Annotated in this window: 51 protein-coding genes (2 of these 51 cut by a window edge); 15 read left to right on the top strand and 36 right to left on the bottom strand. The window is 54.7% G+C overall.

The genetic code is table 11. The annotated features are described in order from the left end of the window. On the bottom strand, window positions 1–456 hold the 5' portion of the coding sequence (gene ppsA / locus EV681_RS10165; RefSeq protein ID WP_128394213.1) for a phosphoenolpyruvate synthase. The gene continues 1,911 nt to the left of window position 1, outside the view; 456 of the gene's 2,367 nt are visible here — the first part of the coding sequence; it begins with the start codon at window positions 454–456; its stop codon lies beyond the left edge, outside the window. Window positions 457–599: 143 nt separating this feature from the next. Here ppsA and ppsR point away from each other — a divergent pair, with 143 nt between their 5' ends. After that, window positions 600–1,445, top strand: a complete 846-nt coding sequence (ppsR, locus tag EV681_RS10160; RefSeq protein WP_128394214.1) for a posphoenolpyruvate synthetase regulatory kinase/phosphorylase PpsR — start codon at window positions 600–602, stop codon at window positions 1,443–1,445. Window positions 1,446–1,480: 35 nt separating this feature from the next. Here the strand turns inward: ppsR and EV681_RS10155 are convergent, their stop codons facing one another. From EV681_RS10155 to rpsB, 17 genes are all read right to left on the bottom strand, one after another. Continuing rightward, complete coding sequence (locus EV681_RS10155) at window positions 1,481–2,254, bottom strand: TrmH family RNA methyltransferase (RefSeq protein ID WP_130303852.1); 774 nt, start codon at window positions 2,252–2,254, stop codon at window positions 1,481–1,483. Window positions 2,255–2,330: 76 nt separating this feature from the next. After that, window positions 2,331–3,404: a fatty acid desaturase gene (locus tag EV681_RS10150; RefSeq protein WP_128394216.1), complete on the bottom strand. Its 1,074-nt coding sequence runs from the start codon at window positions 3,402–3,404 to the stop codon at window positions 2,331–2,333. Between the two features lie 214 nt (window positions 3,405–3,618). Then, window positions 3,619–4,221, bottom strand: a complete 603-nt coding sequence (gene rnhB, locus EV681_RS10145; protein ID WP_130304064.1) for a ribonuclease HII — start codon at window positions 4,219–4,221, stop codon at window positions 3,619–3,621. Window positions 4,222–4,255: 34 nt separating this feature from the next. Then, window positions 4,256–5,425: a lipid-A-disaccharide synthase gene (lpxB, locus tag EV681_RS10140; RefSeq protein ID WP_130303851.1), complete on the bottom strand. Its 1,170-nt coding sequence runs from the start codon at window positions 5,423–5,425 to the stop codon at window positions 4,256–4,258. After that, on the bottom strand, window positions 5,422–6,216 hold the full coding sequence (gene lpxA, locus EV681_RS10135; protein ID WP_130303850.1) for an acyl-ACP--UDP-N-acetylglucosamine O-acyltransferase: 795 nt from the start codon (window positions 6,214–6,216) through the stop codon (window positions 5,422–5,424). The genes lpxB and lpxA overlap by 4 nt, the downstream gene beginning before the upstream one ends. After that, window positions 6,213–6,671 (bottom strand): 3-hydroxyacyl-ACP dehydratase FabZ, encoded by a 459-nt coding sequence (gene fabZ / locus EV681_RS10130; RefSeq protein ID WP_128394219.1) that lies wholly within the window; start codon window positions 6,669–6,671, stop codon window positions 6,213–6,215. The genes lpxA and fabZ overlap by 4 nt, the downstream gene beginning before the upstream one ends. 95 nt (window positions 6,672–6,766) lie before the next feature. Then, entirely contained in the window at window positions 6,767–7,858 is a 1,092-nt protein-coding gene (gene lpxD, locus EV681_RS10125; protein ID WP_207227057.1) for a UDP-3-O-(3-hydroxymyristoyl)glucosamine N-acyltransferase, read from the bottom strand. After that, a complete protein-coding gene (locus tag EV681_RS10120) occupies window positions 7,855–8,472 on the bottom strand; it encodes an OmpH/Skp family outer membrane protein (RefSeq protein WP_207227026.1) in 618 nt (205 codons plus the stop codon). Before EV681_RS10120 ends, lpxD begins: the two co-directional genes overlap by 4 nt. A 116-nt stretch (window positions 8,473–8,588) precedes the next feature. After that, window positions 8,589–10,958: an outer membrane protein assembly factor BamA gene (gene bamA, locus EV681_RS10115; RefSeq protein WP_130303849.1), complete on the bottom strand. Its 2,370-nt coding sequence runs from the start codon at window positions 10,956–10,958 to the stop codon at window positions 8,589–8,591. 112 nt (window positions 10,959–11,070) lie between these two features. Beyond that, the gene (gene rseP / locus EV681_RS10110; protein WP_128394221.1) at window positions 11,071–12,405 is read right to left on the bottom strand and encodes an RIP metalloprotease RseP; all 1,335 of its coding nucleotides are present in this window, start codon (window positions 12,403–12,405) and stop codon (window positions 11,071–11,073) included. A gap of 5 nt (window positions 12,406–12,410) precedes the next feature. Then, entirely contained in the window at window positions 12,411–13,583 is a 1,173-nt protein-coding gene (gene dxr / locus EV681_RS10105) for a 1-deoxy-D-xylulose-5-phosphate reductoisomerase (RefSeq protein WP_130303848.1), read from the bottom strand. A 40-nt stretch (window positions 13,584–13,623) separates the two neighbouring features. Next, window positions 13,624–14,511: a phosphatidate cytidylyltransferase gene (locus EV681_RS10100; protein WP_165392998.1), complete on the bottom strand. Its 888-nt coding sequence runs from the start codon at window positions 14,509–14,511 to the stop codon at window positions 13,624–13,626. 10 nt (window positions 14,512–14,521) lie between these two features. Continuing rightward, window positions 14,522–15,289: a polyprenyl diphosphate synthase gene (gene uppS / locus EV681_RS10095; RefSeq protein WP_128394224.1), complete on the bottom strand. Its 768-nt coding sequence runs from the start codon at window positions 15,287–15,289 to the stop codon at window positions 14,522–14,524. Between the two features lie 51 nt (window positions 15,290–15,340). Next, the gene (gene frr / locus EV681_RS10090; RefSeq protein ID WP_128394225.1) at window positions 15,341–15,901 is read right to left on the bottom strand and encodes a ribosome recycling factor; all 561 of its coding nucleotides are present in this window, start codon (window positions 15,899–15,901) and stop codon (window positions 15,341–15,343) included. A gap of 9 nt (window positions 15,902–15,910) precedes the next feature. Beyond that, window positions 15,911–16,624 carry a UMP kinase gene (pyrH, locus tag EV681_RS10085; RefSeq protein ID WP_128394226.1) on the bottom strand — a complete coding sequence of 238 codons (714 nt, stop codon included), beginning with the start codon at window positions 16,622–16,624 and terminating at the stop codon, window positions 15,911–15,913. Between the two features lie 201 nt (window positions 16,625–16,825). Beyond that, a complete protein-coding gene (tsf, locus tag EV681_RS10080; RefSeq protein ID WP_130303847.1) occupies window positions 16,826–17,701 on the bottom strand; it encodes a translation elongation factor Ts in 876 nt (291 codons plus the stop codon). 193 nt (window positions 17,702–17,894) lie between these two features. Beyond that, window positions 17,895–18,644 carry a 30S ribosomal protein S2 gene (rpsB, locus tag EV681_RS10075; RefSeq protein WP_128394228.1) on the bottom strand — a complete coding sequence of 250 codons (750 nt, stop codon included), beginning with the start codon at window positions 18,642–18,644 and terminating at the stop codon, window positions 17,895–17,897. A gap of 488 nt (window positions 18,645–19,132) precedes the next feature. On the opposite strand from rpsB, the gene map reads away from it, so the two are divergent. The 4 genes from map to EV681_RS10055 are packed head-to-tail and all read left to right on the top strand — an operon-like array spanning window position 19,133 to window position 23,782. Then, entirely contained in the window at window positions 19,133–19,936 is an 804-nt protein-coding gene (gene map, locus EV681_RS10070; protein WP_128394229.1) for a type I methionyl aminopeptidase, read from the top strand. A 37-nt stretch (window positions 19,937–19,973) separates the two neighbouring features. Next, window positions 19,974–22,577 (top strand): [protein-PII] uridylyltransferase, encoded by a 2,604-nt coding sequence (locus EV681_RS10065; RefSeq protein WP_128394230.1) that lies wholly within the window; start codon window positions 19,974–19,976, stop codon window positions 22,575–22,577. 6 nt (window positions 22,578–22,583) lie between these two features. Further along, window positions 22,584–23,297: a MarC family protein gene (locus EV681_RS10060; protein ID WP_128394231.1), complete on the top strand. Its 714-nt coding sequence runs from the start codon at window positions 22,584–22,586 to the stop codon at window positions 23,295–23,297. Continuing rightward, complete coding sequence (locus tag EV681_RS10055) at window positions 23,294–23,782, top strand: disulfide bond formation protein B (protein WP_128394232.1); 489 nt, start codon at window positions 23,294–23,296, stop codon at window positions 23,780–23,782. Before EV681_RS10060 ends, EV681_RS10055 begins: the two co-directional genes overlap by 4 nt. A gap of 28 nt (window positions 23,783–23,810) precedes the next feature. Here the strand turns inward: EV681_RS10055 and EV681_RS10050 are convergent, their stop codons facing one another. From EV681_RS10050 to aceE, 9 genes are all read right to left on the bottom strand, one after another. Further along, complete coding sequence (locus tag EV681_RS10050; protein WP_130303846.1) at window positions 23,811–25,037, bottom strand: multidrug effflux MFS transporter; 1,227 nt, start codon at window positions 25,035–25,037, stop codon at window positions 23,811–23,813. Continuing rightward, window positions 25,030–25,527, bottom strand: a complete 498-nt coding sequence (locus tag EV681_RS10045) for a MarR family winged helix-turn-helix transcriptional regulator (protein WP_130303845.1) — start codon at window positions 25,525–25,527, stop codon at window positions 25,030–25,032. The genes EV681_RS10050 and EV681_RS10045 overlap by 8 nt, the downstream gene beginning before the upstream one ends. Window positions 25,528–25,806: 279 nt before the next feature. Further along, the gene (purF, locus tag EV681_RS10040; protein WP_128394235.1) at window positions 25,807–27,324 is read right to left on the bottom strand and encodes an amidophosphoribosyltransferase; all 1,518 of its coding nucleotides are present in this window, start codon (window positions 27,322–27,324) and stop codon (window positions 25,807–25,809) included. 48 nt (window positions 27,325–27,372) lie between these two features. Then, on the bottom strand, window positions 27,373–27,861 hold the full coding sequence (locus tag EV681_RS10035; RefSeq protein ID WP_128394236.1) for a CvpA family protein: 489 nt from the start codon (window positions 27,859–27,861) through the stop codon (window positions 27,373–27,375). 15 nt (window positions 27,862–27,876) lie between these two features. Further along, window positions 27,877–28,833 (bottom strand): SPOR domain-containing protein, encoded by a 957-nt coding sequence (locus EV681_RS10030; RefSeq protein WP_128394237.1) that lies wholly within the window; start codon window positions 28,831–28,833, stop codon window positions 27,877–27,879. Between the two features lie 32 nt (window positions 28,834–28,865). Further along, on the bottom strand, window positions 28,866–30,170 hold the full coding sequence (gene folC / locus EV681_RS10025) for a bifunctional tetrahydrofolate synthase/dihydrofolate synthase (protein ID WP_128394238.1): 1,305 nt from the start codon (window positions 30,168–30,170) through the stop codon (window positions 28,866–28,868). Between the two features lie 205 nt (window positions 30,171–30,375). Further along, complete coding sequence (lpdA, locus tag EV681_RS10020; protein WP_130303844.1) at window positions 30,376–32,268, bottom strand: dihydrolipoyl dehydrogenase; 1,893 nt, start codon at window positions 32,266–32,268, stop codon at window positions 30,376–30,378. Between the two features lie 8 nt (window positions 32,269–32,276). Further along, window positions 32,277–33,989 (bottom strand): dihydrolipoyllysine-residue acetyltransferase, encoded by a 1,713-nt coding sequence (gene aceF / locus EV681_RS10015; protein WP_130303843.1) that lies wholly within the window; start codon window positions 33,987–33,989, stop codon window positions 32,277–32,279. 11 nt (window positions 33,990–34,000) lie between these two features. Further along, complete coding sequence (gene aceE, locus EV681_RS10010) at window positions 34,001–36,703, bottom strand: pyruvate dehydrogenase (acetyl-transferring), homodimeric type (protein ID WP_128394241.1); 2,703 nt, start codon at window positions 36,701–36,703, stop codon at window positions 34,001–34,003. Between the two features lie 292 nt (window positions 36,704–36,995). Between aceE and EV681_RS10005 the strand changes: the two genes are divergently transcribed. From EV681_RS10005 to EV681_RS09980, 6 genes are all read left to right on the top strand, one after another. Continuing rightward, window positions 36,996–38,750 (top strand): PAS domain-containing sensor histidine kinase, encoded by a 1,755-nt coding sequence (locus EV681_RS10005; RefSeq protein WP_130304061.1) that lies wholly within the window; start codon window positions 36,996–36,998, stop codon window positions 38,748–38,750. Further along, window positions 38,747–39,352 carry a response regulator transcription factor gene (locus EV681_RS10000; RefSeq protein ID WP_130303842.1) on the top strand — a complete coding sequence of 202 codons (606 nt, stop codon included), beginning with the start codon at window positions 38,747–38,749 and terminating at the stop codon, window positions 39,350–39,352. The genes EV681_RS10005 and EV681_RS10000 overlap by 4 nt, the downstream gene beginning before the upstream one ends. Before the next feature lie 15 nt (window positions 39,353–39,367). Further along, window positions 39,368–40,231, top strand: coding sequence for a bifunctional methylenetetrahydrofolate dehydrogenase/methenyltetrahydrofolate cyclohydrolase FolD (gene folD, locus EV681_RS09995; protein WP_128394243.1), 864 nt, complete (start codon window positions 39,368–39,370; stop codon window positions 40,229–40,231). 2 nt (window positions 40,232–40,233) lie between these two features. Further along, window positions 40,234–42,393: a M3 family metallopeptidase gene (locus EV681_RS09990; RefSeq protein ID WP_130303841.1), complete on the top strand. Its 2,160-nt coding sequence runs from the start codon at window positions 40,234–40,236 to the stop codon at window positions 42,391–42,393. Between the two features lie 18 nt (window positions 42,394–42,411). Beyond that, complete coding sequence (locus EV681_RS09985; RefSeq protein WP_128394245.1) at window positions 42,412–43,035, top strand: SCO family protein; 624 nt, start codon at window positions 42,412–42,414, stop codon at window positions 43,033–43,035. 399 nt (window positions 43,036–43,434) lie between these two features. Further along, complete coding sequence (locus EV681_RS09980; protein WP_130303840.1) at window positions 43,435–44,187, top strand: glutathione S-transferase family protein; 753 nt, start codon at window positions 43,435–43,437, stop codon at window positions 44,185–44,187. Between the two features lie 296 nt (window positions 44,188–44,483). Here EV681_RS09980 and EV681_RS09975 read toward each other — a convergent pair whose 3' ends face one another. From EV681_RS09975 to proC, 6 genes are all read right to left on the bottom strand, one after another. Continuing rightward, window positions 44,484–45,185 (bottom strand): ABC transporter ATP-binding protein, encoded by a 702-nt coding sequence (locus EV681_RS09975; RefSeq protein WP_128394247.1) that lies wholly within the window; start codon window positions 45,183–45,185, stop codon window positions 44,484–44,486. Window position 45,186: 1 nt separating this feature from the next. After that, the gene (livG, locus tag EV681_RS09970; protein ID WP_128394248.1) at window positions 45,187–45,954 is read right to left on the bottom strand and encodes a high-affinity branched-chain amino acid ABC transporter ATP-binding protein LivG; all 768 of its coding nucleotides are present in this window, start codon (window positions 45,952–45,954) and stop codon (window positions 45,187–45,189) included. Further along, on the bottom strand, window positions 45,951–47,189 hold the full coding sequence (gene livM, locus EV681_RS09965) for a high-affinity branched-chain amino acid ABC transporter permease LivM (protein WP_128394249.1): 1,239 nt from the start codon (window positions 47,187–47,189) through the stop codon (window positions 45,951–45,953). The genes livG and livM overlap by 4 nt, the downstream gene beginning before the upstream one ends. After that, a complete protein-coding gene (gene livH / locus EV681_RS09960) occupies window positions 47,186–48,112 on the bottom strand; it encodes a high-affinity branched-chain amino acid ABC transporter permease LivH (RefSeq protein WP_128394250.1) in 927 nt (308 codons plus the stop codon). Before livH ends, livM begins: the two co-directional genes overlap by 4 nt. Before the next feature lie 158 nt (window positions 48,113–48,270). Next, complete coding sequence (locus tag EV681_RS09955; protein ID WP_242612186.1) at window positions 48,271–48,831, bottom strand: queuosine precursor transporter; 561 nt, start codon at window positions 48,829–48,831, stop codon at window positions 48,271–48,273. A 1-nt stretch (window position 48,832) separates the two neighbouring features. Then, on the bottom strand, window positions 48,833–49,702 hold the full coding sequence (gene proC, locus EV681_RS09950; RefSeq protein WP_128394251.1) for a pyrroline-5-carboxylate reductase: 870 nt from the start codon (window positions 49,700–49,702) through the stop codon (window positions 48,833–48,835). 226 nt (window positions 49,703–49,928) lie between these two features. Here proC and ugpB point away from each other — a divergent pair, with 226 nt between their 5' ends. The 4 genes from ugpB to EV681_RS09930 all read left to right on the top strand — a co-directional run bounded on the left by ugpB (window position 49,929) and on the right by EV681_RS09930 (window position 54,313). Next, complete coding sequence (ugpB, locus tag EV681_RS09945; RefSeq protein ID WP_130303839.1) at window positions 49,929–51,239, top strand: sn-glycerol-3-phosphate ABC transporter substrate-binding protein UgpB; 1,311 nt, start codon at window positions 49,929–49,931, stop codon at window positions 51,237–51,239. Between the two features lie 239 nt (window positions 51,240–51,478). Continuing rightward, window positions 51,479–52,360, top strand: coding sequence for a sn-glycerol-3-phosphate ABC transporter permease UgpA (ugpA, locus tag EV681_RS09940; protein ID WP_128394253.1), 882 nt, complete (start codon window positions 51,479–51,481; stop codon window positions 52,358–52,360). Window positions 52,361–52,372: 12 nt separating this feature from the next. Beyond that, complete coding sequence (ugpE, locus tag EV681_RS09935; RefSeq protein ID WP_128394254.1) at window positions 52,373–53,218, top strand: sn-glycerol-3-phosphate ABC transporter permease UgpE; 846 nt, start codon at window positions 52,373–52,375, stop codon at window positions 53,216–53,218. A gap of 12 nt (window positions 53,219–53,230) precedes the next feature. Beyond that, window positions 53,231–54,313 (top strand): sn-glycerol-3-phosphate import ATP-binding protein UgpC, encoded by a 1,083-nt coding sequence (locus EV681_RS09930; protein ID WP_128394255.1) that lies wholly within the window; start codon window positions 53,231–53,233, stop codon window positions 54,311–54,313. 225 nt (window positions 54,314–54,538) lie between these two features. On the opposite strand, the gene EV681_RS09925 is transcribed toward EV681_RS09930, so the two are convergent. The 3 genes from EV681_RS09925 to recG all read right to left on the bottom strand — a co-directional run. Next, on the bottom strand, window positions 54,539–55,660 hold the full coding sequence (locus EV681_RS09925) for a high-affinity branched-chain amino acid ABC transporter substrate-binding protein (RefSeq protein ID WP_128394256.1): 1,122 nt from the start codon (window positions 55,658–55,660) through the stop codon (window positions 54,539–54,541). 133 nt (window positions 55,661–55,793) lie between these two features. Beyond that, window positions 55,794–56,741 (bottom strand): LysR substrate-binding domain-containing protein, encoded by a 948-nt coding sequence (locus EV681_RS09920; RefSeq protein WP_128394257.1) that lies wholly within the window; start codon window positions 56,739–56,741, stop codon window positions 55,794–55,796. A 128-nt stretch (window positions 56,742–56,869) separates the two neighbouring features. Continuing rightward, on the bottom strand, window positions 56,870–57,671 hold the 3' end of the coding sequence (gene recG / locus EV681_RS09915) for an ATP-dependent DNA helicase RecG (RefSeq protein ID WP_130303838.1). It continues 1,247 nt past the right edge of the window; 802 of the gene's 2,049 nt are visible here — the last part of the coding sequence; its start codon lies beyond the right edge, outside the window; it ends in the stop codon at window positions 56,870–56,872.

The raw sequence follows: 57,671 nt of genomic DNA, 5'->3' as shown, positions 1-57,671 counted from the left end.
TTTATCCAGCACATCATCAATACCAGCGACATTCAGGAAAGTTTCCTGCTGGCCGGCAAAAGAGGCATCGGGCAGGTCTTCCGCCGTAGCAGATGAGCGCACGGCAAATGAACCCTTGCCATCGGCATCAAGCTCGGCGTAGGATTGGCGGATCTGTTTTTCAAATTCGTCAGAAAATGGCGCTTCGGTAATCCATCCGCGGATTTCTGCACCGGCCTGAGCCAGTTCGCGAACATCCTCGGGGTTGAGCGAAGTAAGACGATCAGCGATGCGTTTATCCAGCCCGGAGGTCTTGAGAAAATCGCGGAAGGCATCGGCAGTGGTGGCAAAACCACCGGGTACACGAACCCCGGCATTGGCCAACTGGCTGATCATTTCGCCGAGCGAGGCATTTTTCCCGCCGACAGAGTCAACATCCGACATGCGGAGTTTCTCGAATGGAACAACATACGACATTTAAGTCACCCTTAGATTAAAATGAAAGCTTATTTGATTAGAAAATACGCGCTTTTCTAGTCAAATAAGCCTGAACTATCGGCCAGGTACAAAGTACCATGATTGTACCGTCTTTTTCTATACTCACAGGATCAAATTGGAACATGTCAGAATCACAAAAAAAGCGGACGGTCTTCATCGTATCAGACGGCACGGGCATCACGGCAGAGACCTTCAGTCACTCCGTTTTGTCGCAATTTAGCGCTGATTTTGATTTCACGCTGTTACGCGAGCCTTTTATTACTTCCGAGGAAAAAGCAGCCAAGGTCGCCGAAAAAATCAACGCGGCCGCCCTGACTGACAATACGCCGCCACTGCTGTTCAGTACATTGGTCAAGCCCGAAATTCTGGCCGTGGTGCAGCAATCGAACTGTATTTTTCTGGATATCTTCGGCGCCTGCGTCAACCAGCTTGAAACTGCGCTGGAAACCAAATCGCGCCCAACCATCGGCCTGTCGCACCTGAGCGCCAGCTCCAAACAGTATCGCAACCGTATCGAAGCCATTAATTTTACGCTTGCGCATGACGACGGCCAGTTCGTGCACGGCCTGAAAGAAGCCGATGTCATTCTGGTGGGTGTGTCACGCTGCGGCAAGACCCCCACCAGTCTCTACCTGGCCATGCAATACGCCATCAAGGCAGCCAATTTTCCCTTGATCCCCGAGGATTTTGAGCGCGGCGCGCTGCCCAAAACGCTTCTACCGTATCGCAACAAGCTATTCGGCCTGTCGATTCAGCCCGACCGTCTTTCCGAGGTGCGCAACGAGCGCCGCCCGGACAGCCAATATGCGTCGATCAAACAATGTCTGTATGAAGTCGCCGAAGCCGAACGCCTGATGAGACGCGAAAGCATTGAATGGCTGTCGACGACGACCAAATCCATTGAGGAAATTTCCACGACGGTCATCCAGATCCTGGGGCTGAAATCCAACTCCTCGGCAACCTATTGATACCCGATTGCGGGGCAATCGCCGGCCAGGGTTGGTCAGACCTGCATATGCTGGCGCCGTTGCTCGAATAACAGGATTGCAGCAGCAACTGCGGCGTTCAGCGATTCCACGGCATCACTCTGCGGGATAAAAATGCACTGATCCGCATCGGCCAGAATGGCAGGGTGGACGCCCTGCCCTTCATTGCCAACCACCCACAGGCAGGCTGCGGGCAATGCGCCCGCATACAGACTGCGCGCGCCAGGCCCCAACGAGGACGCCAGAACCGGCATATCCAGTCGAGCCCTGATGTCGGGAAAGTGCTGATGCTCATGAATTTCCAGTGCAAAATGGGCGCCCTGCGCACTGCGCAACACTTTGGGAGACCAGGCGCCGACGCACCCGGCCGAAAGCAATACGTCCCTGACGCCAGCGGCCGCCGCCGTTCGCAAAATAGTTCCCAGATTGCCAGGGTCCTGCAGGCGATCAAGCCACAAGGCAGTGGTCGCAAGGCGCGTAATGGCCGCAGGGATGGGACGCGTCGCCACAAACATGATGCCTTGCGGCGTTTGCACCGTAGCAATAGCGTTAAATAGCGCGTCAGCAAGCAGATATTGGCGCGCAGCGTCGTTTGCGGCCAGCAGGCGGACGACATCGGGCTGGTCAACGGCAGAGGCCTGCACCAATACCGACTCAGGCGGACCGTAACGCTTCAGCCATTCTTCACACAGGTGTACGCCTTCAAGCAGGATGCGGGTCTTATCCCGTCCTGCAGCCACTTTCATGCCCTGTCGGACTACTAAGTTGTCTTTTGACTGAATCTGTTTCATAAAAAAATATCCCTGCCTCAGCAGGGATATTAACGTATTTCTGTTGCAGACCGAACATGCCGGCCTGCGCTTTCATTTAAACGACATCGGGCGATTTATTGCCGTCAAAATCGGTCCAGTATCTTTCCTGGTAGTTATACAGCTTGCATGCCTTGATGGTGCGAAAGTACCACGACCAACTGAACATCTGAATCACAATGCGGCTGGGCAACATGTCTTCCAGCGTTTTCTGTGCTTTTTTAAGCTTGTACAACGGAATACTCATGTCCACATGGTGCGCAGTGTGCTCCATGATATGGTGCATGAGCGCGCCGAACTTGAATCGGAACATCATGTGGACAGTGGTTGAGACAAACGGCTGCGCTTTCGCCCAAACCGCGCGATTATCGTGCCATACCACGCGGGTATGTGTGTGCTGAATATAGACCACAAAGCCGATCATGTAGAACCAGAATAGCAATGGGATCAGCCAGGCAAAAGCTACCAGCATGAGAACCGACTGTCCGGTTGCATGTGCAGCGTAGATCACGCCACCGAGCCAGGCCAGCCCGAAAATGCTTACCAGCAGGCCGTCCCAGAAGAACACCTTGCGCTGTGTTCCCATATATCCTTTGCCGGGGAACATCATGCGGTTCCACCAGATCTCAATGATATAGTAGATGCCAGCGCCAAGCGGGCCGCGATAGACGCGCTCCATGAAGCGCCCCATGGGCGACAGGGCGTCATACTCTTCTTTTGTCTTCGGACACCAGACGAAATCCATTCCCTTCAGATTGGTAAAACCGTGGTGCACCACATTGTGTCCCACGTCCCAAAGGCTGTAGGGAGACACAGCGGGCAGAAAGGCAATACGGCCGATCCACTTATTGAGCTTGCGATGAGGCGTCAGACTTTGATGGCAGGCATCGTGCCCGATAATAAAGAGACGACCAATCACAAATCCGGCCACCAGTGCGCAAATCAGCTTGAGCCACCACGCCGACAGAAAGATGGTACCTGCCAGCAGGGCCAGAAGCAAAGTGTAATCAACAAACAGCAGCAGAAACGCGCGAAACGTATTCTGCTGGGAGATGGGAATCAGCCAGCTGCGTATGATTTTCCGGTGCGGCAATTCTGCATCGGGCGCAATAGGGGTAAATTTCGTTTCCATTATGTGATTTTCATGTCGGGTGTCCCCGCAAATAGGCAGTGCATATTGTACTTGTAATGGGCTTCAGCTACGTGTCAATTTAATACAATGTTTTATTTAGTGCACGTTTCAGGAGAAAAAACCAATTTTCGGTGCATTCTGAAGCCCGTTTACAGACATTAAAGGCTCAATCAAACAAATTACACGCATGTATGTTGAGAGAATAACCCCAATTTTACGCTAAAAAGCCCTCGTTTGTCTGTAACGACATAAGGGTACGGATTGGCGCAAATGTACTGCGATGCACCGGGCACGGACCATGGGCTTTCAGGCGAGCCAGATGCAGCGCAGTGCCATAGCCTTTGTGCTGGTCAAATGCATATTGGGGATACTGCGCGTGCAATTGCAGCAGTTGCGCATCCCTGGCTGTCTTTGCCAATATGGATGCGGCCGAAATGCAAGCGTGCAGCGCATCACCCTTGATCACGGCATGGCATGGCACACCCAGCCCCTTGGGGATCTGGTTCCCGTCAATCAATACCAGTTCTGCCCGCTGTTGCTCGCAGGATACTGCCAGCCCTTCGAATGCGCGTTTCATTGCCAGCATGGTTGCACCCAGAATATTGAACTGGTCTATTTCCGCAACGCTGGCACTGGCGATGGACCAGGCAAGGGCTTTGTCACGAATGCGCAACGCAAGGCTCTCACGCTTGGCGGCGGTCAGTGTTTTGGAATCGGCCAGCCCATTGATGCGACGGCCGGGATCAAGAATAACCGCGGCGGCAAAGACATCTCCGGCCAGCGGCCCCCTGCCCGCCTCATCGATACCCGCAGTCATGCGCGGCAAAGGCAGATTGCCAAACAGGGAAAGTTCAGTCGTTCGCAGTCGCAAGGATCGCCTCCGCAGCCAGTTTTGCCGTATCGCGATTGAGCTCACGATGCAACTGACGAAATTTCGCTTCGGTTTGTTCAATATACGTCGTGTCAGTCAGCGCGTGCGCGCATGCGGTTGCCAGATTGGCGGGGGTAGCGGCCTCCTGCAGCAACTCGGGCACCGCGAACTCACGCAGCAATACATTGGGCAGGCCCACCCATGGTAGCGACGGGCCATCCTGCCCGGCTTTCCACTCCATCAGTCGGCGCATCAATGGTGTGAGCACATAGGAAATAACCATGGGCCGCTGAAATAGCGCAGTTTCCAGTGTCGCCGTGCCGCTGGCCACCAGCGCTGCATCACAGGCCTCCATCACATCCCAGGCAATGGGATGATCTGCCACCCGGCTGCGAAAACAATGCAGATTCTTCACCGGATGACGCTGGGCAATCGCATTGAACTGTGCCTCACGGGCTTCGTTGACCAGCGGCACAATAAACCGCAAAGACGGGTCGTCCTTTTGCAGCAGGCTGGCCGCTTGCAGAAAACGCGGCGCCAGTTCGGCAATTTCCGAGGCCCGGCTACCGGGCAAAAGGGCCAGCACCGCGCCGTCCGGATCCATGCCCAACCGCAGACGCGCCCGCATCTTATCGGGTTGCGCCGGAATCTGCGCAGCCAGCGGGTGACCGACATAGGTTACAGGCACACCTTCCTTGCGATAGATTTCTTCTTCAAAGGGAAACAGCACCAGCATATGGGATACAGCGGCACGGATCTTGTGGATTCGTTCGTACCGCCACGCCCAGATGGACGGGCCTACAAAATGAACGGTAGGAATGCCGCGCTGGCGTAGATGATGCTCAAGACGAAGATTGAAATCAGGTGCGTCAACACCAACAAAGACGTCAGGCCGCAACTTCAGTACTGAGGAACGAAAGCGCAAATGCGTGTGAATAAGTCGGGGAAGATTTTTAAGCGCGTCCACGTATCCGAAAACGGACAGATCGTCCATTGGATACAGCAATTGCATTCCCTGCTGCTGCATCTCCGGGCCGCCGATTCCGGAGACCTGCAAACCCGGATCGCGCGCGCGTATACCTTGAATAACCCTGGAGGCGAGCAGATCACCGGAGGGTTCGCCCGCAACCATCGACAAGACCAGGCTCATCCCCGGCTAACGCCACGCGAGGCTGTTTCAAAGAAGCTCACAAATGGATCAAGCACGCTGGCGGTGTCAGGATGATCCTTCTGATAGCGGACGATCTCCTCGGCGGCATCAGCAGTGCTCAGCTTGCGCATGTAAATGATTTTATAGGCGTCTTTGATGGCATGAATCTGTTCTGGCGTGAAACCGCGACGCTTGAGCCCTTCAGAATTGATGCCGGCGGGCCGATAAGGTTGACCGGCGCCCAGAATATACGGGGGAATATCCTGACGAATGGCACTCATGCCGCCTGTCATGGAGTGGGCGCCGATATGAATGTACTGATGTGCGGCAGAGCTGCCGCCAACAATGGCCCAGTCGTCAATATGAATGTGACCGGCCAGCTGTACGGAATTGGCCAGAATGGTATGGCTGCCGATCTGGCAATCATGGGCGATATGCACGTACGCCATGATCCAGTTGTCATCACCCAGGCGCGTGGTGCCCACATCCTGTGTCGTGCCGGTGTTGATGGTCACAAACTCGCGGATGGTGTTGCAGTCGCCGATTTCCAGCGATGTTTGTTCACCGGAATATTTTTTGTCCTGCGGGTTACCGCCGATTGAACAAAAACGGTAGAACACGTTGTTTTTGCCGATTTTCGTCAGGCCGTCGATGACGCAATGTTCACCAACAACGGTGCCCTCGCCGATCGTGACATTGCCGTGGATGACGGAATAGGCGCCCACCTTGACAGAGGGATGCAGCTTTGCGCCATCATGAATAACGGCGGTGGAATCAATAAGTTTGGTCATTGTTCGTCCAGATCACGAATCGCGCACATGATCGCAGCTTCAGCTACAACTGCCCCGTCTACGGTGGCACGTGCACTGTATTTACAGATGACTTTGCTGACTCGATCAGCAGTAACTTCCAGCTGAAGCTGGTCTCCCGGGATTACCGGCTTGCGAAAACGCGCACCATCTACACCTACCAGATAGTAGGCCTTGCGCGAGATATCCTGTCTGCAGGAACCATCTTCTTCGGCGAAAGAAAATATCGCCGCGGCCTGAGCCAGCGCTTCAATGATCAGCACGCCCGGCATGACAGGCCGACCAGGAAAGTGTCCGTTGAAAAACGGCTCATTGATGGTCACATTCTTGATGGCAATAATGCTTTTGCCAGGTACCATTTCCAGGACTCTGTCTACAAGCAGCATCGGATAGCGATGTGGAAGCCGCGCCATAATGCTTTGAATATCTACTTGCATGAATAATCCTGTAATTGAAATCTATGGTTATAGGGATGAGGGTATTTTAGACAATTTCGCCGGGAAATAGCGAACCTTCGGCAACGAACGGGATATTATGCCTTTTCCAGATCGCGCAGGCGACGGCGCAATTGGGCAAGCTGCAGCAGGACGGCAGCATTTTTCTGCCAAACAGTATGCTCGGCCATAGGAAATACGCCGGTGTAGCGCCCGGGCTTGCTGATGTTGGACATGACACTCGTCGCGCCGGAAATGTGCACGTCATCGCCTAGCGCAATGTGTCCCGAAAGCATGGCCGCACCGGCAATGGTGCAGCGTTTGCCAATGGTCGTGGAACCGGCGATGCCGACGCAGCCGGCCATTGCCGTATGATCGCCGATCTGCACGTTGTGTCCGATCATAATCAGATTATCCAGCTTCACGTCATTGCCGATGACGGTATCGTCCAGCGCACCGCGGTCGATCGTGGTATTGGCGCCAATCTCAACGTCGTTGCCAAGAACGACGCCGCCGAACTGGACAATTTTGGACCAGCCGCCCGCCTCTTTCGTTGCGTCCGGCGCAAAACCGAAACCATCCGCGCCCAGCACCGCTCCGCTGTGGATAATGCAGCGCTCGCCCAGACGGACATCGGCATAAAACGTCACGCGGGCATGCAACAGGCTATCTGCACCGATATGGCATTGACGGCCAATGACGCAGCCGGGGCCGATGGTAACGCCATCGCCGATTTGCACGTTTTCTTCAATGACTACATGCGGACCAATGGCAACATCATTGCCAATGCGGGCGCTTTCATGAATGACGGCCGTAGGATGAATAGTACGCGACAGCCTTGCCAGACGCTGCTTCTCAAACCATTGACTCAGCCGTGAATACAGCAGGTACGGGTCTTCACAACATACCACCAGGAATGGCGTTTGCGAGGGAAGGTGCTCAAGCGCACGGGCAGGCAGCATGACCGCTGCGGCCTTGGTGGTGGCCAGTTGTTCGAAGAACTTGGGATTGGAAAGAAAACTGATGGATTGCGCAGTCGCATGCGTCAGGGATGCGATGCCAGTAATCACCGGCATCGCCCTGCCCTGTGGATTTTTTATTTCCCACTCCAGACCCTGTGTATCGGCTGCACTAAGCAGGCGGTCCAGCGTTACCGCGTGAACAGTCTCAGGATCCTGCACCATGTTTATTTACCGTTGTCGAGAACTTTGATAACAGTATCGGTAATATCAATACGTGGACTGACGGTTACCGCATCCTGCACGATCAGATCGTAATTCTGTTTTTCGGCGATGTTTTTGATCGCTGCGTTTGCTTTCTCGACAATACCGGAAAAGGCTTCGTTACGACGACGATTAAAGTCTTCCTGGAATTCGCGACGCTTGCGCTGCAGGTCGGTATCAAGATCAGACAGTTCGCGCTGGGCCTTGGTCCGATCCGCATCGGACATGACGGGCGCGTTCTTGTCGAAACTTTCGTATTTGGTGCGCAGCGTGCTGGCCAGCTTCTGAAGTTCAGCATCGCGTTTTTTGAACTCGCCTTCGATTTTAGTCTGGGCGTCTTTCGCGGGCGCTGAATCGCGCAGAATTTTTTCCGTATTGACGAAACCAATTTTGATATTGGAAACCGGAGCACCTTCAGTCGCGGCGGATGCTGAAGACGCATTTGCCGGTTTTTTGTCTGCAGCTTTGCCGGCAGTTTGTGCAAATGCAACAGAAGATGCAGAAACGCCGAGCACAGTAGCCACAAGCAACTGGTTAATTGTGCGTTTGTTGAACTTCGTATGTGCCAAGCTAAAACTCATATACATTAACCTTCAGAGAAAAAATTGATTATAGCGTTAAAAAGCAGGCAATGACGTCTGTCGCCCGCTTGGGGCGACTGCAGACGTGTTACAACAGACTACTTACGGCAAAAGAATCAAAATGACGTACCAATCTGGAATTGGAATTTCTGCTTGTTATCACCAGGTTTGGGACTGATCGGATGGGCATAGGAAATTTCCAGCGGCCCCAGCGGTGACTGCCAAGACAGGCCTACACCGGCCGAATAACGCCAGCCGCAAGGATCTTCGACAATCCCGCCTTCATCCGCGTTACCGGTGGTGCAACTTGCCTTGCCTGTCGTACCCACCTTACCAGCATCGGCAAAGACAAACCAGCGCAACGTGCGGTCATTATGCGTGCCAGGGAATGGAAGATACAACTGCACATTACCGACAACTCGCGCTGAACCACCCAGATAGTCTCCGGATACAGGATCACGCGCACCCAGCGAGGCGCCTTCATAACCACGTACTGAACCGATACCGCCCGCATAAATGTTCTTGATGACCGGGAATGGCTTGTCGTTGGACAGCGAACGACCATAGTCGGCACTCACATTGAACGCCAGCGTATAGTCCTTGCCCAGTGGCAGATAATACTGCTGTTGAGCGCTTAACATATAATATTTCAGATCACCCACACCCAGTGTACCCTGTACGGAGCTCAGATAGCCCCGTGTTGGCGCCAGTGCGTTGTCGCGGGTATCTTTTCTCCAACCCAGATTGAGCATCAGCACGTTGGTCGAATCACCGTAATCGTCTACAAAATCGCGATAAGCCTTGGGAATCAGATAGCCTGAGTTCTCACTGGGCAGCTTGATTTGGCTGTTCTCGAAAGTGGCACCCATAATAATCCGGTCATTTTCGGAAATGGGTACGCCAAAGTTCATGCCCAGGCCGATCGTACGGGTGCGGTAAGAATCTTCGTCCTGCTCAACGTTGTAGTTAAGCGGTGTTTCGGTACGGTAATACAGCGAGGTCGTACGGCTGATGCCACTGGTTGTCCAGTAAGGATCGGTGTGGGTCAGGCTGATATTACGTTGGCGTTTGCTGGTATTGAGCTGCAGACCAAGATCGGTGCCCGAACCAAAAACGTTTTCCTGGCTGATACCGGCGGTAAACGACAGCTTGTCGGTCGTGCCGTAGCCCACGCCAAGATTGATCAGGCCAGTAGGCTTTTCCTTGACGTCTACATTCACGTCGACTTGGTCATCCGTGCCGGCAACCGGCATCTGGGTCACGTCGACACTGTTGAAATAACCCAGACGATTGACCCGGTCCTTGGACTGGGAAAGACGGTTTTCATCGTACCATCCAGCTTCCTGCTGACGCATTTCACGACGAATAACCTCATCACGCGTACGTACGTTACCGCCAATATTGATACGGTTTACATAAACGCGGCGACCGGGGTCCACAAAAAAGGTCAGATCGGCTTCCTGGGTTTCCTTATCGGTCACCGGATTGGCATTGACGTTGGCAAACGCATATCCGAGGCCACCCAGATAACTCTTGATGGCATCCGTCGTTTTCTGCGCCCGCTCTTCGCTGTAGGTTTCACCGGGCTTCGGTTCAATCAGCGCCTGCAGCTCGTTGTTCAGTCCCATCAGGTTCCCCGCCAGCTGCACCTTGCGCAGTTTGTACGGCTTGCCTTCGTTGACGGTCAGATTGATTGAAATATCTTCACGATCGGGTGTGATATTGACCTGTGGCGAATCCATGGCGAAATCCAGATAACCACGATCCAGGTAATATTTACGGATGGATTCAGTGTCCTTGTCCAGTTTTTCACGTGAGTATTTGTCAGAGCCCGTATACCAGGTCATATAACCAGGTGTGGTCATATCCATCTGATCACGCAGTGTGCCCTCGGAGAACACTTCATTACCCACGAAATGGATGTCCCGGATGCGGGAGATACTGCTTTCCTGAACGGTGAAGCTGATGCCGACCCGGTTATTGGGCAAGGGTGTAATGGCCGAATTCACTTCGGTGCCATAATGTCCTTTTGAAACATATTGCGACCGAATTTCATTTTTGGCGCGTTCAAGCAAGGCTTCATCATAAGCCCGGCCTGCCCCAAAGCCCACGCCAGACAGTGTTTCTGTAATGGTTTTACTATCGAATGCCTTCATTCCGTCGAACGTGACCGATGAAATAACCGGACGCTCTACCACATCCACATACACGACACGGTTACGTGTCGAAATATTGACATCATTGAACAGGCCCGTGGCAAAAAGGCGCTTGACCGAGTCTGTAGCCTGCTCTTCTGTAAATTGTTTGCCAACACGGGCTGGAACGTAATTGAACAGGGTAGCCGGATCGGTACTGCGCAATCCTTTTACCTGAATATCCTGCACCACGAATGGCGCAAATGCAAAAGATGCCTGCGGAAGAATGAGCATCGCGATCAGAGCCGGGATCGCTTTCTTTTTCATTGAACTAAGCTGTCTCAAAGACATTCGGACTTTCCTTGTGGATTCGGATATGCATAAGCGCTAAATTGTATGCCAGAACACAGCGTCTTGTCAGCAATTTTCCTTGTATGTTAATACGTTAGCGGCATCACCAGGGTTATCCGGTAATTCTCATGACATCATTGAGAAATGCCACCACCATCAGGGCAAGCAACAGCATATAACCCAATGCCAGGCCTTTTTCCTGCACAAATGCCGGCAAGGGACGACCCCGCACAATTTCAAAAAATGCAAACAGCATTTGCCCGCCATCCAGACCGGGAATCGGGATGAGGTTGAGTACACCGATACTGATCGTGATCAGCGCAATGAACTCGATGAATCGCTCGAACCCCAGGCTGGCTGATTTGCCCGCGTAGTCGGCAATGGTGACCGGTCCGCTGATATTTTTCCAGGAAACCTGCCCAATAACCATTTTGCCCAGCATTTTTACCGAAAACCAGGCGGTATCGAGCGTTCTCGTGGTGGCCAGGGCCACACTTTCAACCAAACCGTAGCGCACGAATGTCATTGGGTAGCCAGACTGCAACGCCACGCCGATTTTACCCTGCGAGACGCCATCCGGGCCTTTGGTCGGGCGCGGCGTTACATTGAGCGTGACACGCTGACCATCGCGCAAGACAACCAGGGGCACATCCTGACCTGCATTTTTCTCGATTTCCTCGATAAATGCACGCGCATTCAAATCTGTATGGGCGCCAGCCTGCACAATAACATCACCCTGCTTTATCCCGGCGGCTTCGCCGGCGCCGCCGGAAATAACCTGCGCGGCACTGGGAGGCGGTGCATCAATATCCAGCCCGTTCAGTCTGGACAGATTGACCCCTTCAAGATCTTTAGGGGCAGGCAGCAAGGCAATCGTAGCATCACGATCGTTATTGCTCTGGTCCCGCAATTGCAATGTGACCGACTGTCCCAGAATCATGGGTTCCAGCAGTTGCTGTTGCAACTGGGTCCAGGAGTGAACGTTACGGCCATTCAGGCCGATCACCCGATCGCCTTTCTTGACGCCCGCAACCTGAGCAGGCGTTCCGGCAGCCGGCGTACCCAGGATCGCCTGCGGTACATTACTGCCGGCCATGTACATGACCGAATAAATGAGAATGCCCAGCAGCAGGCTGAATGCCGGGCCCGCAGCAAAAATCAGCATGCGTTGCCAGGGAGATTTTTCGCTCATGGCTCCCCTGCCCGGCCGATCCATGGCACCGGCCTCGGGTTCAGCCAGGGGCTTTACGTAGCCACCTAGCGGCAACGCCGAAATAACCCATTCTGTGCCCCGGGTATCGCGCCGGCTAAGCAGCACCTTGCCAAAGCCAAGTGAAAACCGCTCCACATGAACACCGCAAAGGCGTGCAGCCAGATAGTGCCCCAGCTCATGAAAAACCACCACAATACTGATCGTGACAATGAAAAAGATAATACTGGAAAACATAATAGTCAGGCCGAAGCAGGTAAAAACGTCCTGGCGCGTTCGCGTACCAGGAGGTCGAGCTGGAAAACATCATCAATGTGGCCGATGGGGCTGGTCTGGCCGCTTTGCCAGTCCAGCGCCCGGTCGATCACTTGGGCAATTTGGGTGAAGCGCAAACCGCCCTGCAGGAAATGGGCCACGGCGATCTCGTTTGCAGCGTTCAGGGCAATACATTCGGCCTGGCCTGCGTGCAAAGCATCGAAGGCCAGTTTCAGACAGGGGAAGCGCGCAAAATCGGGGAGTGAAAAATTCAATTGCTGCAACTTGCGCAGATCGAAGGCTGGCGTGTTGCTTTCGATGCGTTCAGGATACCCCATGACATAGGAAATCGGAATGCGCATATCCGTATTGCCCAGTTGGGCCAGCAACGAGCCGTCGATGAACTCGACCATGGAGTGCACCGTACTCTCGGGATGAATGACCACGTCGATCTTGTCTGGCGCCAGACCGAATAGAAAGTGCGCCTCGATCACTTCCAGGCCTTTATTGAGCATCGTTGCCGAATCCACGGAAATCTTCTGCCCCATGCTCCAGTTCGGATGGCGGCAAGCCTGTTCAGGCGTTACATGTTCCAGCTCACTGATGGCTGTATCACGAAACGGGCCGCCAGAGGCAGTGAGGATCAATCGCTGTATTTGCTGCTTTTCCCTGCCATTTTGCAGGCACTGAAAAATGGCATTGTGTTCGCTATCGACGGGCAGCAATTGCGCGTTATGGGTTTGCACTGTGTGCATAAATAACGAGCCGGCAGCAACCAGCGCTTCTTTGTTGGCCAGCAAAATACGCTTGCCCGCCTGTGCGGCTTCGAACGCCGATGCCAGGCCAGCAATGCCGACAATCGCCGCCACCACGCAATCTGTCTCGGAATCCCTGGCCGTCTCGCACAATCCGCGTTCGCCCATCCTGATCTCTGGCAGCTCATGCTGGGCAGGCCAGTGCTCGCGGAACGCATCAACAGCATCAACATCGGGAACAATGACCACTTTGGCCGAAAACTCCAACGCAAGCTGCGCCAGTTTTTGCATGCGTCGCTGGGCACTGAGCGCATACACACTGAATCGGTCTGGATGCCGGCGCACAATATCAAGAGTACTGTCGCCAATCGATCCGGTTGCTCCGAAAATCGTAATATTCTGCATGGACTTTCTTTTCCGGAAAAGTGTTTGGGCGCAAGCGCCGTTAATGAAAATGCCGGATCAACATCCATAAAGCAAGGACCAGCGGGGTGACCGAGAGAATTGAATCGAACCGGTCCCAGACTCCGCCATGTCCTGGCAAAAGATTGCTTGAATCCTTAATGCCTGCGCGGCGCTTGATCAGCGATTCATACAAATCGCCGATCATGGAATACGTTGCCAGCACAGCCCCAACCAACAGCACAAGAGGCATGGGAAAATACTGGTGCACATAGCTGGCAAAGCTGCCATCGACATACACTGTCGCGAGCATCCAGATAACCGCTGCAATCAGGCCGCAGATCGCGCCCGAACGGGTTTTACCCGGGCTGATGGCCGGCGCCAGCCTGGCACCGCCAAAATGTTTGCCGCCAAAATAGGCAAAGGTATCTGCGCACCAGATCACGCCCAGGAACGAAAAAATGAACCAGACCCCATGTTGCTGATGTAGCATCGCCAGGGCAAGCGCACTGCCGCCAACGACAACAATACCAGCCAGACTGCTGAGCACGCTAACCGGCGCACGCTGCGTATCGGCGCGATTCAGGATAAGCGGCACAGCCACTGTCCAGAACAACACCCCCAGCGTGGCAACGACAGCGGCAATAGGCCTGATCCAGTCGGCCCACGGCATATTGGCGAACGCGGCGCCCGCGGTGGTCACAACGGCATTATCAAAAGCGGCGACCGCAGTCCACCCCGCCACAATCAGATAAATAATGGCGATAATTCGCGCAGCATTTGCCGAGGCAGTCAGGCGCAGCCATTCCCACAATGCAATGGCACTCGCTATGGCGACAAAGATGCGAAAGTAGACTGGCGCAAAAAAAACACTGACCAGCAGCAGAACGATCAACAGAACGACCGCGGTAATGATGCGCTGCAATAACATGCGCTCTCCTTCAGGCGGACGGGGAATCATCCGAAATTTGCGCGCTGGTTCGGCCGAATCGGCGTTCACGCCCACGATACCACTCGATGGCCCGATCCATGTCCTTGGCGCCAAAATCAGGCCAGTAACAGTCGGTAAAATATAATTCGGTATAGGCCAGTTGCCAGACAAGAAAATTTGAAATGCGGCTCTCGCCGCCAGTGCGAATGAACAAATCGGGCTCGGGAGCCCAGTTCATGCAAAGATACTCGCCGAGCATCTGCTCGGATACCTGCGTCGAATCCTGAGCCAATTCCGGGTGCGCTTGCAACATTTTGCGAAATGCCTGCAGGATATCCCAGCGCCCGCCGTAGTTGGCGGCGATAGTCAGCGTCAGGCCGCTGTTACCACTCGTCGTAGCTTCAGCATCCCGGATCAGTTTCTGCAAATATGGTTCGAACGGCGACAGATCGCCTACCACCCGCAGTCGGACATTATTGCTGTTTAAGCGGGAGACTTCCTTTTCCAGCGCCTGCACAAAAAGCTTCATCAGCAGCGACACCTCTTCTTGCGGCCTGCGCCAGTTTTCGGAACTGAAGGCAAACAAAGTCAGGTAGTCAATGCCATTGGCGCCGCAATATTCCACAACCCGTCGCACCGCCTGCACGCCCTTGGCATGGCCCGCTGTCCGCGGCATGAACCGGCGCGTCGCCCAGCGCCCGTTTCCGTCCATGATAATTGCAATATGCCTGGGAATGTTGCCAGTCTCTGGAACGCAGAGTGTGGAACTTGGATTCATGAGTTGATCTATTCAGTTAAAAACAATGCCGTCGGAAAGGTGCCGGCACGATCAAACCGTCATGATTTCGGCTTCTTTCTGTGTAACGACCTTGTCGATTTCAGCAACAAAGCGGTCCGTCATTTTCTGGATGACATCCTGGGCGCGACGGTCGTCATCTTCAGAAATTTCCTTGTCCTTGAGCAATTTCTTGAAACTTTCATTCGCGTCACGGCGCAGATTGCGCACCGCAATCTTGGCATCTTCGCCTTCGCTCTTGACCACTTTGGCCAGATCACGGCGGCGCTCTTCGGTCAGGGCCGGCATGGGTACGCGGATCGTCTCACCCATAGATACCGGATTCAGACCCAGATCGGACTCGCGAATCGCCTTTTCAATCGGGCCGGACATCTGTTTTTCCCAAGGCTGGACACTCAAGGTACGCGCATCAACAACATTGACTGCGGCCACTTGGCTGACCGGCACCGCAGAGCCGTAATAGTCCACATTGACCTGATCCAGAATGCCTGCGTGCGCACGGCCCGTACGGATTTTGGACAGGTTTGTTTTCAGGGTGTCCAGTGATTTATTCATGCGGCTCTCGGCCGACTTTTGCAATTCGGAGATACTCATTTCTTTCCTTTATACGTGTACAAGCGTGCCTTCATCTTCACCGCAAATTGCGCGGGCAAGCGCGCCCGGTTTGTTGATATTGAACACCTTGATAGGCAGTTTCTGGTCGCGACAAAGCGCAAACGCTGTGGCATCCATGATTTCCAGGCGGCGCGTAATAACCTCATCGAAACTGATACGGGAATAGCGCGTTGCGGTAGGATCCTTGTTAGGATCAGCTGAATAGACACCATCGACCTTGGTCGCTTTCAGAACGATCTCTGCGCCTATTTCTGCGCCGCGCAAGGCGGCAGCCGTATCGGTCGTGAAAAACGGATTACCGGTGCCGGCCGCAAAAATGACGACTTTTTTCTCTTCCAGGTAACGCAGCGCCTTGGGGCGGATGTAGGGTTCGATGACCTGGTCAATATTCAGGGCCGACTGCACCCGGGTGACCACACCATGCGCCTTGAGCGCATCCTGCAGCGCCAGCGCATTCATTACCGTGGCCATCATGCCCATATAGTCGGCGGTTGCGCGATCCATGCCTTGGGCGCCGGGCGCTACACCGCGGAAAATGTTGCCGCCACCGATCACAATGGCCAGCTCCACGCCCATGCGCGAGACTTCAGCGATTTCACCGGTCATGCGATTGATGGTGCTGCGGTTGATACCGTAGGCGTCTTCGCCCATTAACGCTTCACCCGAAAGTTTTAGAAGCACACGTTTGTATTTGCTGCTCATGGCCGAACTACCTTTGAAAATTGACACGCTATTGTAACCACTCTGGCTATGACATTTACGGAATTCAAAAAGAATCCCCTTAAAAGGGGATTCTTTGAACCGACAACCCGTATGTGCTCAGGTGGCCTGTATTTGGCGACTGCTTTATTGCCGGTCATATTTGCATAAGCTACTGCAAAACACGACCGCAATAGCGAGCAGTTAGTTACCGGCTGCTGCGGCAGCCACTTCTGCAGCAAAGTCGGTCGTTTTCTTCTCAATGCCTTCACCAACAACAAACAGAGAGAAGCGATTGATGCCGCTTTTTTTCTCTTTAAGCATTTGCTCAACGCTTTGCTTATCGTTCTTGACGAAAGGCTGGCTCATCAATGTCACTTCCTTGAGGAATTTGGCAACAGAACCTTCGACCATTTTGGCAACGATCTCGGCAGGTTTGCCTGACTCGGCCGCTTTCTGTTCGGCAACAGAGCGCTCGGCATCGATATCAGCCTGAGCAACACCAGAAGCATCCAGTGCTTTAGGCTTGGTAGCAGCAACGTGCATGGCCAGGTCTTTACCCACTTCGGCATCACCCTTGTAGTCAACCAGAACACCAATGCGGCCGCCATGAACATAACTGGCCAGTTGGTCTTCGGTTTCAAAACGGGTGAAACGGCGAATGGCCATATTTTCACCAACCTTGCCGACCAGCGCAGCGCGCGTCGTTTCAACCGTGCCCTCGCCCATCGGCAAGTCGGCCAGGGCCGCAACATCAGCAGGGTTCTTTTCAGCGATCAGCTGGGCAACACTGTTGACAAAATTAATGAAATCTTCGTTTTTGGCAACAAAGTCTGTTTCGCAATTGACTTCGACAACGGCGCCGGTTTTTGCTTCGGGAGCAATATACAAGCCAATCAGGCCTTCAGCAGTCACACGCGTAGCGGCTTTGCTGGCTTTGCTACCCAGTTTGATACGCAGAATTTCTTCTGCACGCACCATATCGCCCTCTGCTTCGGAGAGGGCTTTTTTGCATTCCATCATGGGGGCGTCGGTTTTTTCCCGTAACTCTTTGACCATTGAGGCGGTAATCACAGCCATGATAACTCCAGTTAAATTTATTAAACGATCCTGCTATGGCAGGAAAGAGAAGCGACCCGGAACAGGCCCGTGCCACTCGAAATAGTGACAATAACAGGCGCGGATGACATGATAACGGCAAACCGCGCTGCAAGTATTGACGGATTTGACGAATGCGCCCGAGAGCGACGGGCGCATTGTGCTGCAGTAACGCTTAGTTGTTTTCCGGCACTTCTTCGACGAACTCTTCTTCACCTTCGACGATGGTTTCAACCACGCCATTCAGGTTCTGCTCGCGGCCTTCCAGAACTGCGTCTGCAATGCCTTTTGCGTACAGCGCGATCGCCTTGGCAGAGTCATCGTTACCTGGGATAACGTACTCAACGCCGTCAGGAGAGTGATTGGTATCGACAACTGCGATAACGGGGATACCCAGTGTACGGGCTTCCTGGATGGCGATTTTGTGATAGCCGACGTCGATAATGAACAACGCGTCAGGCAAGGTGTTCATATCCTTGATGCCGCCAATGGATTTGTTCAGCTTGTCCATTTCGCGATCAAACATGAGGCCTTCTTTCTTGCTCATGCGCTCTTTGCTGCCGTCGGCAACGGCCGCTTCCATGTCCTTGAGACGTTTGATGGACGTTTTGACCGTTTTGAAGTTGGTCATCATGCCACCCAGCCAGCGGCTGTCTACAAAAGGCATACCGCAACGTGCCGCTTCTTCGGCAATAATTTCACGGGCAGCGCGTTTTGTTCCCACGAGCAGGATGTTGCCGCCACGTGAGGCAATTTGGCGTGCAAATTTCTGGGCTTCCAGAAAGTGAGCAACGGTTTTTTCCAGATTGATAATATGGATTTTGTTACGGTGACCGAAAATGTACTGAGACATTTTAGGATTCCAGTAACGGGTTTGGTGGCCAAAGTGCACACCAGCTTCAAGCATTTCACGCATTAATGACATTATTTGTAACTCCAAAGGGTTAGGTTCCTGCACCGTCTTGATATTGATTTTTGTTGTATATAATCAACACCCTAGGAAAAACGGCGCGCTATTAAATAAAAAACAAGCTTTACTGACATTTTTCGGCATTTTTCCCGCCACCCCGCCCTACCTGCCATAAGCAGGCACGCCTTGACGTGGTGCCCCTCAATACCTGCCTTCTTGGTATCAACGATTGGCCTAAATGACCTTGCTTAATGACCTTGGATTAGGCGATATTCAGCGGTATCGCGTGGCTATAAGCTCGACATGACGGGGCGTAATGCACGGTTTTCGCACGGTTTTGCAAGCCAGGGCCATTGCCCTGTAAACTATACTACAACCCCGGGCAACCTGATTACCGGCTGCTTTTAACCAGCCTTAACCAGTCACATCTACCAAAGATTCGCCAAACAAATCCGGGAAAGCCTATAATTCTACTATTATTTCACTCATTTACTCAAGCAGTTATGGCCACACTCACAAATCAGCAAGACATCGACGCCATGCGGGCAGCCTGCGAAGACGCCGCCCGGGTCCTTGATCATGTCGCCGGGCACATCAAACCGGGCATGACTACCGGCCAAATTAACAAAATCTGTCACGATTTCATGACAGAACTGGGCGTCGAATCGGCCACCATCGGCTATCAGCCCCCTGGCTACCCGCCCTTTACCGGTGCGGTGTGCACTTCGGTCAACCATGTCATCTGTCATGGCATTCCAGGTGACAAAAAGCTCAAATCGGGCGATGTGCTCAATATTGACGTCACCATCATCAAAGATGGCTGGTTTGGCGACACCAGCCGCATGTTCTACGTGGGCGCACCGTCCATTCTGGCCCGGCGCCTGACCGACATTACCTATGAATGCATGTGGCTCGGAATAGAACAAGTGCGTCCCGGCGCAACGCTTGGCGATATCGGCCACGCGATTCAAAAACACGCCGAAAGCAACGGCTTTTCTGTCGTTCGGGAATATTGCGGACATGGTATCGGTCAGCGCTTTCATGAAGATCCGCAAGTGCTTCATTATGGCAAGCCTGGCGAGGGCCTCACCCTGAAACAGGGCATGGTATTTACCATTGAGCCCATGATCAACGCCGGTCGCCGCGAAACACGGGTATTGGCGGACCAATGGACAGTAGTCACCCGCGACCACAGCCTGTCTGCACAATGGGAGCATACGCTGATCGTAACCGAGAATGGCTACGATGTATTGACGCGCTCGCCGGGCATGCCCGCCCCGCCCGCATTTGTCGCGAACCTGCCCTGACCGCCAGTTTGCACCCCATGAGGCCCGAAGGACATTCATGAACACCGTGAGCCCGGCTATTGCGATCCGCAACCGTTTGCAGGCGCTGAAAACACAGGCCCTGGACAATTACCGCCAGCACCGCTCGCGTCCGGATTCATTGCTCGTGGCGCTCAGAAAACACACAGACCAGGCCATGAAGGAGATGGCGGCCAGTTTTCCCTTGCCGGCCGGTGCCAGCCTGTGCGCAATCGGCGGATATGGCCGCGGCGAACTGTTTCCCTATTCGGATATTGACCTGCTTATTCTTTTGCAGCGAGCGCCCGAGGATGGCGACAAAGTACTTCTGGAGCAATTCGTATCGTCCTTATGGGACCTGGGCCTGGATATCGGCCATAGCGTGCGGACCATCGACGAATGCCTGAGCGAGAGCGCCGCCGACATCACGATTGAAACCGGCTTGCTTGAGTTGCGTTTCATTCTGGGCAATCGCAAGCTTGTATCCACGCTGGAGACCCGCTTTCGCGAACAATTGAATCCCCAGGATTTCTTTCTGGCCAAGCAGCTCGAGTTGCAGCAGCGATATGCACGTTACAGTGACACCCCCTATTCGCTTGAACCCAATTGCAAGGAATCCCCGGGGGCGCTGCGCGATCTGCAAATGATCCGGTGGATCAGTCTTGCCGCCGGACTGTCCGGCAGTTGGCGCGATCTGGTCGCACATGGCATGATGACGCGCGACGAAGCGGCCAAATGCGCCAAGGCCGAGCAGGCTTTCAAGCGCTTGCGCATAGACCTGCATGTGCTTGCGGGCAAACGTGATGATCGCTTGATGTTCCACAACCAGCCGCTGCTGGCCGAGGTGTACCGCATCAAGGCCACTGACACCCGGCGCCCGGGCGAAATTCTCATGCAGCGCTACTACTGGGCTGCCAGAATCGTCTATCTGATGAACCACATCATGATGCAAAGCTTCCGGGAGTATTTTTTCCCGGTCAAAGATTGCAGCGTCATGATCGATGAAGATTTCTGCCGTGTCGGCCAACAGCTTGATCTTGTCGCAGACGATGCATTTGAACGCAAACCACAACTGCTTCTGAAAGCGTTTCTGGTATTGCAGCAACACCCTGAAGTCAATGACATGTCGGCCAAGCTGCAACGACAGATCTGGAGCTCACGCCACCGGATTGACGCACAGTTTCGCCGCAATCCCGTAAACAAATGGTTGTTTCTGCAGATATTGCAGCAGCCCACCGGCATAGTGCACAGCTTCAGACGAATGACCATGCTCAGCATATTGCCCCAGTACATTCCGGTGTTTCGGAAAATCGTGGGACAAATGCAGCATGACCTGTTTCACGTCTATACCGTTGACCAGCACACGCTCATGGTGATCCGCAATATCCGTCGCTTCACCATGCCTGAACATGCCCAGGAATATCCGCTGGCCAGCCGGTTGATTGCCGACATGGACCAGCACTGGCTGCTGTACGTGGCTGCCCTGTTCCATGATATTGCCAAAGGACGTGGCGGCAATCACTCGACATTGGGCGCACTGGAAGTGCGCAAGTTCGCTCGCGACCATAATCTGGAGCCGCAAGATCGGGCGCTGGTCGAGTTTCTGGTAGAGCATCACCTGACCATGTCCTCGTTCGCCCAGAAACGAGATCTGTCTGAGCCCTCGGTTATTCAGGAATTTGCAGATATCGTTGGTACCGAACGCCGCCTGACCGCCCTTTATTTGCTCACGGTCGCCGATATTCGCGGCACCAGCCCCAAAGTGTGGAACGCATGGAAGGGAAAACTGCTCGAAGACCTTTATCATTACACGCTGACCGCCTTGGGAAGCAACGTATTTGACCGGCAATCGGTACTGACGCAGCGCAAGAACGACGCGATTGCGCTTGTACGTTTTTCGGGCATCAGCGACCAGGATCGGGACCGGTTCTGGAATACCCTGGATGTCGCCTATTTTTTACGTCACGAAGCCAGAGATATCGCGTGGCATACCCGCCTTTTATATCGCATGCTGCCGCAGGTGGGTGCCCAGGTACGCGCCCGTCCTACTGAAAATAACGAAGGCATTCAGGTGATGGTGTACACGCCCGATCGCCCTGATCTATTTGAGCAAATCTGCTCCTACTTCTACGAACAGCGCATTGATATTCTGGACGCCCGCATCCACACGACGCGCCAGGGCTACGCGCTGGACAGTTTCGTGGTGGACAGCGCAGCCATTGACGCGGACATCCGCTCCAATGTGCCGCTGATCGAGCACGGCTTGCGCAACCGGCTGAACGAACCACTGCCTGCGCAGAACGAACCCTTGACCTTAACGAGCAACCGCTATGTGGTGGGGGCCAATGTTCGCCGCTCGCGCACGTTTCCTTTGGTACCCCTGATTGAACTTTTGCCCGACGAAAACAGTCAGTACTGGCGATTGTCAATTACAGCGATGGACAGCCCTGGTATTCTTTATGCTCTTGCCAACACCTTTAAGCGGCACCAGATTAACCTGCAAATGGCCAAGGTTATGACGCTGGGCGACCGTGTGGAGGATATTTTCATTCTTGGCGGCAGCGCGCTGGATAATCCCCGCACCCAAATGCAGTTCAAGCGTGACTTGCTCACCGCAATCAACAACCTGACCGCGCAGAAATAGACAACAATGAGCATCAATGAATATATCCTGATTTTCAGCCGCAGTTTTCTGTTTGTCCTTGCCACCCTGCTGCCTATCGTAAACCCGCCCGCAGTTGCGCCCATTTTCCTGACCATGACCGAAGGGGCCAGCGCCTCAACCCGACGGCAACTGGCCAAGCGCATTTCAATCAACGTTTTTGTAATGCTCACGCTTGCGGCACTGTTCGGCAATATGGTATTGAGTTTTTTCGGTCTATCACTACCCATTGTCCGTGTCGGTGGCGGCCTGCTGGTCGTGGCCAGCGCCTGGCAACTGGTCAATGCCAAAGATCCGGATACCGATGCGCATGAAAAACTGGTGGAAAATTATTCGCAGGAAAAAGTAAAATCCAGCGCCTTTTATCCACTCACCTTCCCGATCGCCTGCGGACCGGGCAGTATATCTGCTGCCATTACTGTTGGGGCATCTTTTGATTTTATCAGTGCAGGCGCCGGCGTCATGAGCGTGAGCGCCATGATCTTGGCCGTGATCAGCGTCAGCGCTATCCTGTTTTTTTGCTTGCGTTTTGCCGCAAGATTTCTTGCCCGCCTGGGCGCTTCAGGGACCGCCGTATTCATGCGACTGTCCGCTTTCATTCTGCTGTGTATCGGTGTCCAGATTATGTGGGACGGCGCACATGAGCTGATCATGCGCCTGTTTGCCGATATTTATTCAACCTACTCCAGAACCTCTTTATGACCCAGTCTCGCCTGAATCTTATTGCCCTGCTCTGCCTGCTTGCATTGGCTGTTGCGCTTGTCAGCCAGCATGTTTTCAATATGCCGCCCTGCGCGTGGTGTGTGTTACAGCGGCTCATTCTATTGGTCATCGCCGGCGTCTGCCTGTTGGGCAACCTGGTTCCTGGGGCAATCAAGCGCATGATGGCGCTGTTATCGTTCGCGCTGTCCATCGCCGGCATCGTAGCGGCGTGGTATCAGCATACGGTAGCGTCAGAAATGGTCTCGTGCGATCGCACATTTGCCGATATTTTCATGTCCAGAACGACCGGACTTGATGGCTTGGCGCCCTGGCTTTTCGGCATTTACGCCACCTGCATGGATGCCAAAGTAAGCGTGTTTGGGGTTGAATATGTCCTGTGGGCGTTACTGTTGTTTGTCGTACTACTGGTGTTGAGTGGCTACGCGTTGTTCGGAAAAACGCAGCGCACTTCCCGCCTTGGATAATATTGCCCCGCGTTACCCGAACACAACTTCAGTGGTGACCCGTCGACGCATCCGAAGCCAGTACGTTATGGGCCATGCGCCGGTCCTGTTTCATGCCGAACCATAATCCGGCCTGACCCAGGATAGCTGTACATGCGAGTACCGTAAATGCGGTGAGTGCGGGATTGTTTCCAAGCCCGACAAGCGACGTACAGATGGCCCCCACCAACATTTGCGTAAAACCATACAGGCCTGCTGCTGAGCCTATCAGGTGGCGATCGACACTCAGCCCCTTGGTCAGGGCCGCCGGACTGGCAATGCCGGCGCCGATAGCAAACACGAACATCAGCGCGGTCACGCTCACGATATGCAGTAGATCGGCCAGCGTAATACCCAGCAGCAGCAAGGCCGCAACAACACTTAGTGCATTGCCGCCAATCAGTAGCCGCTCCAGCGAAAAACGACCAATCAGTTGCCGCGTCGCTGCATTGCCCACCGACAGCCCGACAATCAACAGGGCCAGATATAAGCCCACCTCTTGTACAGATCGATGCAGATCCATGGTAATGATGAAAGGCGCGGCGGCAATAAAAGAATAGATGGCTGTCGTAGCGCAGCCACCGCCAAATGCGTAAGCCAAAAACGAAGGTGAACGCAGCAGCGATTTGTAATCCGAGGCCAAGGCGGCCGGCCGCACTTTGCCGGTTGGCGCGCCGGTTTCCGGCAGCATTCGCCAGGTCGAAAGCAAGGTAATCACACCCAGCAATACGAGCGCATAGAAAACAGCTCGCCAACCGAAATGCAAGGTAAGAAACGAACCGAGCAACGGGGCCAGGCCAGGCCCGGCCATCATGATCAGATTGAGCAACGCCTGATCCTTGACGGCGCTATCGCCTGCCGCCGTATCGCGCACAATGGCCCGTCCAAGCGCCAGGCCGGCGCATCCGCCCAACGCCTGAAACAGCCGCGCCAGCACCAGCGTAGACTCGCTTTGCGACAAGGCAGCCGCAACGCCGGCCAGCACATAGATAGACAGGCCCGCGAGTAGCAGGGGTCGCCGGCCGAACCCGTCAGATAGCGGACCGTAAATCAACTGGCCGAAAGCCAGGCCTAGAATATACAGGCTGATCGTCATTTGCATGGCGCTCATGCTGGCGCCAAGATCGGCCGCAGCATCCGGCATGGCCGGCACGAACATATGCATAGCCAGTGTGCCGCTCAAAGTTACCAGCACCAGCAACCACAATGGCGCGCGCAGGACGATTTTTTCAGGCATGTGAATCGGCGCCATCCGTATCGGCCCAGAGCGCGCCGTCCAGCGATTCAAGCGTGCCCAAAAGCTGTTGCATTACCGATCGGGTTGTTTCAAGGTCTGCGCCATCAATATCCAGGAACAAGCGGCGCCGGCCTTCAAGCACGACCTGCTCGACGCTGGATACGGTTTGCTTACCGGTATCTGTGAGGTGGATGATTTTTTCACGCCGGTCCGTGCCTTCCAGGCGCTGGATATAACCCGCAGTTTGCAGACCATCGAGCAGGCGCACCACCGATGAGCTATCGAGCCCCATCAATGCGGCCAGATCCTTTTGACGCAATGGCTGCGTCGCCCTTGCGATGTACAGCAACGGTAACCAGGTAGCCTCGGTCAACCCCAAAGGCTGCAGCCGACGATCCAGCGCCCTGCGCCACTGGCGATTGATTTGCCCCGAAAGAGAGAGTAGCGCTCGTCCGACATCCGGCTTTGCAGTTGTATTTGTGCGAGACATAAATGACTTACCAATAGATGATATGTCAATTATATTCTCAAATACGCTGGACGGCAACGAGCTAATGCTGCCCAAGCAAATGGGATCAGTCTTTGGAATAATTCTGCAGCCTGCTAACATTCCGCAGCCTGCCAAGGTTTGCCGGAATGACGCCCGTTTTATTGCGGCGGCACTGTGCTTGTTTGGTCAGAGCCGTCGCACCCGGCTGAACCCGGGTGCGACGAAATAAATGGCGTCCCTGCCGCTTTGCACGGACAGAAACCCAGGCATATGCAACGCTTAAGCGTTGGCTGCATACCCCATATTAAATTGCAGCCCGCCAACCGCCTGGCCTTCCTTGACCTGGTGCCGGGTCAGACGCAATCTTTCCAGATAGGCGCTATCAACATCGCCAGTAACATAGTGGCCATCAAAGCAGGAAGCTTCAAACTGAGTGAGCGCCGGATTTAAATCCGTAATGGCCGCTTTCAGGTCAGCCAGGTCCTGATACACCAGGCCGTCTGCCCCGATCTCGGCAGCAACTTCTTCAGGTGTTCTGCCGTTGGCAATCAGATCATCCTGGGTTGGCATGTCAATACCGTAGACATTGGGGAAACAGACAGGCGGCGCGGCCGATGCGAAAAACACTTTCCGGGCCCCTGCCGCCCTTGCCATGTCAACAATCTCGCGGCTGGTCGTGCCACGCACAATGGAGTCATCTACCAGCAGCACGTTTTTGTCCTTGAACTCAACGCTCATGGCGTTCAATTTCTGGCGGACTGATTTTTTGCGCACCGCCTGCCCGGGCATAATAAAGGTACGCCCTACATAACGGTTCTTGATGAAGCCTTCACGATACTCAAGCTTGAGTTTGGATGCCAGCTGCATGGCGGCCGGCCGGGAAGAATCGGGAATAGGCATCACGACATCAATTTCCCGCAGGCGCAATTGCCTGGCCACTTTATCAGCAAGGTACTCACCCATTTTCAGGCGCGCATTGTACACATTCACACCATTAATGGTGGAATCGGGACGGGCAAAATAGACATATTCGAAAATGCAGGGCGTGAGCACCGGATTGTCGGCGCATTGCTGCTCGTGCACATTACCGTCCAGATCGATGAACACGGCTTCACCGGCGCCAATATCACGAACGAAATCAAACCCGCTGCCTTCAAGCGCAACCGATTCAGACGCCACCATCCATTCTGCACCCAGTTCCGATTCAAACTTGCCCAGGCACAGCGGCCGGATGCCGAACGGATCCCGGAAAGCCAGCAGTCCATATCCGGCGATTTGCGCAACCACCGAGTATGCACCCTTGACACGTCGGTGCAATGCAGCGACCGCGCTGAACATCGCGGCCGGATCCAGGCTACTGCCCTTTGCCGCCGACTGCAGCTCATGCGCCAATACATTGAGCAAGACTTCAGAATCCGAATTGGTATTAATGTGGCGCTGATCCACCTTGAATAGCGACTCGCGCAATTCACGCCAGTTGGTCAGATTGCCGTTATGCGCAAATGTAATGCCAAAAGGCGCGTTAACATAAAATGGCTGCGCCTCTTCCAGCGAATCGCTGGAGCCTGCCGTTGGATAACGCACCTGCCCGATACCAGAATGGCCGGGCAGATCGCGCATATTGCGAGTGCGAAATACGTCGCGCACCAGGCCATGGGCCTTGTACATGTTGAAGTGGTTGCCGTAGGCGGTCGCAATGCCGGCTGCGTCCTGTCCACGATGTTGCAGTAACAGCAGACTGTCGTACACCAGTTGATTCACTGGACCGCGCCCGACGATACCGATAATTCCGCACATAAAAAGCCTATCCTGAAAAATACGAGAGAGAAAAACTAAGGGAACAAACTAATAAGGTAAATACGATCCGATGCTGTCCGGCAGGCGCAACTTGATTTCATGCACCGCCATCATCGCCATCGGCGAAAACCTGGCATTGACCCACCAGGGTTCCTTGGGAAATGGCGTATATCCGGCAAGCACAACCAGTATCAGGATAATCATGACGCCGCGGGCGATGCCGAACAAAATACCGAGCCCCTGGTCAGCTGGTCCCAGGCCGGTGGCTTCAATCAGGGTTGCCAGCGTCACGTTGACCAGACCGACAACCAGTAAAATGGCGATGAACACCACCGCATATCCGATGCCCATGCTGATCAGCGCGTTGTTGATGTATTGCATCACCCAGGGGTAAACCACCGGGCCCCACCAGATCGCGCCAATAAATGCGGCGGCATAAGCGATTAATGAGAAGGCTTCCTTGAGAAACCCTCTCATTAATCCAAGGAGCCCCGAGATAGCGATAATCCCAAGGCAGGTGTAATCAAATTCGGTCACTTCGATTCATGGATATCAGTTCGACGAAATGAAACCGTTGTCATAACCCAGTGAACGAAGGCGGGTTTGCGCTGCCTGTGCAGCCTCACGTGATTTGAACGGACCTACGCGCAAACGATAAATCTGCTTGCCGTTTACGACAGAATTCTGAACATACACATTGGACACGCCCTCGGCGGCCAGTTTGCTGCGACGACTTTGCGCGTCGTCCGAAGAGCCGTAGGAAGCGATCTGCAGGGAATAATCTCCCGAGGTAACCTTCGGTTTGCTTTTCTCGGCCTGTGCCGGTTCACGACCTTCCAGGATGGCCAGCGCACGGGAGCCATCATCGGTGCGACTGTTATCCCGGATCACACCAGGCTTTTTAGGCTGCTCTGCAGCTTTGTTGGCTGCGGCCTTCTTGCGTTCAGCTGCCTTTTTGGCATCTGCCTGGGCTTTAGCCTGGGCAGCGGCTTCCTGCTTTGCCTGCTCGGCCTGATCCTCGGGCGTTACCGGCTGGTTTGCCGTACCCGAAGCGATGGATCGGTTCGGATCAATAGCTTCTGTCAGTCCTGTCAAGCCTGGCTCCTGGCCTTCCGGCGCAGCCCCTGGATCCTGTGGCTGCTCAGCGGTTCCTGCAGCGACCGATCCTGTCACAGGCGGGGTCTGCGATACGCTGCCATCAACGGTGGCCTGCTGCGATGTGGAACTTGGACCGCTGGACTCAACGCCCGGCGTTGTGGTTACGGACAGGGAATTGCTGTCGCTACCCCCGCCCGAGACCAAAGGCGGTTTCTGCGCCGGTGTCGGCGTACTGTCTGTGCCGCCGGTATCGAGCACCATAGGCACGATAATGATCGCAGCAAGAACAAGAATAATCGCGCCAATCAGCCGGTTTCTGGCCTTGACCCGCAGGTCATTGGCCTGGTTCTGTTCTGACTGGGTACGGCGTTGCCCCGGCCGATCATTATCTTGTGAATTGAATAAACCCATAACTTATTCCCGACTATTTATAAAGATAAGCTTCAGACGGCTGGACGCCCCAAATGCTGTAAAACTGCGGCCACGGTTAAAAACGAGCCAAACACGACTATTCTATCATTGTCGGCGGCCTTTGAACGTGCAGAATCATAGGCAGCCGCCGGAGAATCGAAAACCGTTACGGTTGGTAACCCTTCGGCATCCGCCGGCAACTGCTCGCGCACTCTTTCGGCAATATCCTGACCGCTGCGACCACGCTCGCCGTCAAGACTTGCGCAATACCAATGGTCCACCTTGCGGCCGAACTTTTTGATGACCTCATCGCAATCCTTGTCATTGACCATGCCGACTACCGCATGGGTATAGGGAAAATAGGCCATGCTATCCAGATTGTGGGCAAGCACCGCCGCAGCTTGCGGGTTGTGCGCCACGTCCAGCACCACGGTTGGCTGCCCGGGAATAATCTGAAAGCGTCCGGGCAGCACTGCCTGGATCAGGCCCTGGCGCACCGACTGCTGTGGAACAGCCAGCCGATCCCGCAACGACTCGATGGCGGCCAGCGCAGCCGACGCGTTGAGCAACTGGTTGGCGCCACGCAAGGCAGGATACGCCAGCGCATTGCGCCGCTGATTTCGACCAGCAAAAGCCCACTGCTGCTTGTCCGCCGAATAGTTAAAATCGTGCCCGAATAACCACAGATCTGCTTCTATCTCACGCGCGTAGTCAAGCACGGATTGCGGTGGCTGCGGGTCGCTGCAAATGGCCGGTTTTCCCTTGCGGAAAATATGCGCCTTTTCCCAGCCGATTTTCTCCCGGGTATCCCCGAGCCATTCGACATGATCTACATCAACGCTGGTAACGATGGAACAATCTGCATCCACAATATTGACGGCATCCAGCCGCCCGCCCAGGCCGACTTCCAAAATAGCCACGTCGGTTTGATGTTCCTTGAACAGCAACAGCGCAGCCAACGTCGTGTATTCGAAGTATGTGAGCGATATTTCGCCGCGCGCCGTCTCAATTTGCGCCAGCTGCCGGACAATTTGCTCGTCTGTGGCCAGTTCGCCACGAAGACGGATGCGTTCATTGAAATCGATCAGATGAGGAGAGGTATACAGGCCGGTTTTGTATCCGGCGGCCAGATAAATGGCCTCGAGCATGGCGCAGGTGGAGCCCTTACCGTTGGTTCCACCCACAATGATTTTGACGCCGCCGCCCTCGCAGGCCTGCAGGCGCTGGGCTACCGTTCTGACGCGGTCCAGACCGAGTTCGATCGCCTTGGGGTGCAGGGATTCAAGATAGGCCAGCCAATCGGCCAGCGAGTGCTTACTAGTAGGAACGGCAGACATAATAAAAATGAAATACCCGAAAGCAGAATTTTAAGTCATCAAAATGAAAAACACCCCTATTTTCGGCGTTAACCGGAAATAAGAGTGTTCTGTACTTGCCTGCAGCCTGCGCAGCCAGCGGAAAACCAGATAGCACCACGGTATCGTTGCGCTGACAGCCGCGGCACATACTAAGTGTCGCTGCCGTCAGCGCAGGACAACCGGTCTACTTGCGTTTGACCGGAGGCAGATCGGTACATGTACCATGCGCGACCTCTGCTGCCATGCCCACCGATTCGCCAAGCGTTGGATGAGGATGGATGGTCTTGCCAATATCAACAGAATCGGCGCCCATCTCCACAGCCAGCGCCACTTCGGAAATCAGATCGCCAGCATGGGTACCCACGATGCTGCCGCCAATGATCCGATGGGTCTGGGCATCAAACAGCAACTTGGTAAAGCCTTCGGAGCGACCATTGGCAATGGCCCGACCCGACGCCGCCCAGGGGAACACACCCTTTTCGTACTTGATGCCCTGCTTCTTGGCTTCTTCCTCTGTCAAACCTGCCCAGGCCACTTCCGGATCGGTATAGGCAACAGAAGGAATCACACGCACATCAAAATAACTCTTATGTCCTGCGATCACTTCGGCAGCCACATGCGCCTCATGTACGGCCTTGTGCGCCAGCATGGGTTGCCCCACGATATCGCCAATGGCAAATATATGTGGCACATTGGTTCGCATCTGCTCATCCACTTCAATGAACCCGCGTTCTGACACCTGAATCCCGGCCTTGTCGGCCCCGATTTTTGCGCCGTTGGGTGAACGCCCCACCGCCTGCAAAACCAGATCATATCTTTGCGGCTCGGCCGGCGCCGCGTCACCTTCGAACGTAACCCAGATACCATCGGGCTTGGCCTGGGCCGCAACCGTTTTGGTTTTTACCATGATCTGATCGAAACGACCTTCGTTTTTCTTTTGCCATACCTTGACCAGATCGCGATCTGCGCCCTGCATCAAGCCATCGAGCATTTCAACAACATCCAGGCGTGCGCCAAGCGCGGAATAGACCGTGCCCATTTCCAGGCCGATAATGCCGCCGCCTATAATCAGCATTTTTTCCGGAATGCTTTGCAGTTTCAAGGCGCCGGTGGAATCGACAATCCTTTCGTCTTCCGGCAGAAACGGCAGTTTCACCGACTGACTGCCAGCCGCAATAATGGCGTGCTTGAAGGCCACTGTTTCGCTTGATCCATCATCTTTCTTTACAGTCAAATGATGTTCGTCGGCAAACTCGCCCAACCCCTGGATCACCTTGACCTTGCGCGCCTTGGCCATGCCGGTCAGACCACCAGTTAGTGTGGAAACCACCTTGTCTTTGCTGGCACGCAGCTTGTCCAGATCGATGGTCGGCTCACCAAAGGTAATGCCATTTTGGGACAGGTGTTTCGCCTCTTCCAGTACCGCCACGCTGTGCAACAGCGCTTTGGAGGGAATACATCCGACGTTCAGACATACGCCACCCAGTGTGGCGTAGCGTTCGACCAGTACTACGTTTAGTCCCAGGTCGGCGGCACGGAACGCAGCAGAATAACCGCCAGGACCGGCGCCCAGTACGAGCACATCGCAGCCGTCCGCAGGCGCCGATGCCGGAGGCGAGTACTTCACCTCACTGCCAGCAGCAACGTCCGCAGATTTACTGTCACCCGTGCCCTGTGCTGGCCGCTTGTCTGGTGAATCAACGGCGCCATCGCGGCTTTTTTCGTTGTCGCCAGCGCCAGCCGCTTTCTGAACCGCAGCCGCATCGCTTTTTGCAGCAGGCTGCACCTTGTCCTGCGCCGCTGGCTTGTCGCCGGCCGCAGCCTGTGCACCTGCCGCGGCAGCTTCAAGCATCAGAATAATATCGCCCTCGGCAACCTTGTCGCCCACTTTAACCGACAGGGACACAACCTTGCCGGCAGCCGACGACGGGATTTCCATCGAAGCCTTGTCCGACTCAACGGTAATCAGGCTCTGTTCTTCCTTGACCGTATCGCCTTCGGCGACCAGCACTTCGATTACTTCTACCGCATCGAAGTCGCCGATATTGGGCACCTTGATTTCTACTTGACTCATCAATATCTCCGTCAGATCAGGACACGGCGGAAATCCGCCAGAACTGCAGCCAGATACGCATTAAAGCGCGCTGCAGCGGCACCGTCGATTACGCGATGATCATAGGAAAGCGACAGCGGCAACATCAGGCGCGGTGCAAATTCCTTACCGTTCCATACCGGTTGCATGGCAGATTTTGAAACGCCCAGAATGGCCACTTCGGGCGCATTGATAATAGGCGTAAAGCTTGTGCCGCCAATACCGCCGAGCGAACTGATGGAAAAACACCCGCCCTGCATCTGGGCTGGCGACAATTTGCCATCCCGTGCCAGTTTGGCCAGCTCGGTCATTTCCTTGGCAATCTGACTGACCGCTTTTTTGTCGGCATCACGAATCACCGGCACGACCAGGCCGTTTGGCGTATCGGCTGCAAATCCGACATGATAGTACTGCTTGAGCACCAGATTATCGCCACTGAGCGAGGCGTTAAATTCCGGAAACTTCTGCAGTGCAGAAACCACGGCCTTGATCAGGAACGCCAGCATGGTGAACTTGACGCCGGCCTTTTCATATTCCTTGTTCATGGCAACCCGGAAGGCTTCCAGTTCGGTAATATCGGCCTGCTCGTTATTTGTCACATGCGGAATCATGACCCAGTTGCGATGCAGGTTGGCGCCAGAAATTTTCTTGATGCGCGACAACGGCTTGCTTTCTATCGGTCCGAATTTGGAGAAGTCGATATTCGGCCAGTCCAGAACGCTCAGGCCGCCACCGCCCACTTGCGAGCTGGTGGTCGTAGAAGACGTACTGGTGGCGACAGAAAGCGCGGCCTTGACGAATTTGCGAACATCGTCCTGCGTAATGCGCTGTTTCTCTCCAGAGCCGGTAATCTGGGTGAGGTCCACACCCAATTCCCGGGCAAATTTCCGAACCGATGGCGAAGCATGCGGCAAACTGCGGGCAGATACAGCAGACCCGAAAGCCGCCGTGGGTGAAACACGTTGCTGCGCCGCGCCGCTTGCCTGAGGCGCAGGCGCCTTGGCAGCAGTAGCCGGCTCGCCCTGGGCCTTGTCAGCATTGCTATCGGCCGGTTTGTTCTTGGTCTCGGCAGGCACCGCAGCCGCTTTGGCAGCACCACCGCCAGACTTGAGCTTGACAATGGCCGTGCCTTTGGCCACTTTATCACCCACCTTGACCAGCACCGCTTCAACTTCCCCGTCGTCAGAAGACGGGATTTCCATGGAGGCCTTGTCCGACTCCACGGTAATCAGGCTTTGCTCCTGCTTGACTTTATCGCCCGGTGCAACCAGCACTTCAATGACTTCTACCTCGCTAAAGTCACCGATATCCGGTACCGTCACCTCCAGCGTGGCGCTGCCACTGTCGGTGCCAGCCGGTTGTGTTGCCTCTTGCTGTTCAGCAGGCTGCTCCTTGTCCGCCGGCTTGGCAGCATCGTCCGCCGCATTCCCGGCGGCAGGCTTGCCGTTGTCCGCCGCTGCGGCCTGCTCGGCTTCGAGCGTCAGGATAACCTTACCTTGGGCCACTTTGTCGCCAACCTTGACGCTGATCTCTTTGACAACGCCAGAAGCGGAAGAAGGAATTTCCATGGATGCCTTATCCGACTCGACAGTAATAAGGCTTTGCTCTTCCTTGACGGTATCGCCCGGCGCCACCAGCAACTCAATGACTTCCACCTCACTGAAATCACCAATGTCCGGAACCTTGATTTCGATTACATTGCTCATAATGATCTGCCTTATGCGTGGTGAGGATTGGCTTTGTTGGTGTCAATGCCATATTTCTGAATGGCTTCGCTCACTTTTGATTTGTCGATCGCACCGTCGTCGGCCAGCGCCTTGAGCGCAGCCAGAACTACGAAATGACGATCCACTTCAAAGTGCTCACGCAGTTTGTAACGGAAGTCGGAACGGCCGAATCCGTCGGTGCCCAGCACCCGGTACGTACGCCCTTTGGGCATAAAGTCCCGTACCTGATCTGCAAACAGTTTCATATAGTCGGTCGACGCAATGATCGGACCTTCTGATGTTTCCAACTGCTTGGTAATGTAAGGCACTTGCGGTTTGCCATCGGGGTTGAGCAGGTTGTGACGGTCCACATCCAGACCTTCGCGGCGCAGCTCGGTGAAACTGGTTACGCTCCACACATCTGAAGAAATATCCCAGTCCTGTTTGAGCAGTTCCTGAGCTTTCATGACTTCGCGCAAAATGGTGCCAGATCCCATCAACTGCACATGATGCTTGCCGCCACTTGTCGACTGCAGCTTGTACATACCCTTGATAATGCCATCCGCATCGCCCTCTTTGAGTCCAGGCTGAGCATAGTTTTCGTTCATCAGCGTGATGTAGTAATACACGTTTTCCTGATTTTCAACCATGCGCTTCAGACCATGCTGCATGATCACGGCCACTTCGTGCGAAAACGTCGGGTCGTAGCTGACGCAGTTTGGAATGGTTGAAGAAAGAATATGGCTGTGGCCATCTTCATGCTGCAAACCTTCGCCATTGAGCGTGGTGCGACCGGCCGTACCGCCAAGCAGGAAGCCGCGGGCCTGCATATCGCCTGCAGCCCATGCCAGATCTCCAACCCGCTGGAATCCGAACATCGAGTAGTAGATGAAGAACGGAATCATGATTCGGTTGTTGGTCGAATAGGATGTCGCGGCGGCAATCCAAGAAGCAAATGCGCCAGCCTCGTTGATCCCTTCCTGCAGCAACTGGCCATCGGCCGATTCCTTGTAGTACATCACCTGGTTTTTATCCACAGGCGTGTACTTCTGCCCTTCCGGCGCATAAATACCGATTTGGCGGAACAACCCTTCCATACCAAAAGTGCGCGATTCGTCGGCCAGAATCGGCACAATCCGCTCACCCAACTGCTTGTCGCGCAGCAGTTGATTCAAAAAGCGCACAAACGCCTGTGTTGTTGAAATTTCACGACCTTCGCTGGTCGGCTCAAGCACAGCCTTGAACACATCCAGTGCCGGCACTTTGAGTTTTTCGTCCGCCAGCGGACGACGACTTGGGTAGTAGCCGCCCAATTTCTCGCGCTGCTCGCGCAGATACTTCATTTCAGGTGAATCTTCAGACGGCTTGTAGTACGGCAGGTTTTCAAGCTGATCGTCGGCAATCGGAATATTGAAACGATCGCGGAAGCCCTTGAGCGAATTGATGTCCAGTTTCTTTTGCTGGTGAGCCGGGTTCTGGCCCTGCGCGATAGCACCCAAACCGTAACCCTTGATGGTTTTGGCCAGAATGACGGTAGGCTGGCCGACCGAGTTCTTGGCAGCGTCAAATGCAGCATATACTTTGTAGGGATCGTGACCGCCACGGTTTAAGCGCCAGATTTCCTCGTCGCTCATGCGGCTGACCATTTCCAGCAGGCGCGGGTCCTTGCCGAAGAAGTGTTCACGAACATAGGCACCATCATTGGCCTTGCAAGCCTGGTATTCGCCGTCAACGGTTTCCTGCATGACTTTGCGCAGAATGCCTTCCTTGTCGCGCGCCAACAGTGGATCCCAGTAACCGCCCCAGATGAGCTTGATCACATTCCAGCCGCTACCGCGAAATTCGCCTTCCAGCTCCTGGATGATCTTGCCGTTGCCGCGTACCGGTCCGTCAAGACGCTGCAGGTTGCAGTTGATCACGAAAATCAGGTTATCCAGTTTTTCGCGTGCAGCCAGACTGATGGCGCCCAGTGATTCCGGCTCATCCATTTCACCATCACCGCAGAACACCCAGACCTTGCGTTTGCTGGTGTCGGCGAGGCCGCGGGCATGCAGGTACTTCAGGAACCGGGCCTGATAAATCGCCATCAATGGGCCCAGACCCATGGAGACGGTTGGGAACTGCCAGAATTCCGGCATGAGTTTGGGGTGCGGATAGGAAGGCAGCCCCTTGCCGCCCACTTCCTGACGGAAGTTGTCCAACTGGTCTTCGGTCAGCCGTCCTTCAAGATAGGCGCGTCCGTACACGCCGGGCGAAGAGTGACCCTGGAAATACACCAAATCGCCGCCATGATCTTCAGTCGCAGCGTGCCAGAAATGGTTCTGGCCGCAACCGATCATGGTTGCCAGCGAAGCAAACGAGGCGATATGACCACCCAGATCGCCACCGTCCTCAGGATTGTGTTTATTGGCCCTGACCACCATCGCCATGGCATTCCAGCGCACATAAGAGCGAATACGCTCTTCCATGGCCATGTTGCCCGGATGTCGCGGTTCCAGTCCGGGTGGTATGGTATTTACATAGGCTGTATGGGGGGAATACGGAATATTGGAGCCGGACCTGCGTGCCAGGTCGGTCAGTCGCTCAAGCAGAAAGTGCGCACGTTCAGGCCCCTCCCTGTCCAGTACTGCTTCCAGTGAATCGAGCCATTCCTGGGTTTCTACGCTATCCACATCTGTGGACTTGCCTGTCTGAGGGGTATCTGATGTAGACATTCAGTTCTCCATATCGATTTTTTATGCTGGCCACGGCACTATCGTGTTTGTGTAACCATACCATTTTCGGTGCGCAGGGAAACCCGGTTTGCGGGTTTGTACACCTGACTGCTGCCCATTCTAAAAGAGCAGGCCGCCTCTGACAAGGAATATTTTATATAATGATATTGAATTTTATAATGTGAAATTTACATTGCAGTGCAACATGACTAAATGACAAAATTTGCGCAGTTGCTGTGAATTTGCATCTAACTCCTTTAAAATGTCCAGGTTATGAATTGTGATCATGAGCATGCCCGAATTACCAAGCAAATCTTTGCTTACCTCGTCTTTTTACGATAGCGCAAAATTCAGAAAACGCGGCCTGTACTGGATCACCCCCGTTTTTGTTCTGGTACTGTACCTGCTGGTTATGGCCGGTTTTTTCTGGCTGCAGCGTTTGCACAGCCAAAGCGTCATGTTCATTACCATGGACGAAGAGACCCGCCAGCAACGGCTGCTATTTTTCGTCATCGCCCTCTCCCTGATCATCATTATCAGCCTGCTCGCCTTATGGCGCTATACGCGTTTTCGCTCACATGCCGAAGCTGCCCTGCAGGCTGAAACCAGTTTTCGCCGCGCCATGGAAAACTCCATGTCAACCGGCATGCGCGTGCTGGACATGCAGGGCCGTATCGCCTACGTCAACCCAGCCTTTTGCCGCATGATGGGATGGAACGAGGCGGACCTGCTGGGCAAAAGCACGCCCTTTCCCTATTGGGTGCCGGGCCGCTACGACGAACACCAGCGCACCCTCGATATCCTGATGTCCGGCAAAACGCCCAGCACCGGCCTGGAAGTGGAAGCGCAGCGGCGCGACGGCTCGCGCTTTACTTCGCGCATGTATGTCTCAGCCCTGCGCGATCCCAATGGCGAGCAGATCGGCTGGATGACCTCCATGACCGACATTACCGAACCGAAGCGTGTGCGCGAAGCCCTGGCCGCGGCCCACGAGCGTTTCATGACGGTTCTCGAAGGGCTGGACGATGCGATTTCCGTGGTCGCAGATACCGTGAACGGCCGCGAGTTGCTGTTTGCCAATCGTACCTATCGCCGTCTTTTCGGCTCGCAGCCCCAGGGCCACGCGGAACTGCTGGCCGGCCGACGCGGCCGTTTTACCGAAGACTCCATCGAACAGTATGCACCCAGTGTCAACAGCTGGTTTGAAGTGCAGCATCGCATGCTGGTCTGGACCGATGGGCGGCGTGTTCGCCTGCAGGTGGCGCGCGACATTACCGAGAGGCGCAAGCACGAGGAAGAGTCACGTAACCAGCAGGAAAAAATCCAGCTCACCAGCCGCCTGACTACCATGGGGGAAATGGCCTCATCACTTGCGCACGAACTGAACCAGCCGCTGACTGCCATTGCCAATTACAATATGGCTGCAGTAGCGATGCTCAAATCAGGACGGGCTACCAACGAATCGCTGCTTTCTGCGCTGGAAAAAGCGGCAAACCAGGCCGAGCGCGCCGGCAAAATTGTCAGCCGCATCCGCGAATTCGTCAAACGCAGTGAGCCGCGCCGCCAGCGCGTCCCCGTTGAAGAAATCGTCGAGCACGCGCTGGACTTTGCCGAGATCGACGCCCGCAAACGGCAGATACGTATCGAAGCCATTATTCCCGATCATATTCCCCATGTGCTGGCAGACCCGATTCTGATCGAACAGGTACTGCTGAATCTGGTCAAAAACGGCCTGGAAGCGATGAACCACTCCGAGCATGACCTGCTGACCGTGGAAATCAAACAGCAGAACCAGTTGGTCGAATTTATCGTGACCGATCGTGGCCACGGCATACAAGAGCCCGAACGACTGTTCGAGCCTTTTTTCAGTACCAAATCCGAAGGCCTGGGAATGGGCCTGAATATATGTCGCACCATTATCGAATCACACCATGGCAGACTCTGGGCACAGGCCAATCCGGACGGAGGCACCCTGTTTCATTTCACCCTGCCCTGTGCTCCACAAGAGCCCAATGACACACCTATCAAAGAGGAATTAACCGTATGAATAACCCAAGCAGCATTGTATATATCGTAGATGATGACGAAGCGGTGCGTGATTCGCTGCGCTGGCTCCTTGAGGCTAACGGCTATCAGGTCGTGGCCTTCGATAGCGCGGAAAAATTCCTCGAAGGCTACAACCCGAATGTCATCAGCGTGCTGATTGCCGACGTGCGTATGCCGGGTATGTCAGGCCTGGAATTGCAAGAGACCCTGGTGGCACGCAAGGCGACCATTCCTGTGGTGTTCATTACGGGCCACGGCGATGTGCCCATGGCAGTGTCCACAATGAAAAAAGGTGCCGTCGACTTTCTGGAAAAACCGTTTAACGAAGCGGACCTGCGCGAAATCATCGCACGCATGCTGGAGCAGGCTGTTAACAACGCCTCCGAGCAACAGGCCCGCAAAAACCATGAAGAACTCATCGGCCGCCTGACCGCCCGCGAACAACAGGTCCTTGAGCGCATTGTGGCCGGCAGGCTGAACAAACAAATTGCCGACGATTTGAACATCAGCATCAAAACGGTCGAAGCGCATCGCGCCAACATTATGGAAAAACTGGAAGTAACCACGGTGGCCGACTTAATGAAAGTGGCTTTGGTAAAGTAGGACTGCAAACACAACATGACAGCACGCATTATTGATGGCAAACAGCTGGCCGAAAAACTCAAGCTGCAAATGGTTCCGCATCTGGCCCGGCTCAAAGAACAGGGTATCGTCCCTTCCCTTACGGTAATTCTAGTTGGTGACGACCCTGCCTCGCAGGTATATGTCAATCACAAGGCCAACACGTTCAACAAGCTTGGGCTGACCTCTTCGGTTGAAACCTATCCGGCGCAGATGACCGAAGCCGAGCTGCTGGCGCGTATCAACACGCTCAATAACGATGCCTCGGTCAATGGTATTCTGGTTCAGTTGCCTCTGCCGCCGCATTTCAATGCCGATACCGTTATCGAAGCGATCTCGCCGGCCAAGGATGTGGATGGTTTTCACGTGAGCAACGCCGGGGCGTTGATGATCGGCAAGCCCACCTTCATTCCCTGCACCCCATACGGGATCATGAAAATGCTGGAAGACGAACAGGTAACCATTCGCGGCGCCGAGGCGGTCGTGGTGGGCGCCAGCAACATCGTTGGCAAGCCAATGGCTTTGCTATTGCAGAAAGCCGGCGCAACCGTCACCATATGCAATTCGAAAACCCGCGATCTGGGCGCCCAAACACGACGTGCTGATATTCTGGTGGTCGCTACCGGCAAACCTGAAATGATCACGGGCGATATGATCAAACCCGGCGCAGTGGTCATCGATGTAGGTATCAATCGCGGTCAGGACGGCAAGCTCAAGGGCGATGTGCAATTTGAAAGCGCCCGGCAAGTAGCCGCTGCCATCACACCCGTGCCCGGCGGCGTCGGCCCCATGACCATTGTCATGTTGCTCCTCAATACTGTGCACGCAGCCGAACAACAGAATCTGAAACAGAAAGCTTAACTATGACGCAAACCCAGGTTGTCCAGACCGTTGCCACAACCGGCAATCCACTGCTCGCTCCCATTTCTGACCTGATCGACTACGCTTCGATCAAGCCGGAACATATCGCGCCGGCCATCGAACTGCTTCTGGCACAAACGCGCCAGGGGATCGAAGCGCTGGTCAGCGATAGCACCCAGCCCGGTTGGGATAATTTCATTGAACCCATGGAGGCCTTATCCAGCCGTCTGTGGCGTGCCTGGTCGGTCGCCGGACACCTGAATGCCGTCATCAATACCGCAGCGCTGCGTGAAGCTTACAATGGCATGCTGCCGGTCATTACTGAGTTTTCCACCTGGATCGGCCTGAACCGGAATCTGTTCGAGCGCTATCTTGCAGTCTCCAAGAGTGCCGAATTCACAAGTTACACCCCAACCCGCAAGCGCATCATTGAACTGGCGCTACGCGATTTCCGTTTAAGCGGCGTCCAACTGGAAGGCGAAAAAAGGCAGCGTTATGCGCAATTGAATGAAGACATCGCACTGACTTCGCAGAAGTTTTCCGAGAATGCGCTCGATGCCATGGACAATTGGCACTATCAGGTCCATGACGCCGCCATGCTCGACGGCTTGCCGCAGGACGTGATTGACGCAGCGGCTCAGGCTGCAAGCGAAGCCGCCGCTCAATCGGCCGAGGCTGATGGCGCCGAAGGGTCCGATAGCACCGCCGGCGCCGACCAATCCGCGCAGGCCGGATGGCGCTTTACCCTGAAAATGCCATCCTATCTGCCGGTCATGCAATATGCGAAAAGCGCCACCTTGCGTGAAGCACTCTATCGCGGCTACGCTACGCTGGCCTCGGAGTTGGGCGAACCGCAATACGACAACTCGCCTGTCATTGAAAAACTGCTCGACTTGCGGCTGGAAGATGCGCATCTGCTGGGCTTTGCCAACTTTGCACAGATGCGCCTGCAAACCCGCATGGCCCAATCGGCAGATCAGGTGATCGCATTCCTGCGCGATCTGGCGACAAAAGCTCGCCCGTTTGCCCAACAGGACGTCGCGACATTGCGCGATTTCGCAGCCAAGGAACTGGGCATGAGCACCCTGGAGCCTTGGGACTACACCTACGTTTCAGAACAGTTGCGTCAGGCCAGATACGCGTACTCGGACGAAGAAGTCCGGCAATATCTGAGCGAAGCAAACGTCATGAACGGGCTGTTTGGTGTGATCAAAACGCTATTCGGTATAGATCTGGTACCCTTCGAAGCGCCGGTATGGCATAGCGACGTACGTGTTTTTGAAGTGCAGGAACAGGGGCGCGTCATCGGCCACCTGTATACCGACCTGTACGCCCGCAAGGGAAAACAAAGCGGCGCGTGGGTTGACAGCGAACGAAGCAGGCATGTCACCGGTACGTTGAACATCATGCCGGTTGTTTACCTTAACTGCAACTTCTCGCGTCCCCAGGGGAGCAAGCCTGCCCTGCTGACCCATGACGATGTCATCACGCTGTTTCATGAAACAGGACATGCCTTGCATGCGTTGCTGTCAAAAGTAGACGAACCTGCGGCCTCGCCTTTTGCCAGTGTCGAATGGGACGCAATCGAACTGCCCTCCCAGTTCATGGAAAATTTCGTCTGGGAGTGGCCGGTCATGCGCAGCATGGCCGTGCATTGGGAAACAGGCAAGCAAATGGATCGCGATTTGTTCGAGCGACTGCTATCGGCTCGCAACTTCCAAAGCGGCATGCAAATGGTGCGTCAGATTGAATTCTCATTATTCGATATGCTAATTCACACACGCGCTAAGCCAACCACCATTGACACCGTGATGCAGATCCTGGATCAGGTCCGTCAGGAGGTGGCCGTGATTATGCCGCCTTCCTGGAACCGGTTTGCGCATAACTTTTCCCATCTGTTTGCCGGCGGCTACGGCGCGGGCTATTACAGCTACAAGTGGGCCGAGGTATTGTCTGCTGATGCTTATAGTCTCTTTGAAGAGCACGCTGACAGCGATCGGGGAACTTTGAATCCGCAAATCGGTCAATCGTTCAAGGAGCAGATTCTGGCCGTAGGCGGTTCACGCCCCGCTGCAGAATCATTTGAGGCATTTCGCGGCCGTGGCCCCTCACCCGAAGCCCTGCTGCGTCACAGCGGGCTTGTGGTCGAGGCCACCGCCTGATTTTTTATTGGAAGTATCATGCGTTTTCGCCATTCCCTGCTGCTGGCCCTGGCCGCACCCTTCGTATTTCATGCAGCAGTCGCCCAGGGCATCCCCGATGTCCCTGGAGCGACGCAAAGCCAGCGTCCGACAACCATCTATCCAATAGCCAATCACCTGCCCGATCTGTCCTTCTCGCTTAATGCAAGCGCAGGTAAAACCTTGACCGAACAAGCGGTAAAAGGCAAGGTCGTGATGCTGTTTTTCGGTTACGCCAGTTGCCCGGACATCTGTCCCACGACCATGGCGCAGCTGTCCGAAGTAATGCAACAACTGGGTCCCAAGGCCAAAGAGGCACAGATTCTCTTCATTAGCGTTGATCCGCACCGTGATACGCCTGAAGTGCTGCAGGCGTATGTCGATGCATTCAATAATGGCGCGATCGGGCTGACCGGCAGTGAGCAGCAGATCGCCTCTGTCGCGCGCCGCTACCGTGTTGCCTACCAGATCAGCAAACCCAAGGATGCCAGCAATCCGCAAGCATACGAAGTGATGCATGGCCGCGGCATTTATATTTTTGATAAAGACGGCCACGCCCGCTATCTGGCCTCCGACAGCGAAACACCAGAGCAGGTGACGGAAAAAATCCGCTCACTGCTCTGAGCCCGACGCAGCAGGCTAAACGTTCTGCATTCTGCCTGTTTCCGATTATGCTCTGATTCCGTCCTGGCATTGTCGGTCAATCTGTTTAAGTATAAATGTAGTAGCAGCGGCGATTATGCCGCTGCTACTACATGACCGGACACGCAAACTTGTGGTTGCGTACTTGATTAGCCGACAATCGCAATTGCAGCCGCTACACCTGCCTGGCACGCCTTTTGATGCGCAATGCCGCCATCGTTCCTTATCGCGCTAATCAATAGCAACTTCCAATAGCAACTTCGCCCCGATTCATACTGCAAGCTTGCATGGGCGAGCACGGCAACGCGTGATACCCGGCAACAATTCACACATTTTGGTAAACTGGCAGTTACCTGTAATCAAAATTGACCTGGGAAAGCTATGATCACATTACACCATCTGGAAGCCTCACGTTCGTTCCGCATCATCTGGCTGCTGGAAGAACTTGAGCTGAGTTACCAGATTGAGCGTCACGAGCGTCATCCGGAAACCATGCGAGCGCAAAGCTCCTTAAAAGCCGTGCACCCCCTGGGGAAAGCGCCCGTGCTGTGCGACAACGGCTTCACCTTGATCGAATCCGGCGCCATTATCGAGTATCTGCTTAACCGCTATGACACTCGTGGATTGCGTCCGCCCATCAGCTCCGAAGACTACCTGCGTTATTCGCAATGGATGCATTTCGCCGAAGGCTCGCTAATGCCGCCGGCCTTGCTCACGCTGGTGCTCAATAAAATGGCCAATGCCCGGGTGCCTTTTTTTGCACGCTCCATTGTGAAAAAGACAGTCAACAGCACACTCGAGGGCTTTGTCATGCCCGACTTGAACACCAAGCTCGATTTCCTGGACACCGAACTTGGCAATACTGGCTGGTTCTGTGGCAGCCACTTTAGCGCCGCCGACATCCAGATGGGATTTGCGCTACAGGTACTGCATGGTCGTGGCCTGGTTGGTGACAATCTGCTGAACATCAAGGCTTTTCTGGAAGCCATTCGCTTGCGGCCTGCCTATCAGCGCGCCAAAGAAAAGGCGGGCCTGCTAACGCTCTCCCTGCCAGGCAAAAATGAATCCCAGGAGCCCAAGGTAGAACCGTCAGTTGATGCAACATCGGCATCCACCACCGACGCAGCCCGATAAAAGTGGCCTGCTGCAGCAGTGGTTCTGTCAAAATGATCCGATCGAAGCGGCCCTGATACGAAATAGGTGTCGCCCCACCGCAGTGGCCAATCGGAGCGGATGAATGACAACAGAAACGGGCCGAAGACTCTTCTAAACTCGGCCCGCTCCGGGACCCATCCGGATAAGCTACCCAGCACAGATTATCGTGCGCGTGCAGTACAATAAAGAGCCGGGTTCATCCGAGGCGCAAGCTAAGGGTTCAAATTCGCGATACAACGCATGGTCAATAAGCACGCGTCAATAACCATGCAGAATCAGTGCCCCAGGTAGGCTTTGCGCACTTCATCATTGACCAGCAGATTGGCGCCCGTGTCGGCCAGTACAACACTGCCTGTTTCAAGTACGTATCCTCGGTCGGCCACCTTCAACGCCTTGTGCGCGTTCTGCTCCACCAGAAAGACCGTCACGCCCTGCTCGCGAATGGTCTGAATAATTTCAAAAATTTGCGCAATAATAAGCGGTGCAAGGCCAAGCGTGGGTTCGTCCAGCAACAGCAGGCGCGGTTTGCTCATCAGTGCACGGCCAATGGCCAGCATCTGTTGCTCACCGCCTGACATGGTGCCTGACCGTTGCGAGGCGCGCTCTTTCAAGCGGGGAAACAATCCGAATACATGATCAATACCCTGCTCTATCTGATCGCGCGGCAGGAAAAAACCGCCCATTTTCAGATTATCCAGAACCGTCAGATCAGGAAAGACGCGCCGTCCTTCCGGTGACACTGCGATACCCCGGCGCATGATCAACGATGTAGGTTCAGCAGTAATATCCTGGTCCAGAAACCGGATCGTGCCGGCCGAGGCCCTGGGATTGCCACAGACAGTCATCAGCAAAGTCGTCTTGCCGGCCCCATTGGCGCCGATCAACGTAACGATTTCCCCTTCATTGACTTCAATAGACACCGAATTGAGCGCCTGGATGGCGCCGTAGTGTGTACTTACATTGTCCAGTTTCAGCATCTTATTCTTCTCCCAGGTACGCTTTGATCACCCGTGGATCAGCGCGAACGATTTCGGGCGCTCCGGTCACGATCGGCTTGCCATGTTCCATGACCAGGATCCTGTCGGATATACCCATAATCAGGCTCATATCATGCTCAATCAGCAAGACAGACAGGTCAAATTCGTGCCGCAGGCGATTGATCAGGCCGGACAGGTCCTTTTTCTCTTGCGGATTGAGCCCTGCCGCAGGCTCATCAAGCAACAGCAATGTCGGCTTGGTGATCATGCAGCGGGCGATTTCCAGCCGGCGCTGATGGCCATATGCCAGGGTACCGGCTTCGCGATTCGCATACTCGCGAATGCCCATGAAATCAAGCCAGAACAGTGCTGCCTCTAGCGTCTTGCGCTCAGCCCGGCGGTAAGACGGCAAATTAAGCAGACCAGCAAGAAAATTGGACTCGTGCTGTGTATGCTGAGCCACCAGAAGATTTTCCAGGGCCGTCAGGGTCTTGAACAGGCGCACGTTTTGAAATGTGCGCACCACTCCGCGCTGGGCGACCTTGTGACTGGGTAAACCGGTAAGCGCCTTGCCGTGCAGATCGATCCTGCCCTCTGTAGGCTTGTAAAAACCACTAATGCAGTTAAACACGGTGGTCTTGCCTGCGCCGTTAGGGCCGATAATGGCAAAGACCTCATTCTTATGCACTTGCAGGCTGACCGAATCGACAGCCAGCAGACCGCCAAAACGCATTTTAAGGGATTCGACACGCAGGACTACATCACTCATTTTCCAATCTCCACGTGAGGACGCTTGACCGGCAACAGGCCCTGCGGGCGCCAGATCATCATCAGCACCATGACCAGACCGAATATCAGCATCCGGTATTCGGCAAACTGACGCGCCAGTTCTGGCAGAACGGTCAAGGCGATGGCGGCAAGAATCACGCCGATCTGTGACCCCATGCCCCCCAATACGACAATGGACAGAATCAGCGCTGACTCAATAAACGTAAACGACTCGGGATTGACCAGGCCTTGGCGCGCCGCGAAGAACGCGCCGCCAAAACCGGCAAACATGGCGCCCAGGGTAAAGGCCGATAATTTGATTTTCGTGGGATTCATCCCCAGGGAGCGGCAGGCGATCTCGTCTTCACGCAGCGCTTCCCAGGCGCGACCAACGGGCATGCGGATCAGCCTGGCGGATATAATAAATGTAATTACCGCGAGCACCAGCGCCATCAGATAAAGATAGATCACCACGTCTACGGTTTCAAATTTCCATCCCATCAAGTCGTGAAAAGTCTGCTCGCCTTCAGGCGCACGACGGACCATCTCGTAGCCGAAGACCGACGGCTTGGGAATACCCGAAATGCCGTCGGGACCGCCGGTGAGACTGGTCAGATTGGTCAGCAACAGGCGGATAATTTCACCAAAGCCTAGGGTAACGATGGCCAGATAGTCGCCACGCAGGCGCAGAACCGGAAACCCCAGGACAAAGCCAAAGAGCGCGGCAAACAAGCCGGACAGGGGCAGCGCCTCCCAGAAACCCCAGCCTGCCCAGTGGTATAGCAATGCGTAGGTATAGGCGCCAACCGCATAGAACCCGACAAAGCCCAGATCCAGTAGCCCGGCGAAACCGACTACGATATTTAGTCCCAGACCCAGCATGACATAAATTAATACCAACGTGGCAATATCTATCTGGCCGCGGTCGCCGAAAAAAGGCCAGACAACGGCGATGACCAGCATCAGGGTAAACAGGCCGAACATGGTCTTCTGCCCAAGGACGGCATGCCGGTCCGAACGCAGTTTTTTGGCTGGTGATAACTTGTTGCCTTTGAATACCAGCGGCTTGAGCAGTTGCACGACAAACACGATTGCCATGCCTATCAAAACGATGCTCCAGTCCGGAACAATCGCCATGCTCACCCCCTGGCGAACCAGGCCCAGCCCGAAAATGGGCGTCAGAAGAATGCCGGCCACCAGCGTAGCAATAATGGCGTTTTTCAGATTCTGCGTCATACTTTTTCTACCTCCGGTTTACCCAGCAACCCAGTCGGTCTGAACAACAGGATCAGCACCAGCAAGCCAAAAGCCACAATATCCTTATATTCCGAACCAATGTAGGCGGCGGCCATCGTTTCGGCTACGCCCAGCAACAGGCCACCCAGAATGGCGCCTGGAACACTGCCGATGCCGCCGAGCACGGCGGCGGTAAATGCCTTGATACCGGCAATGAAACCAATGAACGGATTCAACTTGCCGATGGTCAACGCAATCAATACGCCACCGACTGCGGCAAGCACCGCACCCAGAATGAATGTAAACGAAATGACACGATTGGTGTCGATGCCCAGCAGGCTAGCCATACGCATATCCTGGGAGCAGGCACGGGATGCGCGGCCCATGCGGGAGTGGCGAATGAAAAGCGTCAGCGCGACCATCAGCACAAATACCACGCCCATGATCATTAGCCTGGAATAGGTCAGCGTAATGGCAAAATCACCCCCCAGGCTGAACTGGAACGATCCTGCCAGCAGATTGGGCACGGCCATATCGCGCGAGCCCTGGCCGATCGCAACCCAGTTCTGCAGGAAAATGGACATACCGATAGCGGAAATCAAAGCGACCAGTCGCGGGCTGCCGCGTAGCGGTCTATAGGCAATCTTTTCGACCGCATAGCCATAAAAGCCGGTAACGACAGCCGAGATCAGCAGCATGGCGATAATCACCAACGGTATCGGAATGCCATGATTGATACCGAGCGCCGATAGCGTCACCAGCCCCACATAGGCGCCAATCATATAGATTTCGCCATGGGCAAAGTTGATCATGCCGATAATGCCGTACACCATGGTGTAACCGATGGCGATCAGGGCATAGATCGCACCCAGCGACATGCCGTTGATCAGCTGTTGAATGAATTGAGGTAGAAATTCCTGCATAATGCGCTCCCCGTGCCGTCCTCACTCCGCCTGAAAACCGGTCTGGAATGGAATGGCGATTCCGTTGCTCTTATTGGATTACGTCGTTGCTGATAGAACAAGTATGACGGTTGGCCATCAGCCTCACCTGACTCCTTGATGCTGCATTTGTTTCTGCTTTATGCCTGGGCACTGCTTGGACGGCCAAGATTCCACATCAGGATGCGGAACGGCGCCAGCAGCATCGCATTAATGACCAGTTTAACGCCCACGTCACCGGTAGCCAGCGTCACCCATGGTACATCGGTGCCGGCAAAGGCCACGCCGAAAAACAGGAAGGTGTCGATGATAGCAGCCAGCCAGCCTGCGATGAAAGGCGCTTTCCACCAGGATTTGTAGCGGAGTTTGTCAAACACCAGGATATCAAGCAGCTGTGCCGTAAGAAATGCCGCCCCGGAGGCGATCGCGATGCGCGAGTCCGCCACAACATAGGATGCCAGCACTGCAAAGATAAAACCGATGCACACCACGCGTCGGGCCCGTGAGGGTCCGAAGCGCCGGTTCAGCAGGTCGGTCACCAGAAAGCAGATGGGATACGTGATGGCACCCCAGGTCAGCCAGGCGTTGATATGAAATTGCGGCTGCACCAGAATATTGGACGACACGATGATCAGACCCATGATGGCAACAGCCAACAGTGTCTGGTTTATCGTCATTTTTTCAAATCTTGTAGCATTCATGCTATTTCTTTCCTGAATCTTGAGGGGGCTGGCCGGCTGCAGCCGACTCCTGTGCCATCTGGGCTGCCCGATCATTGGCCGCCTGCATGGCAGCCTGCACCAACCCTGCAAAATCGCCTTGTGCAAATCGATTCAGCGCCGCCGCCGTCGTGCCGCCGGGCGACGTGACGTTTTCCCGCAATCGTGCCGGTGAATCCTCTGAATCGGCAGCAAGCAGGCTCGCCCCCTTCAGTGTGGCCAGTGCAAGTTGCTGCGCCTGCGCCTGGCTCAGCCCCAGGTTGATGCCGCCAGCGATCAGCGCTTCAATAAACAGGAAAACATAGGCAGGACCGCTGCCAGAGAGCGCCGTGACTGCGTCCAGTTGTGCTTCATTGTCTACCCAAACCACTTGCCCAACGGAACTGAGCACTTCCTGGGCCAGTTCGCGATCCGAAGAGGGTACGGCAGGCAGGGCGTAAAGCCCGGTGATGCCCTGGCGGATCAGCGCCGGGGTATTGGGCATACAGCGAATAAGCCGGGTGCCGCGCGCTGGCTCTGCCTGGTCAAGCCAGCCGGAAAGCGATGCCGTTGTAAGACCTGCAGCTATACTGATTACCAGCGTGTCGTCCTGCAAAAACCGGTTCGACGCATCAATGGCCTGCTGCATCACTTGCGGCTTGACGGCGTAAATCCAGACTTTATATTGACTGAGTGCTTCGGAGGCCGCAGCCGCGGTGGCCACGCCCTTGTCTTCCCACGCCGAACGCGTTGCCTGGCTGGGATCCACAACAAGGATGTCCTGTGGCCGGCACAAATTGCCAAGCAGGCCGCCCAACATGGCGCCTGCCATGTTTCCGCCGCCGATAAAAGCGATAGTAAGTGAATTTTTCATGGTCAGGGATTGTACTCTGCTAATGCCAGACCGCACATCAGAAAATACGCTGAGTCAGACAAAAAGACAAGCAAACGGGTGATTTTACTGGACTTTCGAGACAAACGCTCGCACCCGCCACGGGTTAGGGATAGTCACTATTCTGTCACAAACAAGTCATACTATAATGCCGTTTATCACGTTCCCGTTTTGCATCGGGACATCCCTACCCCCGGAGAATCCAACCATGCGCTATACGATCCGTACTTTGTCCCTGGCCAGCGCCATGTCCTTTGCCAGCTTCAGCGCCCTTGCTGCTACCGACGTTACTTTCTGGCACTCAATGGAGGGCCCGCTGGGCGAACGGGTGAGCGACATTGTAAAAGACTTCAACGCTTCCCAGAAGGACTATGTCGTCAAGGCAACGTATAAAGGCAATTACGGAGAGTCCATGAACGCGGGGATCGCCGCATACCGTGCCGGACAGTCACCGGATATCATCCAGGTGTTTGAAGTGGGCACGGCTACCATGATGTATTCCAAAGGCGCCATCGAACCCGTACAGGAAATGGCACAGAAAGCCGGTAATCCCCTGGACCCGAAAGCCTTCGTGCCCGGTATTGCCGGCTACTATTCCGATACCAGCGGCAAACTGGTTTCCATGCCCTTTAACAGTTCGACACCCGTGATGTTCTATAACAAAGACCTGTTTGCAAAAGCCGGCCTGGACCCTGAACAGGGACCCAAAACCTATGCAGATATCGAAGCCTTCGCGAAAAAACTGAAGGCAGCCGGGGTCGAATGCGGTTACACCACCTCATGGCCGGCCTGGGTGCTGATCGAAAACTTCGCCGCCTTGCATAACGTTCCCTACGCATCCAAAGACAATGGTTTTGGCGGCCTGGATGCCCGGGTAGAATTGCAATCGGACGCATTCCTGAAGCACTTTGAATTTCTGAGCAAAATGTCCAAGGAAGGCACCTTCACCTACGGCGGTCGCGGCGACGCTGCCAACGCCCTCTTTATCTCCGGAAAATGCGGTATGTTTACTGGATCCAGTGGCACACGTGCCAACATCCTGAAGAACGGCAAATTCAAATTCGGCGTTGCCAAACTGCCCTATTACAATGACGTCAAGGGCGCTCCGCAAAACAGCGTAATCGGCGGCGCTTCGCTGTGGGTATTCTCCAAAAAATCCCCGGAAGTATACAAAGGCGTGACCTCGTTCTTCCATTACCTGACCAAACCGGATGTCGCTGCCAAATGGCACCAGGATACCGGATATGTACCTGTGGTCAAAGCCGCCTACGAAGCCACCAAAGCTTCCGGTTACTATGACAAAAACCCGGGCACCGATGTCCCGTTCCAGCAACTGAATGTGGAAACAACAGCACAATCGCGTGGTGTACGTCTGGGCTTTCTGCCACAGATCCGTGACATCGAGGAAGGCGTCATGGAATCCATGTTCGGCGGCAAGGTGTCCATCAAGGACGGCGCTGCCGACATGGAAAAACGGGCGAATGAATTGCTGGTTCGTTTTGAAAACGGCAACAAATAAGGTATTCTGAATGTTCAGGCAGCGAGGGCACAGCATCATTGCCCTCGCTGTTTTATTTTTATTGCAGTCATTATTTTTCACATTGAAACGCTGCCGGTTTTGCCGGCGCAATGGCAAATGTTCTATTGTCTTCAGTCTGAACAGACCTGCTATACCGACCGTTAACGTCACTGCTGTTTGTCTATCGCCATATACCCGGGTTGCGTCGTTTTTCCCGGATATTGCATCGGAATTCTCTCATGGAAAAACGCGTTGTTTTCAACCATAAACTGCTGCCCTATCTGCTGCTGGCGCCGCAGTTGATCATTACAGTCATCTTTTTCTTCCTGCCTGCCGGCCAGGCAATCTGGCAATCGTTTTTTATCGAATCGGCCTTCGGCGGTGACCAACAGTTTGTTGGTCTGGACAATTACACCAGCCTGTTTAGCAACAGCACATATTATTCCTCGTTCTGGGTCACACTGCTGTTTTCCGGGTTGGTCGCCGTGATCGGACTGACTGTCTCACTATTGCTGGCGGTCATGGCCAATCGCGTAGTGCGCGCAGCCGGCGCCTACAAAACCCTGCTGATCTGGCCCTATGCCGTGGCACCGGCCGTCGTGGGGGTGCTGTGGGCATTTCTGTTTTCGCCCGCCGTGGGCACGCTGGCTGTATATATGGCCAATCTTGGCATCAGTTGGAACCCACGCCTAAATTCGACAGACGCCATGACGTTGGTTGTCATCGCCGCAGTGTGGAAACAGATCTCCTACAACTTTCTGTTTTTCCTTGCCGGCCTGCAGTCCATTCCCACCTCGTTGCTGGAAGCAGCAGCCATCGATGGCGCCAGCCCGTTCCGGCGCTTTCGTACCATCGTGTTCCCGTTGCTGTCGCCCACCACATTCTTCCTGCTGGTCATCAATATCGTCTATGCCTTTTTCGAAACATTCGCGATTATCGATACGACGACCCAGGGTGGCCCCGGCACATCCACCAACATACTGGTCTACAACGTGTACAAGACGGCATTTCAGTCATTTGATTACGGCTCGTCCGGCGCGCAGTCGGTCATTTTGATGATGATTGTGATTGGGCTCACAGTCATCCAGTTCCGCTATGTTGACCGTAAAGTCCAGTACTAAGGAAATACCGCAATGATTGAACGACGCCCCATACTGGACTTGCTGGCCCACCTGATCCTGATTATTGGACTGGTCGTGGTGGCCTTCCCACTCTATATTGCCATCGTGGCCTCTACCCAGACTGCCCAGGAAGTGGCCAATGCCCCCATGTCCCTCTGGCCGGGCAGCCATTTCATAGAGAACTATACCAATGCCCTGCTTGGCGGCTCCAGTTCTGCGCCAAGCAGTGTCGCCCATATGCTATGGGTCAGCTTCGTTACCGCCATGACAATCGCCATAGGAAAAATCACCATTTCCATGCTCTCGGCGTTTGCCGTTGTGTATTTCCGCTTCCCGTTTCGCATGCTGTGTTTCTGGATGATTTTCATCACACTGATGCTGCCGGTGGAAGTGCGTATATCTCCTACTTTTGAAGTGGTTGCCGGTCTTGGCCTGACCAATACCTATGCCGGCCTGACCTTGCCGCTGATTGCCTCGGCCACGGCTACCTTTTTGTTCCGGCAGTTTTTTCTGACCGTGCCCGATGAACTGATCGAGGCCGCGCGAATTGACGGCGCCGGTCCCTTGCGTTTTTTTCGCGATATTTTATTGCCCTTGTCAAAAACCAGCATTGCCGCCCTGTTCGTGATTCAGTTCACTTACGGCTGGAACCAGTACCTGTGGCCCCTGGTCATGAAAACGACAGACGATATGACCCCCATTGTGGTCGGCATTCGCACCATGATCGGCGGCGGCGACAGCGTGACCGACTGGAATATTGTGATGGCAACCGCGCTGCTTGCCATGATTCCGCCCGGGCTGGTCGTGGTGCTGATGCAGAAGTGGTTTGTCAGGGGTCTCGTGGATACCGAGAAATAAAGGATTATCAAAATGGCAACACTACAATTTAACGACATCAGAAAAACCTATCCCGGCAATGTTGCCGTGATCCACGGCGTAAGCCTGGACGTACAGGACGGTGAATTCATTGTCATCGTCGGGCCCTCCGGCTGCGGCAAGTCTACGCTGATGCGCATGGTCGCCGGCCTGGAATCGGTGACAGAAGGCCAGATCCTGATCGACGGCAGCATCGTTAATGGACTGGAGCCGGCAGAGCGCGATATTGCCATGGTCTTTCAGAACTATGCCCTCTACCCTCATATGTCAGTCTATGAAAACATGGCTTATGGCCTGAAAATTCGCAAACTAACCAAAGAACAGATTGATGAACGGGTGCAGCAGGCCGCTGGCATACTGGAGCTGGGCAGCCTGCTTGATCGGCGGCCCAAGCAGTTATCCGGCGGCCAGCGCCAGCGGGTGGCCATGGGGCGCGCCATCGTGCGGGAGCCCAAGGTGTTTCTGTTCGATGAGCCGCTGTCCAACCTGGATGCCAAACTGCGGGTACAGATGCGCCTGGAAATTCAGAAACTGCATCGCCGCCTGCGCACCACCAGCCTGTATGTCACCCATGACCAGGTCGAAGCCATGACGCTGGCCGACCGCATGATCGTCATGAACAAAGGCGTTGCCGAACAGATCGGCACCCCGATTGAAGTATTCGAGAAACCGGCCACGACGTTTGTCGCCGCCTTCATTGGCTCACCGCCGATGAACCTGATCCCGGTGTCAGTGACCGCCAGCGGTGACATTATGACCAAGGACGGTCAAAAAATGGCCATCCCCGCGACACAGGTGCCGGAACGCGCCCGTGGCAAAGAGATTATCCTGGGCTTTCGTCCAGAACACGTCGAGCTGGACCAAGCCGGCATCCCGATGACGATTGAAATGATCGAAATTCTGGGATCCGAAAAACTCATCCACGGACGGGTTGGCGATACCCTGGTCGTTATCCGTTGCGATGTCCATGAAACGGCCTCTGCCAATTATAAGATCGGCGACACGATCAATGCCGGCGCGGATGCTCGACATCATCTGCACTGGTTCGATCCGGAGACAACACGTCGTATTGACTGACCAGCAACAGCATCCTTGCGTGTTTTTGCACCGCATATCAACGCCTGACACTGGCTGAATCTGTTCCGCTATAAGGTTGCGTTTTACCGTCTGTGCCAGCCTGGCCGAAACGACCTGAAAAAAAAAGACCGGACCCAATTTATGGATCCAGTCTTTTTATACCCTGGCAGGCCAATCCAGTTCACCATACGTGGCGCATTATGAGCGCCACTGTGGCCAAACCTTTTACTTCACAGCCGTTTTGCTGCCGTCCTTATGCCAGGTGTAGATGTCAAACTTGAACTCGTTCAGATCGCCCTGCTTGTTCCATGACAGATCGCCAATCACAGACTTCACAGTATTGCCATGCAGCCACTCGGCCACTTTTTCAGGATCGGTACTTTTGGTGGCCTTGATTCCTTCGAAGATTGCCTGTGTCGCAGCGTAGGAGGTCAGTTGGAAAGCGCCGGACGCATTACGTTTTTTAGCCTTGAATGCTTCGACCACGGCCTTGTTTTCCGGCAGTGCAGAGTAATCAGCAGGCAGCGTCAGCAGCATGCCTTCTACCGCCTCACCGGCAATCGCATTGATTTCAGGATTACCGGCGCCTTCAGGACCCATGAATTTAACTTTCAGGCCCTGCTCTGCTGCCTGGCGCATAAGCAGGCCCATTTCAGGATGGTAGCCACCGTAGTAAACAAAATCTACACCGGCCGATTTCATTTTGGTGATGACGGATGAGTAATCGGTCTCACCGGCGTTAATGCCTTCGAACAGCGCAACAGCAACGTCGGCCTTCTTCAGATTGTCCTGTACCGATGAGGCAATGCCTTGCCCATAAGACTGCTTGTCATGCAGGATAGCAACCTTGCTGGGCTTGACGCTGTCGATGATATATTTTGCCGCTGCAGGACCTTGCTGGTCGTCACGTCCGATGGTGCGAAAAACGAAATCGAAATTCTTGCCATCGGTCACGTTGGGCGCCGTTGCTGAAGGTGTAATCATGACTACGCCTTCCTGGTTATAGATCGAGGCGCCGCCGACCGTCGCGCCCGAGCATACCGGGCCGACTACAAAACCGATTTCCTTGTTGACGACGTTGTTGGCAGCAATGGGTCCCTGTTTGGGTTCGCAGGCATCATCCACCTCTACCATTTCGAACTGTTTCCCATCGTATCCGCCTGCGGCGTTGATCGATTCGATGGCTGTGCGGATACCTTCGCGTACCATATCGCCATACTGCGTTACCGGGCCGGTCACCGGTCCGACTGCCGCGATTTTAATGGTATCTGCAGCCAGTGCCTGGGTCGACAGCATCAGGCCGGCAGAAATGGCCATGGACAGTGCAGATGCTTTCAGATAGTTCATTTGTAAATACTCCGGTAATGTAAGAATACGTAATAACGTTTAACGCTGCTATTCTCGCACTTTTTTTTGCAATGATTCAATTTTGTCCGAAGTTTCAAGGTAAACCCTGATCCGGCTTTGCACGACAGATGTACTACAGGCTACGGACCTTGCCGTTGAGCATTCTGACCCCGGTCAGATCGCATCGATAGATGCAATCAGCAAGGGCATCAATTGCCTGCAGTCGGGGAAAACTGCGACGCCAGATCAACACCACTTCCCTGTTGGGCACCGGCTCCTTTAACGGCACATAATGCACCAGATCGTCAGCAGACGGCGGCTTCTCGGGCAGGGCCGTCATTGGCAACAGCGTGATGCCCAGGCCGGCTGCCACCATGTGGCGGATGGTTTCCAGTGACGAGCCCTCAAAGGAGCGCTGAATGCCATCTGCGGCTGCCGAGAAGCGCGACATTTCCGGGCAGACTTCCAATACCTGATCGCGAAAGCAATGACCGGCGCCCAGCAACAGCATGGTTTCCTGCTTCAGCATTTCGGTGTCGATCTGTGGCAGGCCAGCCCAGCGATGATTGCGTGGAACCGCAGCAATAAAATTTTCTTCATACAGCGGGCGAACCTCCAGCCCGGCTTCGGGTAGCGGCAATGCCACGATGGCGCAGTCGATCTCGCCCTGGCGCAGCAACTCCAGCAGGCGAACCGTAAAACTTTCCTGAAGGATCAGCGGCATCTGTGGGGTGATGCGCAATTGCAGCGGAATCAACTTGGGTAGCAGATATGGCCCGATAGTATGAATCACGCCGACGCGCAACGCGCCAGTGAGCGGATCGTTGCCCTGCCTGGCGATTTCCTTCAGGTTGGCACTTTCTTCAAGAATCTTCTGGGCCTGTGTGACGATCCGCAGCCCGGTGGGCGTGACGCCAACCTCATTGCCGCCACGTTCGAAAATAACCACGCCCAGTTCATCTTCAAGCTTCTTGATGGCAACAGACAAGGTTGGCTGGCTGACAAAGCACGCCTCTGCGGCACGACCGAAATGTCGTTCCCGGGCTACTGCGATGATGTATTTGAGTTCGGTGAGCGTCACGCAAGGCTCCGCATAAAGTAAGGGTCAAGTTGGCCGCTATCGGCAGCCGTGGACGGGATAGTCCTGTTCAAACGCACATTCTAAGCCGCGCATGCGAAGCCAGAACGGATACATCCGGGTCAAGCACTTCATATTCTGAGCAAATCTGCCCGTTGTCGCGCCCAGCGTTGCAAATGCGCCGCTGCCGCCTCGGGATGCGTTGACTGCAACCACTGCGCCGTGTCACGCGCCTGCTCGGCAATTGGCGCATCCAGGTCGATATCGGCAAAGCGCAGCAGCGCCATGCCCGATTGCCGCAAGCCAAGAAACTCACCCGGACCGCGCTGTTCCAGATCGCGCCGGGCGATTTCAAAGCCATCCTGCGTTTCATACATGGCTTTGAGTCTGGCCGTTGCCACAGACGACAGGGGTGCCTGGTATAGCAGCACACACACCGATTCATTTTCTCCGCGGCCCACCCTCCCCCGCAGCTGATGCAATTGCGCCAGCCCGAACCGCTCGGCATGTTCAATAATCATCAGTGATGCATTGGGCACGTCTACACCAACCTCAATAACGGTTGTGGCCACCAGCAAATCCAGCGCATGCCCATGAAACGCAGACATGATCGCTGTTTTTTCCTGTGTCGGCAAGCGTCCATGAAGCAGGCCGATGCGCAATTGAGGTAGTTCCTGCTGCAGCCGGTTGAACGTGTCAGTCGCCGTCTGCAACTGCAATGCCTCACTTTCTTCGACCAGAGGACAGACCCAGTATACCTGCCTGCCCTGGCGAATCACCTCATGGACATGCGCCAGCAATTCGTCACGTCGGGAGTCGGCAAACAATTTGGTGACCACCGGCGTGCGACCCGGCGGCAACGTATCGATCACCGAGACATCCAGGTCGGCAAAAAAAGTCATGGCCAGTGTACGCGGAATCGGTGTGGCGCTC

Origin of the sequence: Advenella incenata (assembly GCF_004217095.1) — a bacterium.
In the GTDB taxonomy this organism is placed as follows: domain Bacteria; phylum Pseudomonadota; class Gammaproteobacteria; order Burkholderiales; family Burkholderiaceae_B; genus Advenella; species Advenella incenata.
This window is presented reverse-complemented; position numbering and strand designations above follow the sequence as displayed.

What these genes read in the sequence shown, in the direction of transcription:
- ppsR (WP_128394214.1), top strand. Translation starts at nt 600, where the DNA reads ATGTCAGAATCACAAAAAAAGCGGACGGTCTTCATCGTATCAGACGGC.
- EV681_RS10155 (WP_130303852.1), bottom strand. Translation starts at nt 2,254, where the DNA reads ATGAAACAGATTCAGTCAAAAGACAACTTAGTAGTCCGACAGGGCATG.
- EV681_RS10150 (WP_128394216.1), bottom strand. Translation starts at nt 3,404, where the DNA reads ATGGAAACGAAATTTACCCCTATTGCGCCCGATGCAGAATTGCCGCAC.
- rnhB (WP_130304064.1), bottom strand. Translation starts at nt 4,221, where the DNA reads ATGACTGCGGGTATCGATGAGGCGGGCAGGGGGCCGCTGGCCGGAGAT.
- lpxB (WP_130303851.1), bottom strand. Translation starts at nt 5,425, where the DNA reads ATGAGCCTGGTCTTGTCGATGGTTGCGGGCGAACCCTCCGGTGATCTG.
- lpxA (WP_130303850.1), bottom strand. Translation starts at nt 6,216, where the DNA reads ATGACCAAACTTATTGATTCCACCGCCGTTATTCATGATGGCGCAAAG.
- fabZ (WP_128394219.1), bottom strand. Translation starts at nt 6,671, where the DNA reads ATGCAAGTAGATATTCAAAGCATTATGGCGCGGCTTCCACATCGCTAT.
- EV681_RS10120 (WP_207227026.1), bottom strand. Translation starts at nt 8,472, where the DNA reads ATGAGTTTTAGCTTGGCACATACGAAGTTCAACAAACGCACAATTAAC.
- bamA (WP_130303849.1), bottom strand. Translation starts at nt 10,958, where the DNA reads ATGTCTTTGAGACAGCTTAGTTCAATGAAAAAGAAAGCGATCCCGGCT.
- rseP (WP_128394221.1), bottom strand. Translation starts at nt 12,405, where the DNA reads ATGTTTTCCAGTATTATCTTTTTCATTGTCACGATCAGTATTGTGGTG.
- dxr (WP_130303848.1), bottom strand. Translation starts at nt 13,583, where the DNA reads ATGCAGAATATTACGATTTTCGGAGCAACCGGATCGATTGGCGACAGT.
- EV681_RS10100 (WP_165392998.1), bottom strand. Translation starts at nt 14,511, where the DNA reads ATGTTATTGCAGCGCATCATTACCGCGGTCGTTCTGTTGATCGTTCTG.
- uppS (WP_128394224.1), bottom strand. Translation starts at nt 15,289, where the DNA reads ATGAATCCAAGTTCCACACTCTGCGTTCCAGAGACTGGCAACATTCCC.
- frr (WP_128394225.1), bottom strand. Translation starts at nt 15,901, where the DNA reads ATGAGTATCTCCGAATTGCAAAAGTCGGCCGAGAGCCGCATGAATAAA.
- pyrH (WP_128394226.1), bottom strand. Translation starts at nt 16,624, where the DNA reads ATGAGCAGCAAATACAAACGTGTGCTTCTAAAACTTTCGGGTGAAGCG.
- tsf (WP_130303847.1), bottom strand. Translation starts at nt 17,701, where the DNA reads ATGGCTGTGATTACCGCCTCAATGGTCAAAGAGTTACGGGAAAAAACC.
- rpsB (WP_128394228.1), bottom strand. Translation starts at nt 18,644, where the DNA reads ATGTCATTAATGCGTGAAATGCTTGAAGCTGGTGTGCACTTTGGCCAC.
- map (WP_128394229.1), top strand. Translation starts at nt 19,133, where the DNA reads ATGGCCACACTCACAAATCAGCAAGACATCGACGCCATGCGGGCAGCC.
- EV681_RS10065 (WP_128394230.1), top strand. Translation starts at nt 19,974, where the DNA reads ATGAACACCGTGAGCCCGGCTATTGCGATCCGCAACCGTTTGCAGGCG.
- EV681_RS10060 (WP_128394231.1), top strand. Translation starts at nt 22,584, where the DNA reads ATGAGCATCAATGAATATATCCTGATTTTCAGCCGCAGTTTTCTGTTT.
- EV681_RS10055 (WP_128394232.1), top strand. Translation starts at nt 23,294, where the DNA reads ATGACCCAGTCTCGCCTGAATCTTATTGCCCTGCTCTGCCTGCTTGCA.
- EV681_RS10050 (WP_130303846.1), bottom strand. Translation starts at nt 25,037, where the DNA reads ATGCCTGAAAAAATCGTCCTGCGCGCGCCATTGTGGTTGCTGGTGCTG.
- EV681_RS10045 (WP_130303845.1), bottom strand. Translation starts at nt 25,527, where the DNA reads ATGTCTCGCACAAATACAACTGCAAAGCCGGATGTCGGACGAGCGCTA.
- purF (WP_128394235.1), bottom strand. Translation starts at nt 27,324, where the DNA reads ATGTGCGGAATTATCGGTATCGTCGGGCGCGGTCCAGTGAATCAACTG.
- EV681_RS10030 (WP_128394237.1), bottom strand. Translation starts at nt 28,833, where the DNA reads ATGGGTTTATTCAATTCACAAGATAATGATCGGCCGGGGCAACGCCGT.
- folC (WP_128394238.1), bottom strand. Translation starts at nt 30,170, where the DNA reads ATGTCTGCCGTTCCTACTAGTAAGCACTCGCTGGCCGATTGGCTGGCC.
- aceF (WP_130303843.1), bottom strand. Translation starts at nt 33,989, where the DNA reads ATGAGCAATGTAATCGAAATCAAGGTTCCGGACATTGGTGATTTCAGT.
- aceE (WP_128394241.1), bottom strand. Translation starts at nt 36,703, where the DNA reads ATGTCTACATCAGATACCCCTCAGACAGGCAAGTCCACAGATGTGGAT.
- EV681_RS10005 (WP_130304061.1), top strand. Translation starts at nt 36,996, where the DNA reads ATGCCCGAATTACCAAGCAAATCTTTGCTTACCTCGTCTTTTTACGAT.
- EV681_RS10000 (WP_130303842.1), top strand. Translation starts at nt 38,747, where the DNA reads ATGAATAACCCAAGCAGCATTGTATATATCGTAGATGATGACGAAGCG.
- folD (WP_128394243.1), top strand. Translation starts at nt 39,368, where the DNA reads ATGACAGCACGCATTATTGATGGCAAACAGCTGGCCGAAAAACTCAAG.
- EV681_RS09990 (WP_130303841.1), top strand. Translation starts at nt 40,234, where the DNA reads ATGACGCAAACCCAGGTTGTCCAGACCGTTGCCACAACCGGCAATCCA.
- EV681_RS09985 (WP_128394245.1), top strand. Translation starts at nt 42,412, where the DNA reads ATGCGTTTTCGCCATTCCCTGCTGCTGGCCCTGGCCGCACCCTTCGTA.
- EV681_RS09980 (WP_130303840.1), top strand. Translation starts at nt 43,435, where the DNA reads ATGATCACATTACACCATCTGGAAGCCTCACGTTCGTTCCGCATCATC.
- EV681_RS09975 (WP_128394247.1), bottom strand. Translation starts at nt 45,185, where the DNA reads ATGCTGAAACTGGACAATGTAAGTACACACTACGGCGCCATCCAGGCG.
- livG (WP_128394248.1), bottom strand. Translation starts at nt 45,954, where the DNA reads ATGAGTGATGTAGTCCTGCGTGTCGAATCCCTTAAAATGCGTTTTGGC.
- livM (WP_128394249.1), bottom strand. Translation starts at nt 47,189, where the DNA reads ATGACGCAGAATCTGAAAAACGCCATTATTGCTACGCTGGTGGCCGGC.
- livH (WP_128394250.1), bottom strand. Translation starts at nt 48,112, where the DNA reads ATGCAGGAATTTCTACCTCAATTCATTCAACAGCTGATCAACGGCATG.
- EV681_RS09955 (WP_242612186.1), bottom strand. Translation starts at nt 48,831, where the DNA reads ATGAATGCTACAAGATTTGAAAAAATGACGATAAACCAGACACTGTTG.
- proC (WP_128394251.1), bottom strand. Translation starts at nt 49,702, where the DNA reads ATGAAAAATTCACTTACTATCGCTTTTATCGGCGGCGGAAACATGGCA.
- ugpB (WP_130303839.1), top strand. Translation starts at nt 49,929, where the DNA reads ATGCGCTATACGATCCGTACTTTGTCCCTGGCCAGCGCCATGTCCTTT.
- ugpA (WP_128394253.1), top strand. Translation starts at nt 51,479, where the DNA reads ATGGAAAAACGCGTTGTTTTCAACCATAAACTGCTGCCCTATCTGCTG.
- ugpE (WP_128394254.1), top strand. Translation starts at nt 52,373, where the DNA reads ATGATTGAACGACGCCCCATACTGGACTTGCTGGCCCACCTGATCCTG.
- EV681_RS09930 (WP_128394255.1), top strand. Translation starts at nt 53,231, where the DNA reads ATGGCAACACTACAATTTAACGACATCAGAAAAACCTATCCCGGCAAT.
- EV681_RS09925 (WP_128394256.1), bottom strand. Translation starts at nt 55,660, where the DNA reads ATGAACTATCTGAAAGCATCTGCACTGTCCATGGCCATTTCTGCCGGC.